General features: G+C 66.6%; 45 protein-coding genes and 1 pseudogene (1 of these 46 only partly in view). 22 read left to right on the top strand and 24 right to left on the bottom strand.

Going from position 1 to position 48,229, the window contains the following annotated elements:
- The 5 genes from OEJ37_RS11890 to OEJ37_RS11870 form a co-directional block, all read right to left on the bottom strand.
- Positions 1 to 1,969, bottom strand: a 1,969-nt coding sequence (locus OEJ37_RS11890) for a YadA family autotransporter adhesin (protein WP_263344388.1), incomplete at its 3' end; no start/stop codon positions are given.
- 1,073 nt (positions 1,970 to 3,042) lie between these two features.
- The gene (locus OEJ37_RS11885) at positions 3,043 to 3,945 is read right to left on the bottom strand and encodes a ferritin-like domain-containing protein (protein WP_263344387.1); all 903 of its coding nucleotides are present in this window, start codon (positions 3,943 to 3,945) and stop codon (positions 3,043 to 3,045) included.
- Positions 3,946 to 4,040: 95 nt separating this feature from the next.
- On the bottom strand, positions 4,041 to 4,259 hold the full coding sequence (locus OEJ37_RS11880; RefSeq protein ID WP_174421047.1) for a transcriptional regulator: 219 nt from the start codon (positions 4,257 to 4,259) through the stop codon (positions 4,041 to 4,043).
- Between the two features lie 263 nt (positions 4,260 to 4,522).
- Entirely contained in the window at positions 4,523 to 5,173 is a 651-nt protein-coding gene (locus OEJ37_RS11875) for an NADPH-dependent FMN reductase (protein WP_072444516.1), read from the bottom strand.
- A 310-nt stretch (positions 5,174 to 5,483) separates the two neighbouring features.
- Entirely contained in the window at positions 5,484 to 5,789 is a 306-nt protein-coding gene (locus OEJ37_RS11870; protein ID WP_174421048.1) for an NIPSNAP family protein, read from the bottom strand.
- Between the two features lie 281 nt (positions 5,790 to 6,070).
- Between OEJ37_RS11870 and OEJ37_RS11865 the strand changes: the two genes are divergently transcribed.
- The 3 genes from OEJ37_RS11865 (at position 6,071) to OEJ37_RS11855 (ending at position 10,074) form a co-directional block, all read left to right on the top strand.
- Positions 6,071 to 6,868, top strand: coding sequence for a GNAT family N-acetyltransferase (locus tag OEJ37_RS11865; RefSeq protein ID WP_263344386.1), 798 nt, complete (start codon positions 6,071 to 6,073; stop codon positions 6,866 to 6,868).
- 358 nt (positions 6,869 to 7,226) lie between these two features.
- Positions 7,227 to 9,311 (top strand): potassium-transporting ATPase subunit KdpB, encoded by a 2,085-nt coding sequence (gene kdpB / locus OEJ37_RS11860; RefSeq protein WP_263344398.1) that lies wholly within the window; start codon positions 7,227 to 7,229, stop codon positions 9,309 to 9,311.
- A 64-nt stretch (positions 9,312 to 9,375) separates the two neighbouring features.
- Entirely contained in the window at positions 9,376 to 10,074 is a 699-nt protein-coding gene (locus OEJ37_RS11855) for a winged helix-turn-helix domain-containing protein (RefSeq protein WP_263344385.1), read from the top strand.
- A gap of 10 nt (positions 10,075 to 10,084) precedes the next feature.
- On the opposite strand, the gene OEJ37_RS11850 is transcribed toward OEJ37_RS11855, so the two are convergent.
- The 3 genes from OEJ37_RS11850 to OEJ37_RS11840 form a co-directional block, all read right to left on the bottom strand.
- On the bottom strand, positions 10,085 to 10,732 hold the full coding sequence (locus OEJ37_RS11850) for a lytic transglycosylase domain-containing protein (protein ID WP_263344384.1): 648 nt from the start codon (positions 10,730 to 10,732) through the stop codon (positions 10,085 to 10,087).
- 115 nt (positions 10,733 to 10,847) lie between these two features.
- Positions 10,848 to 12,206 carry a DUF3999 domain-containing protein gene (locus OEJ37_RS11845; protein WP_263344382.1) on the bottom strand — a complete coding sequence of 453 codons (1,359 nt, stop codon included), beginning with the start codon at positions 12,204 to 12,206 and terminating at the stop codon, positions 10,848 to 10,850.
- Complete coding sequence (locus OEJ37_RS11840; RefSeq protein WP_263344381.1) at positions 12,203 to 15,607, bottom strand: DUF2339 domain-containing protein; 3,405 nt, start codon at positions 15,605 to 15,607, stop codon at positions 12,203 to 12,205. The genes OEJ37_RS11845 and OEJ37_RS11840 overlap by 4 nt, the downstream gene beginning before the upstream one ends.
- A gap of 368 nt (positions 15,608 to 15,975) precedes the next feature.
- Between OEJ37_RS11840 and OEJ37_RS11835 the strand changes: the two are divergent.
- From OEJ37_RS11835 to OEJ37_RS11800, 8 genes and pseudogenes are all read left to right on the top strand, one after another.
- A pseudogene (locus OEJ37_RS11835) lies at positions 15,976 to 17,433 on the top strand (quaternary amine ABC transporter ATP-binding protein); the annotation flags it as partial.
- Positions 17,426 to 18,322 carry a choline ABC transporter permease subunit gene (gene choW / locus OEJ37_RS11830; RefSeq protein ID WP_174419400.1) on the top strand — a complete coding sequence of 299 codons (897 nt, stop codon included), beginning with the start codon at positions 17,426 to 17,428 and terminating at the stop codon, positions 18,320 to 18,322. The pseudogene OEJ37_RS11835 and the gene choW, both read left to right, overlap by 8 nt.
- 109 nt (positions 18,323 to 18,431) lie before the next feature.
- The gene (locus OEJ37_RS11825) at positions 18,432 to 19,430 is read left to right on the top strand and encodes a GlxA family transcriptional regulator (RefSeq protein WP_174419401.1); all 999 of its coding nucleotides are present in this window, start codon (positions 18,432 to 18,434) and stop codon (positions 19,428 to 19,430) included.
- Between the two features lie 103 nt (positions 19,431 to 19,533).
- Positions 19,534 to 20,481, top strand: a complete 948-nt coding sequence (locus OEJ37_RS11820; protein ID WP_174419402.1) for a choline ABC transporter substrate-binding protein — start codon at positions 19,534 to 19,536, stop codon at positions 20,479 to 20,481.
- A 339-nt stretch (positions 20,482 to 20,820) separates the two neighbouring features.
- Complete coding sequence (locus OEJ37_RS11815) at positions 20,821 to 21,189, top strand: hypothetical protein (RefSeq protein ID WP_174419403.1); 369 nt, start codon at positions 20,821 to 20,823, stop codon at positions 21,187 to 21,189.
- Positions 21,186 to 21,746: a hypothetical protein gene (locus OEJ37_RS11810; protein ID WP_175918575.1), complete on the top strand. Its 561-nt coding sequence runs from the start codon at positions 21,186 to 21,188 to the stop codon at positions 21,744 to 21,746. The genes OEJ37_RS11815 and OEJ37_RS11810 overlap by 4 nt, the downstream gene beginning before the upstream one ends.
- Positions 21,736 to 22,395, top strand: coding sequence for a M35 family metallo-endopeptidase (locus tag OEJ37_RS11805; RefSeq protein WP_175918574.1), 660 nt, complete (start codon positions 21,736 to 21,738; stop codon positions 22,393 to 22,395). The genes OEJ37_RS11810 and OEJ37_RS11805 overlap by 11 nt, the downstream gene beginning before the upstream one ends.
- Positions 22,355 to 22,807, top strand: a complete 453-nt coding sequence (locus OEJ37_RS11800; RefSeq protein WP_175918573.1) for an OmpA family protein — start codon at positions 22,355 to 22,357, stop codon at positions 22,805 to 22,807. The genes OEJ37_RS11805 and OEJ37_RS11800 overlap by 41 nt, the downstream gene beginning before the upstream one ends.
- Positions 22,808 to 22,876: 69 nt before the next feature.
- Here the strand turns inward: OEJ37_RS11800 and OEJ37_RS11795 are convergent, their stop codons facing one another.
- Entirely contained in the window at positions 22,877 to 23,302 is a 426-nt protein-coding gene (locus OEJ37_RS11795; RefSeq protein WP_263344380.1) for a PACE efflux transporter, read from the bottom strand.
- 147 nt (positions 23,303 to 23,449) lie between these two features.
- Between OEJ37_RS11795 and OEJ37_RS11790 the strand changes: the two genes are divergently transcribed.
- Positions 23,450 to 24,424, top strand: a complete 975-nt coding sequence (locus tag OEJ37_RS11790; RefSeq protein WP_263344378.1) for a LysR substrate-binding domain-containing protein — start codon at positions 23,450 to 23,452, stop codon at positions 24,422 to 24,424.
- A 45-nt stretch (positions 24,425 to 24,469) separates the two neighbouring features.
- Here the strand turns inward: OEJ37_RS11790 and OEJ37_RS11785 are convergent, their stop codons facing one another.
- From OEJ37_RS11785 to OEJ37_RS11775, 3 genes are all read right to left on the bottom strand, one after another.
- Positions 24,470 to 25,618 (bottom strand): WD40/YVTN/BNR-like repeat-containing protein, encoded by a 1,149-nt coding sequence (locus tag OEJ37_RS11785; RefSeq protein ID WP_263344377.1) that lies wholly within the window; start codon positions 25,616 to 25,618, stop codon positions 24,470 to 24,472.
- 82 nt (positions 25,619 to 25,700) lie between these two features.
- Complete coding sequence (locus tag OEJ37_RS11780; protein WP_174419409.1) at positions 25,701 to 25,970, bottom strand: MoaD/ThiS family protein; 270 nt, start codon at positions 25,968 to 25,970, stop codon at positions 25,701 to 25,703.
- Between the two features lie 138 nt (positions 25,971 to 26,108).
- Positions 26,109 to 26,507, bottom strand: a complete 399-nt coding sequence (locus OEJ37_RS11775; RefSeq protein ID WP_174419410.1) for a nuclear transport factor 2 family protein — start codon at positions 26,505 to 26,507, stop codon at positions 26,109 to 26,111.
- 76 nt (positions 26,508 to 26,583) lie between these two features.
- Here OEJ37_RS11775 and OEJ37_RS11770 point away from each other — a divergent pair, with 76 nt between their 5' ends.
- Entirely contained in the window at positions 26,584 to 27,525 is a 942-nt protein-coding gene (locus OEJ37_RS11770; protein WP_263344375.1) for a LysR substrate-binding domain-containing protein, read from the top strand.
- An 18-nt stretch (positions 27,526 to 27,543) separates the two neighbouring features.
- On the opposite strand, the gene OEJ37_RS11765 is transcribed toward OEJ37_RS11770, so the two are convergent.
- A complete protein-coding gene (locus tag OEJ37_RS11765) occupies positions 27,544 to 28,233 on the bottom strand; it encodes an aspartyl/asparaginyl beta-hydroxylase domain-containing protein (RefSeq protein WP_263344374.1) in 690 nt (229 codons plus the stop codon).
- 242 nt (positions 28,234 to 28,475) lie between these two features.
- Between OEJ37_RS11765 and OEJ37_RS11760 the strand changes: the two genes are divergently transcribed.
- A complete protein-coding gene (locus tag OEJ37_RS11760) occupies positions 28,476 to 28,820 on the top strand; it encodes a DUF4148 domain-containing protein (protein ID WP_174419413.1) in 345 nt (114 codons plus the stop codon).
- Positions 28,821 to 28,891: 71 nt separating this feature from the next.
- Positions 28,892 to 29,167 (top strand): DUF4148 domain-containing protein, encoded by a 276-nt coding sequence (locus OEJ37_RS11755; protein ID WP_263344372.1) that lies wholly within the window; start codon positions 28,892 to 28,894, stop codon positions 29,165 to 29,167.
- Between the two features lie 272 nt (positions 29,168 to 29,439).
- On the opposite strand, the gene OEJ37_RS11750 is transcribed toward OEJ37_RS11755, so the two are convergent.
- From OEJ37_RS11750 to OEJ37_RS11740, 3 genes are all read right to left on the bottom strand, one after another.
- Positions 29,440 to 29,967 (bottom strand): cytochrome b, encoded by a 528-nt coding sequence (locus OEJ37_RS11750; RefSeq protein WP_174419415.1) that lies wholly within the window; start codon positions 29,965 to 29,967, stop codon positions 29,440 to 29,442.
- 69 nt (positions 29,968 to 30,036) lie between these two features.
- Positions 30,037 to 31,500 carry an ATP-binding protein gene (locus tag OEJ37_RS11745; protein ID WP_263344371.1) on the bottom strand — a complete coding sequence of 488 codons (1,464 nt, stop codon included), beginning with the start codon at positions 31,498 to 31,500 and terminating at the stop codon, positions 30,037 to 30,039.
- Complete coding sequence (locus tag OEJ37_RS11740) at positions 31,497 to 32,156, bottom strand: response regulator (protein WP_152856519.1); 660 nt, start codon at positions 32,154 to 32,156, stop codon at positions 31,497 to 31,499. Before OEJ37_RS11740 ends, OEJ37_RS11745 begins: the two co-directional genes overlap by 4 nt.
- A gap of 277 nt (positions 32,157 to 32,433) precedes the next feature.
- Here OEJ37_RS11740 and OEJ37_RS11735 point away from each other — a divergent pair, with 277 nt between their 5' ends.
- Genes OEJ37_RS11735 through OEJ37_RS11725 form a run of 3 tightly spaced genes read left to right on the top strand, consistent with a single transcriptional unit; the run spans position 32,434 to position 35,090 of the window.
- Positions 32,434 to 32,784 carry a hypothetical protein gene (locus OEJ37_RS11735; RefSeq protein ID WP_174419418.1) on the top strand — a complete coding sequence of 117 codons (351 nt, stop codon included), beginning with the start codon at positions 32,434 to 32,436 and terminating at the stop codon, positions 32,782 to 32,784.
- Between the two features lie 51 nt (positions 32,785 to 32,835).
- Positions 32,836 to 34,005 carry a bacteriohopanetetrol glucosamine biosynthesis glycosyltransferase HpnI gene (gene hpnI / locus OEJ37_RS11730; RefSeq protein WP_175918567.1) on the top strand — a complete coding sequence of 390 codons (1,170 nt, stop codon included), beginning with the start codon at positions 32,836 to 32,838 and terminating at the stop codon, positions 34,003 to 34,005.
- On the top strand, positions 34,002 to 35,090 hold the full coding sequence (locus OEJ37_RS11725; protein WP_263344370.1) for a lysylphosphatidylglycerol synthase domain-containing protein: 1,089 nt from the start codon (positions 34,002 to 34,004) through the stop codon (positions 35,088 to 35,090). The genes hpnI and OEJ37_RS11725 overlap by 4 nt, the downstream gene beginning before the upstream one ends.
- Before the next feature lie 63 nt (positions 35,091 to 35,153).
- Here the strand turns inward: OEJ37_RS11725 and denD are convergent, their stop codons facing one another.
- The 8 genes from denD to OEJ37_RS11685 all read right to left on the bottom strand — a co-directional run bounded on the left by denD (position 35,154) and on the right by OEJ37_RS11685 (position 43,621).
- The gene (denD, locus tag OEJ37_RS11720; RefSeq protein WP_174419421.1) at positions 35,154 to 36,125 is read right to left on the bottom strand and encodes a D-erythronate dehydrogenase; all 972 of its coding nucleotides are present in this window, start codon (positions 36,123 to 36,125) and stop codon (positions 35,154 to 35,156) included.
- 307 nt (positions 36,126 to 36,432) lie between these two features.
- On the bottom strand, positions 36,433 to 37,215 hold the full coding sequence (gene otnI, locus OEJ37_RS11715) for a 2-oxo-tetronate isomerase (RefSeq protein WP_263344369.1): 783 nt from the start codon (positions 37,213 to 37,215) through the stop codon (positions 36,433 to 36,435).
- Positions 37,216 to 37,291: 76 nt separating this feature from the next.
- Positions 37,292 to 38,617, bottom strand: a complete 1,326-nt coding sequence (locus tag OEJ37_RS11710) for an MFS transporter (protein WP_174419423.1) — start codon at positions 38,615 to 38,617, stop codon at positions 37,292 to 37,294.
- 131 nt (positions 38,618 to 38,748) lie between these two features.
- Positions 38,749 to 39,390, bottom strand: coding sequence for an aldolase (locus tag OEJ37_RS11705; protein WP_411859257.1), 642 nt, complete (start codon positions 39,388 to 39,390; stop codon positions 38,749 to 38,751).
- Positions 39,387 to 40,673 carry a 3-oxo-tetronate kinase gene (gene otnK / locus OEJ37_RS11700; protein WP_263344368.1) on the bottom strand — a complete coding sequence of 429 codons (1,287 nt, stop codon included), beginning with the start codon at positions 40,671 to 40,673 and terminating at the stop codon, positions 39,387 to 39,389. The genes OEJ37_RS11705 and otnK overlap by 4 nt, the downstream gene beginning before the upstream one ends.
- A 19-nt stretch (positions 40,674 to 40,692) precedes the next feature.
- Positions 40,693 to 41,583, bottom strand: a complete 891-nt coding sequence (ltnD, locus tag OEJ37_RS11695) for an L-threonate dehydrogenase (RefSeq protein ID WP_006489132.1) — start codon at positions 41,581 to 41,583, stop codon at positions 40,693 to 40,695.
- A gap of 70 nt (positions 41,584 to 41,653) precedes the next feature.
- Positions 41,654 to 42,358: a FadR/GntR family transcriptional regulator gene (locus tag OEJ37_RS11690; protein ID WP_263344367.1), complete on the bottom strand. Its 705-nt coding sequence runs from the start codon at positions 42,356 to 42,358 to the stop codon at positions 41,654 to 41,656.
- A gap of 189 nt (positions 42,359 to 42,547) precedes the next feature.
- Entirely contained in the window at positions 42,548 to 43,621 is a 1,074-nt protein-coding gene (locus tag OEJ37_RS11685) for a GlxA family transcriptional regulator (RefSeq protein ID WP_175918562.1), read from the bottom strand.
- 284 nt (positions 43,622 to 43,905) lie between these two features.
- Between OEJ37_RS11685 and OEJ37_RS11680 the strand changes: the two genes are divergently transcribed.
- The 4 genes in view from OEJ37_RS11680 to OEJ37_RS11665 are tightly spaced (at most 22 nt apart) and all read left to right on the top strand, a layout consistent with a single transcriptional unit that may run on beyond the window.
- Complete coding sequence (locus tag OEJ37_RS11680) at positions 43,906 to 45,291, top strand: L-serine ammonia-lyase (protein WP_034180814.1); 1,386 nt, start codon at positions 43,906 to 43,908, stop codon at positions 45,289 to 45,291.
- A 16-nt stretch (positions 45,292 to 45,307) separates the two neighbouring features.
- Positions 45,308 to 46,552 (top strand): sarcosine oxidase subunit beta family protein, encoded by a 1,245-nt coding sequence (locus tag OEJ37_RS11675; RefSeq protein WP_006480591.1) that lies wholly within the window; start codon positions 45,308 to 45,310, stop codon positions 46,550 to 46,552.
- A 22-nt stretch (positions 46,553 to 46,574) separates the two neighbouring features.
- The gene (locus OEJ37_RS11670) at positions 46,575 to 46,874 is read left to right on the top strand and encodes a sarcosine oxidase subunit delta (RefSeq protein ID WP_065501223.1); all 300 of its coding nucleotides are present in this window, start codon (positions 46,575 to 46,577) and stop codon (positions 46,872 to 46,874) included.
- Positions 46,871 to 48,229, top strand: partial view of a sarcosine oxidase subunit alpha family protein gene (locus tag OEJ37_RS11665; protein ID WP_263344365.1) — the 5' end (the start) only. The gene runs 1,653 nt beyond the window's last position; 1,359 of the gene's 3,012 nt are visible here — the first part of the coding sequence; it begins with the start codon at positions 46,871 to 46,873; its stop codon lies beyond the right edge, outside the window. Before OEJ37_RS11670 ends, OEJ37_RS11665 begins: the two co-directional genes overlap by 4 nt.

Here is a 48,229-nt window from a genome sequence, read left to right as displayed (position 1 = left end):
TGGAGGTCGACAGCGACGACACCGAGCTGTTGGTCGAGCTCAGGCCGGTCGACAGGGAACCGATGCCGGTCGAGGTCGACGTCGACAACGAGGTGATCGAGCTGTTAGCGGACGACAAACCCGTCGACGTCGAAGTGGACAGCGACGTAATCGAGCTGTTAGCCGACGACAGACCGGTCGACGTCGAAGTCGACAGCGAGGTGATCGAGCTGTTGGTCGAGCTCAGGCCGGTCGACAGCGAGCTGATGCCGGTCGAGGTCGAAGTGGAAAGCGACGTAATCGAGCTATTGGCCGACGACAGACCCGTCGACGTTGAAGTCGACAGGCTCGTGATGCTCGACGTCGTCGTGCTCGCAACCGCAAAGAGCTGACTGCCGTTGATCGCGTCGGTGCTGGTTGCGCTGACGAGGCCCGCCGCGACGTTCTGGATGCGGCGTTCCGCGTTCGGCTGGCCGACGCTGACGACACCGCCTGCCGAGCCGGCGCCGGCGTAGTTGCCGAATGTCTGGCCGCCGATCGTCGTGTTGCTCACCGTGGTGGTGCCGCCGGTCGTCGCCGACAGTGCACTGGTCGTCACGGAGCTGCTACCGAGGGCGACCGAGTTCGCGACGTTCGCAGTCGAGCCGACACCGATGGCGATGGCGTTCGAGACCGAAGCATTGGCGTTTTGCGCGAACGCGACCGAGCCGGCGCCCGACGCGGTTGCATTCGAGCCGAAGGCCGTCGCATAGGAATTCGACGCCACGGCTGCGGCGCCGACGGCGACTGCGCCGGCGGATCCGCTGGCTGTCGAGCCGTTGCCGAGGGCCAGCGCGTCCGTGCCGGTCGCGCGCGTGTTGGCGGCGAAGCTGCCGACGTTACCAAGCGCGATCGCACCGGTGCCGGTCGCGGTCGCGGAGTTGCCGATGGCGACCGCACCGTTCGTGCCCGTGGCCGTCGCCGAGCTGCCGATCGCAACGGAGCTGTTGAGCGCCGTGCTGCTATTGCCCAGCGCGACGGAGCCCGTGCCGCTTGCCGAGTTGGTGTTGCCAAGCGCGAGGGCGCCGGAGCCGTTCGACGTATTGTTCGCACCGATCGCGAGCGCACCCGTGCCGGTTGCGCTGTTCGGATCGCCGATCGCGACCGCGCCGTCGCCGTTCGCCGTCTGGCCGCGACCAATTGCAACCGCACCGCCGGCCGCCGTGCCGCTATTGGCCGTCGTACCGCTCGAGCCGATCGCCACGTTCTGGCCCGTCGCGCCGGACACGACGCCGTCGCCTTGCGCGATGCCGTAGGCGCCATTGACGGTTGCGCCGCGGCCGACTGCGATACCTGACGTGGCGGTCGACGCGACGGATGACTGCCCGCCGATCGCGATGCTGTCCGACGCGGCCGACTGCGCACCCTTCGTTGCGTTGCTGCCGATTGCGATCGAGCCTGCGCCCGACGCGATGGTCGAGTTTGCCTGCGACAGCGGCGTCGTGCCGTTGCCGCCCGCACCGCCGATCGCGACCGAGTTCAACGCGTTCGCCGTCGAGCCGAAGCCGAGCGCGGTGGCGCCAGCGCCGCTCGCGGTGGTTTCGAGGCCGGCGGCGACGCCCCACAGGCCGGCTGACGACAGCATGCCGGTGGCGACGGCGCCGTTCCCGGTCGCTTGCGCGAACGAACCGTAAACCGTGACGCCGGTCCAGCCGTTGCCGTTGGAGTTACAGCCGGCAACGACCGAATACGTGCCGGAGCCGTCCCCTGCCTGGTTCGCCGTGCCGCCCGGGTTGACTCGGCCGACTACGCTGCTGCTTCCCGTAAAGCAGGTCTGCTGTGTATTGAGCGTGTTGGCCTCGGCGAGCCCCGGCAGGCCGATCGCCAGTGCTGCGACTGCGGCGACCACGACGGCCGACTTGTTCGGCTTGCCCCGTGCCGAATCGATTTCCGATGCCGCGACCCAGGCGCCAAGCGCTTCGTTCCAGATCGAGCGGTATGTGCGGTTCATGTCCTACTACCTCCAAATGTGCACGCCACACACCGGTCTCTTTTGTTAGAGGAATACTCCGTGCGCTCGCGCGAATCTCAAAAATTGATGGGCGGAGTTTATTGGAGGTGGATTTTATTAATTGATAAATAGTGATAAATGGAGGGCTTAGAAAGTTAAAAGATGGTCAATGCATCGTGTTTTGATGTATTGAATTGGAGTGAATGTGAAAGATGTAAGAATGTTGCTTGAAGGGCTTGAATCTTTCGCGGCATCACTATAAATTTGTATAAAAATCAAATAGTTATGTATGTTTTGTGCGGTAGGTAACGCAAGGAATTGGCGTATAAGTAAGACAAATGAAATGGCAAACGTTTGCGCGCAAGATCATTCTTTCGTTTTTGTAATGTTAGATGGTGCGCAGATTGATAATGTATTGAATGTCTTGTTGTCTTGTTAAGTTGTAATTTTATTGGGGGATTGGCTTTTGTTTTGTTGATCGTGTATGAATCAATTTAATCTGAAGTGGCAAGTATCGGTCTGTGCCGATTTGCGCATCTCGGCCGGCAGGGCTGCCCGTGCGGCGGGCGTTCCGGGGCGGCTAGCTCGTCGAATTTGTAAAAAATTGCTACGAGAATTGCTACAAAGCGACAGATAGGATTCTTGGCATTCGACTATCGGATTTGTCTTATTGACGATATCGGTGATGCCGGTATAAGAGCGAAATTTGGAGGCGTGCCGGACAGCCGCGGAGACGGCCCCGCAGCGTGCCCCACGTGGCGCCGCCAGGGGTGTGTCAAAGACCCCGCTGGTCAGCGCCCTCACGCCGTGGGCGCGCCGAATCGTCGGAGGAAAAAAGGCCGGAGAAGATGTATCGGGCGCGCCACATTCGGTCCACGGATGTGAGCCGGAGCGGTTGCTCACCCCATGCAACGAACTGGCGTCGAGCAGGAGGGGCGGCGATTCGTCCGGTGTGCGACGCAAGCGTTCCGGATCGAATCGGCCGCGGCGACGATCAACTGCGCTGCGGGGACGCACGGCACTGTGCACGAAGGCTCGCCGGTCCGCATGACCTGCGGCCCGGCCCCTCGAGCTTACTTCTTGAGAAACCGCAGCGCGAACCGCGCCATCCGCGGCACGAACATCGGGCGCAGCAGGCGTTTGTCGTAACCGGCCATCCGCCGGTCGTTCTCGACGAGACACAGCTCGATCAGCTCGCGCGGGTTCAGCGCCTCGCCGATGTCGGCGGTGCCGGTCGCCGGGAAGTTCGCGTCACGCGCGGCGCCGTCGGCATCGATGCCGCGCGCGATGCCGATGCGGTCGCGGATCAGGCGCACCCACACGGCCGCGACGCGCGCGAAGAACCACGGCCGGCGCCACCACGGGATCGTGCGCCGGTACCACGCATACCAGTTCGCGAAGAACAGGATGTGGCGGCCTTCTTCCTGGATCACGGGCTCGAAGGTATCGACGAGTTCGGGCGGGAAAAAACCGGAGCGCTGCGCGGAGCGGAACAGGCCGAACGCGAAGAAGCTGTCGATGCATTCGCTGAAGCCCGTCATCATCCACGACCACTCGGGGTCCTTCGGCGCCGGGTAGGCCGGCTCGGGCGCGAGCCGGATGCCGTAGGCCTCGACGAGCTTCGACAGTACGACCTTGTGACGCGCTTCCTCGCCGCCGTCCATCTCGAGCGCGCGGCGCAACAGCGGATCGTCGATCGTCTCTGCGTACGTCGCCACGCGAATCGACGCGCGGCCTTCGGTTTGCACCGCGATGTCCCAGATCGGCAGCGACGTGAGCCGCCCGAGTTCGTCGGGCTTGAGCGCCGGCCAGTCGATCACGGCCGGTTTGTATGGGTTGTGTGTGTCGAGCAGCATGCGACAGAACATCTGCTTGTGCGCATCGGAACCGATCCTGACCGGACCTTGACTCTCGAAGGTCCAGTTGCGCATCGCGTGATCTGCGGCTGCGTGCTCTTCCTGCAGCGTGTCAGTCATGGCTATTGTTATGCGATTACGGGCCGAAAGATTTTTGCATAGCTTCCGTAAACGCGTATTTTCGAGCGGCCATGCGCACGCCGGCCAGGCGTGCGTCACGCGTGCGTGTCGACCCAGAGGCGGCCCCAGCGGGACGCATAGGCGAGCGCGTGCTCCTCCTCGAAGAAGAAATCGATCGCGTCGAACGAAACGGAGCGCGGCGTCGAGCCGCCGCTCGCCTTCTCGATCGTCAGGTTGGCAGCGAACAGCCCGTTCGGCAACCGGGCGGCAGCGGGGGCGACTTCATAGCCCTTGTAGCGGATCGTACGGGTCATGGCGTGCGCGGAGAATGTTCGGACTTTCAGCGTACGAAAACCCGCCGGCCGCGTGAACCAATCTTTCGGCCAATGCAAATCACGCGGCGGGCCGAATCGTTATAGAGGGGGTATGCCGGGGAAGGGTATTCGACGCGAAGCGTCGGCGCGGCCTGCGCGTCGCGCGGTGTCGGCGCGCGCAGCACATCGCCGCGCGTCCGAAGACGCGCCGCCCGCGCACGGCGAACCTCGTCGGCCGGGCGCGGGCGGCGGAGTGAAGGGGATTACTGGTTGGCGACCTTCAGCACGGGTGCGAGTGCGTCGACCGATGCCGCGTGCGTGGTCGCGCGATGCGACGCGAATGCGAGTGCGAACTCGGCGGCTTGCGCGCCGACCGTCTCGAGCTGGGCTACGACCTTCGGATCCGAGCAACTGTCGGCGCTTTCGAAGCGCGTTTCGAGCGTGTTGACGGTCGCGCCGAACGGCGTCGGCCAGCCGCGCAGCGCATGGACGATCGAACGCAGCGATGTCAGCACGGTGCCGGCTGCCTGCCAGCCGTAGGCGGTGACGATCAGGCCGACCGCGCGGCCGTCGAGATAGGGGCGATCGTCCGCGCGCAGTTCCTCGAGCGTGTCGAGCGCGTTCTTCACGAGGCCGGAGACGCCGCCGTGATAGCCGGGCGTCGCGATGATGATCGCGTCGGCCTGGCGCACGGCGTCGATCAGTTCGCGCTGCGCGTCGGTCAGCGTTTTGTGTTCGGGTGCGTAGTGCGGCAGCGTATGCAGGAACGGGCCGTCGAACAGGCGCGTGCGTGCGCCGGCGGCCTGCGCGCCGCGCAGCGCGAACGACAGCGCGCGTTCGGTCGACGACGCTGCTCGGGTGGTACCGCCGATGCCGACGACGAACGGGCGGCGGTGTTGATCGAATGCAGTCAAGGGGCGCTCCTCGGGGATGGCTTGCCCGGCTAAGCACAGGCTTAAAACCAGATGGTAACGACCCCGTCGCCACTCTGAAAACGACTTTTCGTTCTATCGATATGCCGCGCGGCGGGGGCAATCGTGTGCGCGGCCGCGCAGATCGATAGCAGAAATGCTTGGTTGGGACGGTGCGCCACGGTCGATAAGATGGGCCCGTCTCCTCCATGATGTCTCTACTGACATGGGTTGGCCCCGCCGCGCGGATGCAGGCGGGGCTTTTTTTCGTCCCGGTCAGCAAAAGGGGCGCCATGCCGGCAGACGTCGCCGGTTACTCGAATACCGGCCGGAAGAAGCTGCGTTCGTAGCTGACGATGCAGCGCGTTTCCTCCGCATAGCGGAACGCAGCCTGGCACGCCGGATCATCCTTCGAGCGTTCGCGGTAGTGCTCGTACTCGGCGAGGCTCGGGAACGAGAACATCGCGAGCGCGATGTCGTTCGCGCCTTCGGACGGCAGGAAATAGCCGTGATGCGTGCCGCCGAACTTTTCGACGAGCGGAATCCACATCTTGCCGTAGGTTTCGAACTGGTCGAGCTTGTACGGATCGATGACGTAGCGGAGGAAGCAGGTGACCATGAGCGCTCGCGGTGCGGTGAGGGAACAGCGAGTCTGGATCGCGTCGCCGCAGGTGTCAACGGAGCGCGTGCGGGGCGTCGATACCGTCGCGGGATTCGTTGCTTGCGCGAACAACGATCGGTGCACTTTCATGCGTTCGCAACGACGTTGGCAGAGCGGCGTCACGTACCGCCGCGACCGATTTTCCCGGACGCATTTCCCCAAACTTTTACGACATTTTTTCTTGCGACGCCCACCGGCGCGCTCATAGACTTCGGGCATCCCAACCACGGAGCACTGCGATGTCGAACCCCCGGAACGCGATTGCCGAACGTCTCCCTGCCGCGCCGCCTCCCGTGTGCGCCGACCGGGTGGTCGTACGGCGTTTCGATCCGGCAGTCGACAGCTATGCGCAACTCACGCCGATGCTGCATCGCGCGTTCGCGCGGCTCGGCGCGATGGGGCTCAACTGCACGTGCGTCGATCAGGACGAGGACGTCACGCGCCGCCGCGCGGAAGCGGGCGAGTGCTACGTCGCCGTGTGTGGCGGGCGCGTGATCGGCACGGCCACGCTGTATGGGGCGGATCCGTCTTCGGCCTGCTCGCTGTACCGGCGGGAAGGCGTCGCGAGCGTGCGCCAGGTGGCCGTGGATCCCGATTGCCAAAGCCGCGGGATCGGCGCATTGCTGCTGTCGTTCGCAGAGCAGTGGGCCGCGTTGCGCGGCTATACGCTGCTCGCGCTGGATACGCCGCATCCCGCTTCGCATCTGCTGGCGTTCTACGGCGCGCAGGGTTTCGAGGTCGTCGATGTGATGCGCTTCGCCGGCAAGCGCTACGACAGCGCGATCCTGTGCAAGCGGCCCGTCGCGCACGTCGCGCACGTCGTGCGCCGCGTGTCGCCGGCGTCGCGGCTGGCCGCGCGCGTGGCGGCCGTGCGCCGTCTGGCGTATGCATTGCCGGCGCGCGTCGTGGCAGTGGCACGGCGCGACCTGCGCGTGCGCCGTGGCGCGGGATGGGCGGCACGACGCGCGGCCGGCGCCGCGAGCTGCCGTTCGTCGCCGTGGCGGCCGCGTCAGCACGGGCGCTACACGTTCGGCTGAGCGTCGCGCACCGGCTTTTTCCTGGTTTTACCGCGTAAACGTCGCGTGAGCGGAGTGTGGCGCTTCCGCTCGAGTACGGCCCATGAGACCCCCCCGCCGCGCGCGGCGAAACGGATGTTTACGCGCTTTTTATGCGTTGCCCGGATCCTTTGCTGCGATCTTCACGCGAACCTTCATAAGATGGTTTACGTGGAAACGGATGCTGCGCGACCGTGCGTGCGACGGCGTCGGCCCGCGAAGATCGATGCCGAACGCCGCCACGACGGCGCGCCGGCGAAAGGAACCCGCCATGTCTCTCGCACCCTTGACAGGTCAGCGCCCCGAGCATCAAAGCCATGCGCGCACGGCCGTGCGCTCGATGTTCGATCCCGCGCTCGTGCGCCCGGCTATCGCCGATTCGTTCCGGAAACTCACGCCGCGCACGCAATTCCGCAACCCGGTGATGTTCTGCGTGTACGTCGGCAGCATCCTGACCACGATCCTGTGGATCGCCGCGCTGTTCGGCCAGGCCGAGGCGCCCGCAGGCTTCATCGTCGCGATCGCGTTGTGGCTGTGGTTCACCGTGCTGTTCGCGAACTTCGCGGAAGCGCTCGCCGAAGGGCGCTCGAAGGCGCAGGCCGCATCGCTGCGTAGTGCGAAACACAACGTGGTCGCGAAAAAACTCGCGGCGCCGCATGCGAAGGCCAACGTCGAGGTGATGGCGTCGACCGACCTGCGCAAGGGTGATGTCGTGCTGATCGAAGCCGGCGACACGATTCCGGCCGACGGCGACGTGATCGAAGGCGTCGCGTCGGTCGACGAATCGGCGATCACCGGCGAATCCGCGCCGGTGATCCGCGAATCGGGCGGCGACTTCTCGTCGGTGACGGGCGGCACGCGCGTGCTGTCCGACTGGATCGTCGTGCGGGTTGCCGTCAATCCGGGCGAGGCGTTCCTCGACCGGATGATCGCGATGGTCGAAGGCGCGAAGCGAAAGAAGACGCCGAACGAAATCGCGCTGACGATCCTGCTGGTGGCCTTGACGATCGTGATGTTGCTCGCGACCGCGACGCTGCTGCCGTTCTCGACGTTCGCGGTCGAAGCGATGAAGTCCGGCCACGTGGTGACGATCACCGCGCTCGTCGCGCTGCTCGTGTGCCTGATCCCGACGACGATCGGCGGGCTGTTGTCCGCGATCGGCGTGGCGGGGATGAGCCGGATGATGCAGGCAAACGTGATCGCGACGTCGGGCCGCGCGGTGGAGGCGGCCGGCGACGTCGACGTGCTGCTGCTCGACAAGACCGGCACGATCACGCTCGGCAACCGCCAGGCATCGACGTTCGTGCCCGCGCCGGGCGTGACCGAGGAAGCGCTGGCCGATGCCGCGCAACTGTCGTCGCTCGCCGACGAAACGCCGGAAGGCCGCAGCATCGTCGTGCTCGCGAAGGAGCGCTTCAATCTGCGCGAGCGCGACATGCAGGCGCTGCACGCGGTCTTTCTATCGTTCAGCGCGCAGACGCGGATGAGCGGCGTCGATCTCTTCCCGGCCGGGACTTCGTCCGGGGCGCCCGCCCGCGAGATCCGCAAGGGCGCGGCCGACGCGATCGCGCACTACGTCGAGTCCCACGGCGGCCGCGTCACGCGCGAGATCGAAGCGGCCGTGACCGACATCGCGCGCCGCGGCAGCACGCCGCTTGCGGTCGCGGAGCGACGCGACGGCGTCGCGCGCATGCTTGGCGTGATCGAGCTGAAGGACATCGTGAAGGGCGGCATCAAGGAGCGCTTCGCGGAACTGCGCAAGATGGGCATCAAGACGGTGATGGTGACGGGCGACAACCGGCTGACGGCCGCGGCGATCGCGGCGGAAGCGGGCGTCGACGATTTCCTCGCGGAAGCGACGCCGGAAACCAAGCTCACGACGATTCGCGAGCATCAGGCGGCGGGGCGCCTCGTCGCGATGACGGGCGACGGCACGAACGACGCGCCGGCGCTCGCGCAGGCCGACGTGGCGGTCGCGATGAACACGGGCACGCAGGCCGCGAAGGAAGCGGGCAACATGGTCGACCTCGATTCGAACCCGACGAAGCTGATCGAGATCGTCGAGATCGGCAAGCAGATGCTGATGACGCGCGGTTCGCTGACGACGTTCTCGATCGCGAACGACATCGCGAAGTACTTCGCGATCATCCCGGCCGCGTTCGCGACGACGTACCCGCAACTGCGCGTGCTCGACGTGATGCACCTCGCGTCGCCGGCGTCGGCGATCCTGTCGGCGGTGATCTTCAACGCGCTGATCATCGTTGCGCTGATCCCGCTCGCGCTGAAGGGCGTGCGCTATCGTCCGCTCGGCGCGGCGCCGCTGCTGCGCAGGAACCTGCTGGTCTACGGTTTCGGCGGCGTGCTGCTGCCGTTCCCGTTCATCAAGCTGATCGACATGGCGCTCGTCGCATTCGGATGGGCATGAACATGGACGCGCACGGTGCCGGCCGCGAACGTACGCATGGCACCGCGGACAGAGGTGCTGCCGCATGAGCGAACCGACCGTCGTCATCGCGATCGTCGACGAAGACAGGTTGATCCGGCATTTCGTCCGTGTCGCGCTGAAGGCCGAACACATGCACGTCTGCGAGGCCGCGACCGGTGTCGCGGGCGTGGCGGCCGTCGCCGCGCGCCGTCCCGACCTGATCGTCGCGGAGACGAACCTGTGCGACCTCGGTGGCACCGAACTGATCCGTGCGCTGCGCGCATGTTCGGACGTGCCGCTGATCGTGCTGTCGGCGCTGAGTGCGGAAGGCGACAAGGTCGCCGCGCTCGACGCGGGCGCGGACGACTACCTGACCAAGCCCTTCGGTGCCGCCGAGCTGATCGCGCGGATTCGTGCGCACCTGCGGCGGCAGGCCGGCGGCGGGCGCCTCGATACGGTGCGCGTGCACTTCGGCGACGTGACCGTCGATCTCGGCGATCGTCAGGTGTTGCGCGACGGTGCACGTGTGCATCTGAGTCCGATCGAATACCGGTTGCTGGCCGTGCTGGCGCATCACGCGGGGCGGCTGCTTACGCACGACCGTCTGCTGAGCGAGGTGTGGGGCGCGGCGCACGGCAAGGATGCGCATTACCTGCGCGTGTATGTCGGCCACTTGCGGCGCAAGCTGGAGTGCGATCCGCGGCGGCCCGAGTACATCGTGACGGAAATGGGTGTCGGCTACCGGCTCGCCGGCGCCGCGTAGCGCCGCGCGCTCAGGGGTTAGCGGCCGTCCGCAGTTCGTCGGCCGCCGCGCCGTTCGAACGGCGCAACTGCGCATCGAATTGCTGCACACGCAGTACGACGCGTTGCGCATAGCGCTTCGTGCCGCCGTTGTAGCGCACGAGCGCGGTTTCGACGTCGCCGTCCGCATCGTCGAGGTAGCCGCGGAAGATGGCCGCACCGATCCGCACGTTGGTCGCGGGATCGGACAGGTCCTTCACATGCGCGACGAGGTCGCGATGCGCGGCCGGCAACACCTGCATCAGCCCCCGTGCGCCGACGACACTGACCGCGTGGCGATCGAAGCCCGATTCGACCGCGATGATCGCGAGCAGCAGCGCCGGTGCGAGCCCGTAGCGATCCGATTCGGTCTGCACCGCATGGGCGATCGTGCGCGCATCGGCATACGCAACGTGAAAGCGGTTGCGCAGCGTCGTGACGATTGAGTCGAGGGTCGGCGGGAGCGACTTATCGGGTGTGCTGGCGGCGGTGGCCGGTGCCGCCGGCGTGTCGTCAGCCTGCGCGGGGAGCGCGGCCGACAGCGACAGCACGATCGGGCAAAGGAGCAGCAGCCGCTTCAGCGGCAGGGCCGGGCGCGTGCGCGGCACCGGCTGGTCATGCGATGGATAGGTTTCCTGCATGTCGTCGCATCGTGGTTCCGATGCGACGACTGTACGCAGTTACGCGTTGCGGCCGTCGAAAGAAACAGGTGTGCCGGATAAACGCTGCATAAAGACACGCGGCGGGCGCGTCGCGTCACTCGTCGCGGTTGCGCGACTCGCCGCCGCCTTTCGCGAGACGCCAGGCAATCGTACCGAGCACGCCGACCGCGACGACCAGCGCGCCCCACAGCACGTAGCGGCGCGTTGCGTCCGTATCGGCAGCCGCCGCCGGCGCGACAGCCGAAACCGGCAGCGCCGTGCCGACGCGCGCGGGCCGGACTTCGGGCGCCATGCCGACCAGCAGCGCGTCGCGGCTCACGGCCGACGACACGAGCGACGTGTCGCCGACACCGAGCGTAAACGGCGGCGTGCCGCGTGCGACGAAGGTCAGCGCGGCCGGATGCCAGCCGATCACGACGGCCGGCTGGCCGGCACCGAATCCGCCGTTGCGCATGTCGACGACGATCCGCCACGCACGATCCGTATTCGCGGCGAACTCGAGCGGCGGATTGCGCTGTTCGCCGGCCTTGCCCTGCAGCCGGAACAGCACGGCGCCCGCGACGTCGCGCCACGGCGCCTGCGCGTCGGCGCGGCTTTGCAGCGTCGCGCGCGCGACGGTGTTCGGTTGCGGCAGGTCGATGCGCACGCGGTCGATCGGATACGCGCCGTCGGTGTCGAACAGATACTCGCCGGGCGCGCTGCCGACCCGTACGCGCGCGGCGTCGCGCCATTGGCGCGGCACGGATGCGGTGTCCGTCCCGCGCGCGTCGCGCGGATGCGTCTCGACGTCGATCGATGCGATCGCGGGCGCGCCGTCGAGCCAGTCAAGCCGCAGGTAGCGCGGCGCCGCGCCTTCGAGCGCGATGCGTTCCTGCACCAGCATGTCGTCGCCGCGGCCGACCTTCAGCAGCTGCGTGCTGCCGAGCGAGCGCCAATTGCGCAGATCGTCGCTGGCGTCGACGGCGACGCGCCCCTGGTAGCTGTCGTCGCCCACGTGCACGAGCAGCGCGTCGATGTCGCCGTTCGCACGAGACAGGTCGACGAGATCCGCGCCGCGCTTTGCCGGCGACGGCGTGGCGACGGCCGCGCGCAGCGAGCCGTCCGGGCCGACCGTCACGCCGAGCGGCGCATTGCCGTTATCGGCGCGCGCCGGCGGCAGCGGGAACCAGTGCACCGGCGTGCGCGAGGTCCGCGCGGCGGGCGCGGCCGCCGCGGGTGCGTCGAGCGAATACGGAACCGGCTCGCCCGCGCCGTTGAAGACGCGCACGTCGCCGAGATCGTCGCGCCGGCTGGCCGCATACACGGGCTGCGGCACGGTGAGCTGGTAATACGCGGCGTTGCCGTCGAGGTCGAGCGAGAAGCGCTGCGCGACGCGCCCGGCGCCCGGCGTGCCGTCGGCGGCCGCGAACGACGCGAGCAGGCTCAGTCCGAGCAGGGCGGCGAGTCGCTTCATTGCGGGTCGTCCTGGTGGGCCGCGGCCTTCGGCGGCAGCGGTGAGAAATAGCCGATCAACAGCAGCAGCACGCCGATGCCGATGAACGACACGATCCGCTCGATGCCGGTCACGTGCGACAGGTCGAACAGGAACAGCTTGACGACCGTGAGCGCGAGCAGCGCGGCGCCGACGAACCACAGCGGACGCAGCCCGCGGCGCGTGGCCCAGATCGTTGTCGCGAGCGCGCAGACCGTCCAGTACACGGACACCGACGCCTGTACGAGCGTCGATTCCGCCATCGCGCCGAACTCGTACGGCACGCCGGCCCAGTGATGCAGCGCGCGCAGCAGGATCGCGTTCAGCCACAGGAACACGGTCGCACCGGCCGCACTCGTCAGTTCGACGCGATATGTGTCGAACGACCAGCCGAGCTTGCGCGCACGCACGAACCACGTCGCGGCGAGTGCATAGACGACCGCGAGCACGAGATCGAGCGGGTTGAAGAGCGGCACGCGCGCCCAGCTTCCGCCGTCCTGCGTGAAGTTCGCGTAGAAGGTCCACACCCACATCACGACGATCAGCGGCAGCGACGCGAGTGCACACACGCGGGCGATGCCGTCACGGCGCGTCAGCCACATGCCGGCGAACGCGAACAGGCTCCAGCCGACCATGAACACCTGCTGGATGCCGAACGACGACAGCACGGTGTCGATGTCGTAGGCCATGTGGAAGCGCTGATGCAGCGTGCGCAGCATCAGCGCGTTGAACCACAGGAATACGGTTGCGATCGCAACATAGTCGACCGTGCGCGGATGCCACGCGATGCCGAGCGTCTTCAGGCGGCGCAGCCACGCGGCGAACGCGACGAAGGCCAGGAACTGCGCGATGTCGAGCGGATTGAGCAGCGGCAGCCAGAAGAGCGGCGATGCGTCGCCGTCGCTTGTCGCGCTGGCAATGCTCCACAGCCACAGCAGCGCGGCGAGCGGCGCCGCGCCCCATACCTGGTAAGCGCGCGGGAACGCCGCGACGGGCCAGCGCAGGCGCGAGCCGGGGCCCGATACGAGCAGGAGCAGCGCACCGAAACCGTAGGCCCACGCGCTCCAGCTCCACGCGCCTTCGGGCACGAATGCGCGCAGGCGCCAGAAGCCTTCGAGCGACAGCAGCCCGCACAGGGTCCAGAACATCAGCGTATGCAGCGGCGCGATCACGCCTGCGGCGATGGATTGGCCGACGCCGGGTGCCGCATCCCGCGCGGCATCGGCGCTCGTCGCACCGCGTGACTGGCGCCACAGCAGCGCAAGACCCGCGCCGACGGCGACGGGCCACGCGAACGCGCCGAGGCCCGACAGCGGCGCTTCGTACGCATCGAATGCGCGCAACGCGAGCAGCGCGAGCACCGGCGTCAGCGCGAGCGCAGGCCATTCGGCGAGCGGCCATGCCAGCCGGCGGCGCGCGACGTGCGCGAGCCACGCGGTGCCGGCCGCGAACAGCGCGGTTGCGTCGACGACGAAGCGGTCGGCATGCAGGTCGACGTGACGGCTCGCGTAGACGAGGATCTCGTGCAGCCCGCCGCTCACCCACCACAGCAGCCCCCACGCCGCGGCCGCTGCGCCGATCTCGGGCATCCACGCGTGCCACGCGCGCGCTTCGCCGCGCCCGTGCAGCCACCAGCCGGTGAACAGGCCGGCGAGCGCGATCAGCAGCATCGCGATATACGGGCTGTTGAGCACGGGCAGCGCGGTTGCGTCGGCCGGCCCGAGCAGGCTCGTGAAGAACGCGCCGGCCGCGGCGACCTGCATCAGCAGGCCGAAGCCGAACGGCAGCAGGCGCTTCTGGCGCACCGCGAGCCACACGATGGCCGCGCCTTCGATCGCCCAGGCGGCGCTCGTCGTCGGGCCCGAGAACGCGAGCGGCACGGCCAGCGTCGCGAAGATCACCGCGAGCGCGAGCATCGCCTCGAACAGCAGCGCGAGGCGGTCGCGGCGCCGCGCGAGCCATGCGGCGACCGCGACGTAGAACGCCGACAGCGCGACGGCGCTCCACGCGAGCCCGAACGGCATGCCCTTCACGAGCGACGCCTGCAGCGCGGTCGCGACGATCGGCGTGCCGAACACGAGCGTGCCGTCCACGTAGTGCCGCAGCGCCAGCTCGCGTTTCACCGCATACAGCAGCGCGATGCCGACATACATCAGGAAGAACAGGACAAGGAACGGCTCGGTGCTCGCGAACAGCGCGGGGCGATAGGCCGTCACGCCCCACGCCGAGCCGATCGTGAACGTGAATACGAAGCCGAGCAGGTTCAGCGGGCGCCATGCCTTGAACCACGCGATCGCGAAGATGCCCGCGTTCAGCAGCGCGTAGTAGCTGAACAGCGCGACATGGTTGCCCTGGCCGGTCGACAGCAGCACCGGCGCGAGAAAGCCGCCCGCGCTGCCCATGAACGCGAGCGGCAGCGCGTTCTGCTTCACCGCGAGGAACGCGCTCAGCGCGCAGACCGCGACCATCAGCGGGAACGCGGCGCCGACCGGCAGCAGCGCATAAAGCTTGGTCGCGGCGAAGATCGTCAGGTACAGGATGCCGACGCCGCCGCCTTGCAGCACGAGGCCGTACGCGGCGCGGCGCGCGCGCACGCGCCAGCCGATCGCGAGTAGCGCGGCCGCAGCGAGCGCGGTGCCCGCGAGGCGGAATTCGATCGGCAGCATGTTGTTGTCGGCCGCGTACTTGAGCAGGAACGCGACACCGAAGAACAGCACGACGATCCCGACGCGCACGACCGTGTTGCCGCCGAGCAGCCAGTCGCGCGCGGCGCTGAATGCACGTTCGGCGATGCCGGGTTCGCGCGGCGCGGGCGGGGTGGCGCGAGCGGGTGCGGCCGGTGCGTTCGTCGTCTCATTCGTCGTCGCGTTGGCGGCGGCGGGAACGGCGGCGCGCGCTGCGGTTGCGGGCGCCGCGCCAGGAGCCGGCACCGATGCGGAGGCAGGTGTGCCCGCGCGCGCGGCGGCTGCGGTGGCGGGTTGCGCAGGTATCGTCGGTGGCGTTGCCGAAGCAAGGGGCGACAGCGGAGCGGGCGGGGCGTCGGCCGCAGTGGGCGAAGGCGTTTGCGCGGCGATGCCGGCGCCGGCCGCACCGGCCTTCGCGCCGGCGAGCTGGGCGCGCAGCGAATCGAGTTCGCGCGTGAGCGTTTCAACGGTTGCTTCGAGGCGCGCGACGCGATCGGCGAGCGGCGCCGGCGTGGGTGGCGGCGTCGCGAACGTGTCGGGCGCGGCGCTGTTGTTCTTGAGCGTGTGTTGCCGCAGCGCATGACCGATGCAGAACCCGACGGCGGCGCCGAGCAGCGAGCCGTTCGCGGCCGAGAAATCCCCGATCAATGCGGCGATGCCGCCCACGATGAAGCCGATTACGGCGAATGCCCAGTTCAACGCCTTACTCCCTCTCTCGTATCGTTATCGTCCTTCGCTCGCGGCTCGCACCGGATCGAGGCGGGTTCAGCACGGCCGGCAGGCGAACCGGCAAGTGCGCGCCGTTGGCGGATCGTCGCGCGCAAGGCGCGCGGCAACGGCGCGATCGGCGTGTTTGCCGGCAATGTATCACAGCGAGCATGCGGGATTTTCTGGGTTGCGGACGGGCCCCGATGCGTGCGTGATCTCCGGTAATGACGACCGCGCGGCACGTGTTTTTCTGTACGGTCATGCTTTTTGCGGGTGGCCGAAAGGCACGGCGAGACGGCCGCTGGGATGCATTGATCTGACGACAGTCGCGACGCCGGCTGATCGGACGTGAAATTGTCGCAAAACGACGTGCGCCCGCTGCGAGTTGGCGCAAAAAACCAAGCGATTCGCGCCGCGCTGCTGCGCACAAGGCCGGCGTGCGATGCCCGTCGTTATTGGGCGCGCGCGTATTGCGCCGCCGCAATCGGGTGTCGCCGCGTGCCGTGGCCCGCCTGGCGGGGCTGAAGGCCGTGTCGTATTTGCGCAAGCGTTTGTCGTAATTCGTCGGCAGGTCGGGGTTTTTTCTAGCAACTATGTAGGCACGCTATGACTCGCGTGAGTCCCCGCTACACGAGGAGAAGGTTTCGATGGATGCCCCCAAGGTTGTAGTCGAAGGTCTGTGCAAGGTATTTGGAAGTAACCCGCAGCAGGCGCTCGACATGCTCGCCGCCGGTGCGACGAAGGATGACGTGCTCAAGCGCACCGGCCAGGTCGTCGGCGTGCACAACGTCTCCTTCGATGTGCAGGAAGGCGAAATTTTCGTGCTGATGGGCCTGTCCGGCTCCGGCAAATCCACGCTGATCCGCCTCGTGAACCGGCTCGTCGACCCGAGCGCGGGCAAGGTGATGATCGACGGGCTCGACGTCGCGTCGGCGCGCCGCTCGGCGCTCACCGCGCTGCGCCGCAAGGACATGAGCATGGTGTTCCAGTCGTTCGCGCTGATGCCGCATCGCAGCGTGGTGTCGAACGCCGCGTTCGGCCTCGAGGTCGCGGGCATCGGCAAGAAGGAACGCGAACGGCGCGCGATGGAGGTGCTCGAGCAGGTTGGCCTCGCGCCGTTTTCGCACAAGCTGCCGTCCGAGCTGTCGGGCGGCATGCAGCAACGCGTCGGCCTCGCACGCGCGCTTGCCGTGAACCCGTCGCTGATGATCATGGACGAGGCGTTCTCCGCGCTCGACCCGCTGAAGCGCAGGGAAATGCAGGACGTGCTGCTGCAGCTCCAGAAGGAACAGCGCCGCACGATCATGTTCGTGTCGCACGATCTCGAGGAAGCACTGCGCATCGGCAACCGCATCGCGATCATGGAAGGTGGCCGGCTCGTGCAGGTCGGTACGCCGCAGGACATCATCGCGAACCCGGCCGACGACTACGTGCGCGCGTTCTTCGACGGCATCGACACGAGCCGCTACCTCACTGCGGGCGACCTGATGCAGACGGGGGCCGTGCCGACCATGTCGAAGTGCGATGCCGCGAACGTCGCGGCGACGCTGAACGGCAGTGCCGAATACGCGTTCGTGCTCGACGCCCAACGCAAGATCCGCGGCTTCGTCACGCGCGATGCGATCGGTCAGGACACGCCGTCCGTGCGGCCGATCGAGAGCATCCGGCTCGATGCGTCGCTCGAACATGTCGTCGCGCGCGTGGTCGCGAGCCCGAATGCACTGCCCGTCGTCGACGACAACGGCTGCTACTGCGGCTCGGTCGATCGTGCGCTCATCCTGAAGGCCATCACGCGTTCGCGAGGTTCCCATGTCTGAAATGATTCCGCTCGGTACCTGGGTCGACCAGTCCGTTCATTACCTGCTCGACCACGACGCGAAGACGTTCGACGCGATCGGTCAAGCGATCGAGGGCCTCGCGGCATTCGTCGAACACAGCCTGCAGGCGATCCCGATGTGGCTGATGATGGCGATCTTCATCGGCGTCGGGCTGTGGCGGGTGGGCTGGCGTTTCGCGCTGTTCACCACCGCGTCGCTGCTCCTGATCTTCGCGACGGGCTTCTGGGATCAGACGGTCATCACGCTCGGCCTCACGCTGTCGTCGACGATCATCAGCCTCGTGCTCGGCATCCCGCTCGGTATCTGGGCTGCGAAGAGCAAGTGGGTCGCCGCGACCGTGCGTCCGATCCTCGACCTGATGCAGACGATGCCGGCGTTCGTCTACCTGATTCCGGCCGCGATGCTGTTCGGTCTCGGCCGCGTGCCGGGGATCCTGTCGACGGTGATCTTCGCGATGCCGCCTGCCGTGCGCCTGACGAGCCTCGGTATCCGCCACGTGAACCGCGAGATCGTCGAAGCCGGCCAGGCATTCGGCTGCACGCCGTGGCAACTGCTGTACAAGGTGCAGTTCCCGAACGCGCTGCCGTCGATCATGCAGGGCGTGAACCAGACGATCATGATGGCGCTGTCGATGGTGATCATCGCGTCGATGGTCGGCGCGGGTGGCCTCGGCAACGACGTTCTCGCGAGTATCCAGCGCCTCGACATCGGCCTCGGTTTCGAAAGCGGTCTGTCGGTCGTGCTGCTCGCGATCATTCTCGACCGCATTACCGAGAGCTTCGGCCGCGCGCCGGGCACCGTCAAGGCGCCGCTGTTCTCGGGCCTCAAGCAGCTCTTTCGTGTGAAGACCGCACCCGTACAGGCCTGACCGACTGGCGGCCGGCCGGACTTCCGGCCGCCTTCCCTGAATCGATAGCGGCTTTCGCGGCATTTGCCGCGGAGCTGGCCCCCTGCAACCTCCTCGCCAGGAGACCGATGTGACGTCCGCCGTCGCTGTTGCGCCCGCCGCCTGCGTTTCACCGGTTTCGTCCCTCGCCCATTTCGGCTTCCTGACGCTGCCGAACTTCTCGATGATCGCGTTTTCGAGCGCCGTCGAAGTGCTTCGGATGGCGAACTACGTCGGGCGCGCCGATCACTACAAGTGGTCGATCTACTCGCTCGACGGCGCCCCCGCGCATGCCAGCAACGGCATTGCGGTGCGGCCCACGCAGGCGCTCGACTACACGAACCTGCCCGACGTGATGATCGTGTGCGGCGGCATCCGCATTCGCGACGTGGTCGACGAAGGCGCGCGCGATACGCTCGCGGCGCTCGCCGAACGCGGGCTGCCGCTCGGCGGCATCTGCACGGGCGCGTACGCGCTGATGTCGAGCGGGCTGCTCGACGGCTATCGCTGCACCGTGCACTGGGAGAACCTGTCCGCGCTGCATTCCGAGTTTCCGCAGGTCGGCTTCGCCGACGAGCTGTTCGTCGTCGACCGCGACCGGCTGACCTGCACGGGCGGCACCGCGCCGCTCGACCTGATGCTGAACCTCGTCGGCATGCGGTTCGGCCAGCAGCTTGCCGCGCAGGTGTCGGAGCAGTTCATCCTGGAGCGCATCCGCAGCTCGACCGATACGCAGCCGATCCCTGTCGATGCGCGCGTCGGCTTCTCGCGCGCCGAGCTGATCGAGGTGGTGCGGCTGATGGAGGCGAACATCGAGGAGCCGCTGTCGCTGGAGGAGCTCGCGCGGCTCGTGCGGCTGTCGCAGCGGCATCTGCAGCGGATGTTCAAGGTGTACCTGAACGTGTCGCCGACCCACTATTACCTGACGATGCGCCTGAAACGCGCGCGCGACCTGCTGCGCACGACCGACGCATCGATCGCGCGCGTGACGACGGTCTGCGGGTTTCATTCGCCGTGTCATTTCAGCAAGGCGTACCGCGCGCAGTTCGGCCATGCGCCGAGCTACGAGCGCAGGTTGCCGGGGCGCTGACCGTCAAGAATCATCCAGTCGCGACGTTGCCGGGATCGCGGCGCGCGGCTTCAACAAACGATCCCGCATTCATGCAAACGACATCACTTTGAGGAGAAGAAAGATGAAGCGCCTATTGATCGCAGCGGTGTGCGGGATCGGGATAACCGCGCCGATGTCGGCCGTTTATGCGGCCGATCCGCCCGTGTGCAAGAACGTGCGCTTCGCGGATGTCGGCTGGTCCGACATCGCGGCGACCACGGGCCTCGCATCGACGATGCTGCAGGGGCTCGGCTACAGCCCGACGAAGACGATCGCATCGGTGCCGATCACGTTCGCGGGGATCAAGAGCAAGCAGATCGACGTGTTCCTCGGCTACTGGTCGCCGACGATGGACCCGATCATCCAGCCGTTCACGAAGGCCGGCTCGATCAAGGTGCTCTCGACGCCGAACCTGACCGGCGCGAAATACACGCTCGCGGTGCCCGACTACGTGTACCAGGGCGGCCTGAAGTCGTTCGCGGACATCCAGAAGTACGCGGACAAGCTGAACGGCAAGATCTACGGGATCGAGCCGGGCAACGACGGCAACCTGCTGATCAAGAAGATGATCGACGGCAACCAGTTCGGCCTCGGCAAGTTCAAGATGGTCGAGTCGAGCGAGGCCGGGATGCTGGTCGAGGTGAACCGCGCGATCCGCGACAAGCAGTGGATCGTGTTTCTCGGCTGGGAACCGCATCCGATGAACGTGCAGATGAAGATCGACTACCTGAGCGGCGGCGACGACGTGTTCGGCCCGAACTACGGAGAAGCGAAGGTGCTGACGGCAACGCCGCCCGACTATTCGCAGCGCTGCCCGAACGTCGCGAAGTTCGTGTCGAACCTGCAGTTCACGACGACGATCGAGAACCACGTGATGGTGCCGATCATGAACAAGGTCGAACCGAACAAGGCGGCGGCCGAGTGGCTGAAGGCGAACCCGCAGGCGCTCGACAAGTGGCTGGCCGGCGTGACGACCCTCGACGGGAAGCCGGGTCTGCCGGCGGTGAAGGCTTATCTCGGCGTGCATTGAGAGGGTTATTCAGGCTTCAGCCACTTTTGTTTGAGGTTTGACGCTGGTCGCATGCCCCCGAACGACAGGGTAGATACCCGGTGTTCGGGGGCGATCCTCAGGCTCGTCCGGCGCGTGTCAACGAGTTTTTCGCAGCCGGTCGAATACCGGACTTTCGGCATAGCTGACTGCCGGAGGTCGACCCGGGCAGTGTCCCGTGCGAACGATTAAAGAAATTGAGATAAAGAAATATAATAACAATTAGTTATGCGAATTTCGAATTCGTATGATTGAAAGTCCCTTTCGGATCGCGCATTTTGGTGTTGATCATTCGCGCCAATCTCACGAAGGGGAATCAGGATGCCGCACGAGCAGAAATCACCCACTCATTTGTCTGCCGCCATCGGCACGCGTACCGAGAGAGGCAAGGGGAACGCCCGAACCAGCAGCGGGCTGACGGTTGCCGGGCCTGCAGTCGCCTGCGCGAGCAACGTCGTTGCTTACGAAGATGGCAGGGCGGCTGCTATTGCGGACGGCTCGGCAGCCTGGATCGTCGGTGGCTTTGACTTGGCCGATTACGGCGATTTCAAACGGCTCGCGTCTGTCGGCATCGAACTCGATAGCGGTGATGTCGTCGTCGACGTCCCGGAGCGAGAAAGGCTGGCGTCGGGTAGCTGGCTCAGGGTGGTGAAGCAACCGGGCGCTATGCGCCGACGCGAGGTCGCATGATCCGCTACTTTCTCGCACAAGGGGATCGCGGTGGCAGCGCGACGATCATCGAAGGGCTGCCGACTGTCACCTGTTCCAATCCGCCGCCGCGAGTGCATATCGCGACACTCTATATGAAGACCTATTGCTCGGCTTGCGAGCAGGAAGGGTATGTCGCGCCGGAAGGTCCACGTTTGCCTGGCACAGCGACGAATGGCCAGCCATGGGCGCTGAGCGGCGATATCAATGTTTGCGGGTGCAATCCGCCGCCGGTTTTTTATGCCGAGCGGGGGATGCGCATGATCGTCAGTGATCAGCAGGTCGGAGTGTCGGTGGGGCTGGGTCGAAATCATGCTCATTCGACTTCGGCAACTAACGACGAACATGACGAACAGTATGTTTTGTGCGATGAGCAAAGTGGTCGACCGCTTGCGCGTGTTCGATACCGCATACATACGACATCAGGCCAGATCTTCAGTGGTGTCACGGATTTCGAAGGAAACACTCAACGTGTAACGACACGTCGCGCCGAGAAACTTAGGCTTGAGGTAGTGGAGAACAATAACGATGCCTTGTAACGAATATGTTTGCGTCCACGATTCGGCGGTGACGAATACTACGCAAGGTTCGAAGCTTAAAGTTCTACTGACGCTCAACGGCCCACCCATCTGCCCGACCATGACCGACGCAGAATTCAGAAACCTGGTGATGCAACTTCGCGACGAAGGGGCAGACCTCGTGGAGGAGCGGCTCAAAAGGCTGGCAGAGTGGTCGCAGAACGAACGTAGGCGTGTGTGGACGTGGTTCGGCGCGAATGACGACGAGATTCGTCTTCGCCTTATCACCGGACTGACTGCTACTCTTGCAGTCATGCGGTCACTAGGCCCTGCGAATTTTCTGAGGGCTCATCCTGATCTTGATCGATCTCTTGGATGCTTGCCTACCAACAAGAATGTCGGGACTGTTGCGCACGTATGTGGTCCCGACACGGCAACGCACACGATAAGCATCCACGAGGAATTTTGTACGATTCGTGATCGAAGTCGGGCAGCCACCTCGAAGTTGTCGACGATCATCCACGAGTGCACTCATTTCAAGGATACGTTTGGAGCAGGCGATCCAAAATATGGAATCACGCGATTTCTCCCGAAGTGGGGGCAAGATAACCCGGAGATGGCAATTAAAAATGCGGACAGTATTGCGGCATACGTTGTATGGCTTGATTAAAGGTGTGATTTTCCTGTGTGTGTCAGCAAATTCGTTTGCTTGTGATGGATCCGAGAATTTGCCGGGACAGAATTATGACCTTATGTTTGAGAATAATTCTGCGTCGGTGAGCGCGGAGCAAGCGGAGAAGCTGAGAGGCTGGGTATCGGATATGTTGTCAAGATTTCCGATTCGCGAAGGAGTAGCAGTGAGCGGCGTAGCCGAGCCTACAGAAACCGATCCTGAGGAATTGTCTACCAGACGTGCCGAAGCCGCTCATCGTCTGTTGCGGCATTTCGGGCTAAAACAGGAGCGCTATGCTGTTCATAGTTATGTCTATAAACGCCTGAGTATTCGAGACAGTGAAAATGCGAAGCGGGCTGAGATAACGTTGCTTCCTGGCTGCCCCGGAAACTGTTGTGCCGATATGTAAGGCACCTCGTGAAGTGAGGCGGCGTCAGGACATATCCCGGCCGCCGTCATGCAATGACGGACGTCCGACTCACAACCCCTTCGTCGCCGCCGGCACGTCGAACACGCGATCGAACGCCCACTGGAACACGAACGCGTAGCAGAAGAAGAACGCGAACAGCCCGATATCGACGACGAACGCGTCGAACCACGAGATGTCGAGCCACCACGACACGACGGGCACGAGCATGAAGATCAGCCCGCCTTCGAATCCGGTGGCGTGCAGGATGCGTCGCCCGAGCGTTCGCGCCGGCTGCCGGCGCGACGCTTCCCAACGCTCGAACAGCGCGTTGAAGATCATGTTCCACAGCAGCGCGATCGCCGACATCGTTGCCGACAGCGCGCCCGAATAGACGAGGTTCTGCTTGAAGATCGCCGCGATCGCGGGCGAGATGCAGGAGATGGCGATCGCTTCGTAGAGCACCGCCTGCGTGATTCTGCGCGGTAGGCCTTGCACGTGGTTTCTCCGGTTCGACGGCAACCGCCGCGGCACCGTGCCGCGACGTCCCGCAAGGCTATTCGCGTTGCACGCCTGCTTCAATTCACCTAATCTCACCCCGATTGAATCGAATTCAACCCGGCCGCATCCGGCCCGCGAGGCTCCGTGTTCTCGAAAATTCCCCTGACCGCATTGCGTGTATTCGAGTCGTCGGCGCGGCTCGGCACGTTCAAGGCCGCCGCGGACGAGCTGTCCGTGACGCCGGCCGCCGTGTCGCACCAGATCAAGTCGCTCGAAAGCCGGCTCGGCGTGCTGCTGTTCGAGCGCGGCGCGAGCGGCGTGCGGCTCACGGCGGAGGGCGAGCGGCTGTTTCGCGCGAGTCACGATGCATTGCTTGCGCTGAGCCGCGGGCTCGATGCGGTGCGGCCCGAAGCGGCCGACGAGCGGACGCTCGTGCTGACGACTACGCCCGCGTTCGCCTCGATGTGGCTGATTCCGCGCCTCGGTCGGTTTCGCCGCGTCGATCCGCAATTGAACATCAAGGTCGAAACCGGCAACGCGCTCGCCGATCTCGAACGCGACGCGCGAATCGATCTCGCGATCCGCGCGACGTCGCGCACGTTTCCGGCGCTGCACGAGATCGCGCTGATCGACGAGTATTTCGGCGCGTATGCGGCTGCCGGGTTCGATGCGCATCGTTCGGACGAGCCTCTCGATTTGATCGAGACCGTGTGGGATACGCCGCTGCCGGTGTCGATCGACTGGGCGTCGTGGTGTCGCGCGGCCAGTCGCGACGCGTGGCTCGAACGCGCTGTGTTCCGGCATTACGACGACGAGCAATACGCGTTGCAGGCAGTGTTGCTCGGGCAGGGCGTCGCGTTGTTGAGTTCGGTGCTGGTGGCCGAGCACGTCGAGCGCGGTGCGCTGATGCCGATCGAGCCGTCGGTGCGGCTCGACGGCGCACGCTTCGTCGCACTGTGCCGGCCCGGGCGGGAACGCGAGCCGCAGGTCAGGCGGTTTCTCGACTGGCTCGAAGCGGAAATCGCGCACACGCGTGCGGCGGTGGCGCGGATCGCGCCGGGCGAGCGCCGCGTCGATGCGCCTATCGACGTACCTGTCGACGCGCGCTCCGGCGAGTGACCGGGAATCCGGACGTATCGGGCTTCGGTTGCGTGCCGCCCTCCGTCACCCGAACCTGACGCAATACACCGGCGGCAAATGCGCCGACACCATCTGCCAGTTTTCACCGCCGTCGCCGGAGGTCCATAACCCGCCGGTGGTCGATGCCATCGCGAGGCGCGTGCCGGAATCGTCCACCGCGAGCCCGTGCCGGTACACGAGGTCGTACGCGGGCGCGGCCGGCAACCCGTTCGACAGACTCTCGAAACTGCGGCCGCCGTCACGTGTGCGCGTGACGACGAACCGGCCGTTCACCGGAATCCGGCAGGCATCCTTCACGGCCGGCACGAACCACGCCGTGTCCGGTTCGTCCGGATGCACGGCGACCGCGAAGCCGAAGCTCGAGGGCTGCGCCTCGATGCGCCGCCAGTGCTCGGCGCCGTCGGTCGAACGGAAGATCGCGCAGTGATGCTGCGTCCACAGCACGTCCGGGTTGGCCGTGCACTGCACGACGCGGTGCGGGTCCTGCACGTTCGGCTCGCCGCGCCGCTCGGGCGGCATGTAGTCGGCTTCCATGCCGTCGGCGGTCACGCGCCAGGTCGCGCCGCCGTCGACGGTCTGCCAGACGCCGCCGCACGAGATGCCGACCGTCACGTGCCGGCTGTCGCGCGGATCGACCATCACCGAATGGATGCCCGGCGCGTCGTACCCGCCGCCGCCCCATTCGGCGCGTTCCGGGCGATCCCACAGCGGGCGGTTGAGCACCCACGAGTCGCCGTAATCGTCGGAGCGGAACAGCCCGCCGGGTATCGTGCCGGCCCACAGTACGCCCGGCTCGTCGGTGCCGCCGGCTTCGAGCGACCAGATCTGCTGAAGCGTCCAGGGCGGCTGCGGCGGGGCGGGGGGCTCGTCGTCCGCGTCGCCCGTGCCCGCTGGTGCGCCAGACCCGGCGGGCGATTCGTCGGCAGGCTGCGGCGGATAAACGGGGACTGCGCATTCTTCCCAGTCGGTCGCGCCCGCTCGCCTGCGGTGCAGCTTTACGCCGAAATGACCGAGGTTGAGTGCGGCGTACTGCGTTCCGTCGCGTGGATCGGCGAGTACCATGCTGACCGGTTCGCCGACGAAATGCGGTTCGCCGAGCGTCCAGCCGCCGTTCTTGTCGGAATGAAGAACGAACAGGCCCTTGCGGGTGGCGACAAGCAATCGGTCGTTCATGTCGAGTGTCTCCTGTCGACCCGCGTCGGCGCTTCGGCGCTTGTCCCGGGTTCCGTACATTGTTCACTGGCGGGTACGACCCTCAGCCGCCCGACAACGCCTGCACGACATATACGCGGCTCGCGTCGCCGAGCGCATCCGACAGATGTTCGCGGTCGCGTATCGGCCGGCCGTCGATAAACACGGCGAGATGCTTTCGCAGCGCGCCCTGGTCGTCGACGATGTAGCCGCGCAGTCGCGGCTGCTCGCTGAAGACGGTTTCGAACGCTTCGCCGACCGAACGCGCATCGACGTCGCGTTCGGGCGTTTCGATATGCCGCTGAATCGACGCGGCGAAGAAGAGATGAGCCATGGCGAGTAACCGGAAGCGAGCCGTGCGGGGCGTGGGCGGCATCGTCGATTCTGTAGTGTAGGCGATCCGTTTCGCGGATTGCGGCATTGCGGTGCAGCAAACGGCGGTGCGTATCGATACGTGTCGGCACGTCTGCGCTTACGCGTACTTGTCGCCGACCGTGCTGCGGATCGGATGCGTATCGTAGACGATGATCATGCGCTCGATGCGCGCGTCGTCGTCGAATTCGAACACGTCGACGCACTCGAATTGCACCGCGGAGCCGTCCTTCAGCGCCCAGTCGTAGACGAAATAGCCGGTGGCCCGACGTGCGCCGGTCGCGCTGACGCAGATGTCGATCGGCGTGATGCGGCTCGGTCCGGATGCCGCCGCGACCTTGTCGAAGAAGGGCCGCGGCGCCATCCAGCCGAGAAACGGCGAGAATATCCGCGCATCGGGCGTGAACAGCGCACAGATCGCGGCGACATCGCCGCGTTCGAGCGTTTTCAGGTAGGTATCGACCTGCCGCGTGTATAGTGCGTCGGACGACGAGACCATGGTATTTCTCCGCTGATTGTCGAGAGCCATCTGCGACCGCGAGTGCGATCGGCTCAACCACGATAGCGATGCAGCGATGACCGAACAAACGAAAAATCCGCAACCCGGGTATGCAGCCCGCGCATATCCGCTGGCGGACCTCACGCGTGCGCTGCCGCCGCTGACCGCGTTCCAGGCCTTTGTCGCCGCCGCCGAACTCGGCAGCTTCAACCGGGCAGCCGAGCATTTGTGCCGGACCCAGGGCGCCGTGAGCCGGCAGGTGCAACAACTGGAAGCGCACTACCGATGTGCGTTGTTCGTGCGCCGTCCGTCGGGGTTGACGCTGACCATGGAGGGCGGCGCGTTGCTCACGGTAGCCGTCGACGTACTCACGCAACTCGCGCGGCACGCGCACGCCCATGCGCACGGCAGGTCGACCCTCACGGTGCGTTTGCCTTCCACGTTCGCGATTCGCTGGCTGTTGCCGCGGCTTTCGGCGCTCAATCATGCGTTGCCGCGGACCGAGCTGCGTATACACACGTCGGCGGACGACACGCCCGATTTCGCCGGCGCCGATTTCGATGCAATCGTCGTGCGCGGCACCGGAAGCTGGGCGGGAATGGCGGCGATTCCGCTGTTCGACGAGTGCCTCACGCCGATGTGCACGCGCGAGACCGGTGCATCGCTGAAGTCGATCGCCGATCTCGCGCACGTGACGCTGCTGCATCCCGCGCGCAATCGCGACGAATGGCGATGCTGGCTGGATGCCGTCGGCGCGACGCGGATCGACCCGGGCACCGGCCTCGTATTCGATACGCTCGAGCTGACATTGACGGCGGCTGCCCAGGCGCACGGCGTCGCGATCGGCGATCCGCGCATGGCGGCGGATCGGCTGGAAGCCGGAACGCTGGTCGCACCGTTTCCCGATGTGGTGCGCAACGGTCTCGGCTATTACCTCGTCTATCCGGTGCAGCGCGCCGCGCAACCCGCGATTCAAGCGCTCGCAGAGGTTCTGACGCGTCTCGCACGTGAGGGTTGATTGCGATCGTGCGGTTCGCTAAACCGGAATCGACCGCCCCCGCACCCGAATCCCGAGCCGCACGACCCCGATCACCGCATTCGACAGCCACGTGAGCAAGCGCGGCATCCCGCGCCGGCGGATATCGAGCAGCAGCACGATCCGCACTTCATCGCTGTCGTTCCACGCCTCGTGCACGAACGTGTCGTCCCACAGCAGGAAGCGGCCCTCGTCGAGTCGGTATTCGCGGCCATCCACTTTCAGCACGGCGGCCGGCGCGCCGTCCGCGCGCTTCGGCATCGACAGCACGAGATAGCCGCGCAGGATGCCGCGAAACGGCCCGCGATGCGGCGGAATGTGCTTGCCCGGCGCGAGGAACGACAACGATGCGGACAGCACGTCCGGCGACGCCGCGACGACCGACGCGACGGTCGGGCAGCGCGACAGGTTGCGCGGGAACGGCTGGCCGTACGCCTGCATGATGAACATCCGCCAGTCGCGCGCATCGTTGGCCGAGATGTCGTACTGCTCACGCATGATCTCGTGGAAGCGCGGGATGCGCGGCATGTCGCGCGCTACCGCAAGCGCTTCCGCGCGGATGGCAGGCCATGCGCGCACGAAACGCTCGGCATCCGGGAACGCGGCCGTATCGAGCACCGCGCCGCCGTCGATATGGCGGTCGTACAGCGTGCGGAGCAGGCCGGCTGCATAGTCGTAAGCGGCGGACATGGTCGATCGATGGGCGATCCGTATGAGGTGGCGTCAGTCTGCCCGAAGCGCGACGGGCGCTGCGTTACGTCAGGTTACGCCGGCTGACGAAAGAATGACAGTTCGATGACCGGCCGACGCAAGCGGCCCGGAAAGCAGGAAAACACAAACGGCCCGAGCCGCAACGCGCGGGAATAAACGAACCCCCTCCGTCGTCATACGGGTGTAGCACATCGTCTCGTTGACTTCTTGAGGAGTGGAACATGAACAAGCATTGGCTGGTGGCTGCCACCGTGGCGGCAATTTCTCTCGCGGGTGTCGCGACGCAAGCATCGGCACAGGCGCTCACGCGAGCACAGGTGAGGCAGGAACTGATCGACGCCGAAAACAACGGGCTGCGCTTCGTGACCGATACGTCGTATCCGGACGTGAGCCCGCTCTTCCAGCGGCAGGCGGAACAGATGCCGCAGCGTCAGTCCAGCACGGCGGTCGGCAGCGATCCGGCCGTTTCATCCGAAGCCGGCAAGCCGGCGGCGATGTCGCCGCGCCAGCGCCCGGCCGCGTGCGTCGGCCCCGCGAGCTTCTGCACGATCTATTTCGGAAGCTGATTCGACCGCCTGCGTTCGCAGGTCAGGTATTCACAACGGTTGATCTATATGGAACATTGAAGGAGTTCATGATGAAAACATATATCGCAGTACTGACTATGATCGGGGCGATCGTCGGTCAGTCGGCCTTTGCGCAATCGGCCGAACCGCTGACGCGCGCGCAGGTTCGCGACGAGCTGATGCGCCTGGAAGCGGCCGGGTACGACCCGGCGAAGGGAGACGACGGCGAGTATCCGGCGGACATCCAGGCCGCGGAAGCGAAGCTCGCCGAGCAGGATCGGGCCAGGAAAGCGGCCGCCACCACGCATGCGCCGGCCCCCGGTATGCCGGCTCAGATCAGCAACTAGGTGTCGATATGTACGCGTGTAGCTTGTGGCCGTCGTGTTCGCGGTACGGCAATCCGCGTGCCGTGCGCGCCGCTCGACGTGGCCGAAGGGCGTCGGCAGCAATGCCGCTCATCGCACGCCGCTTCGCGCGGCGTCGCGATCATCTCGCCAACCGGTCCCGATGGGTGGCCAGGTCGATCGCAAGATGAACAGGAATGCAGACGACTGGGCGAGCCGGAGCGCCCCGGTTCATGTCGGCAATGGGATGGTGCGCCGAAACAGGGGCGAGGCGATCACCACGGCATCATGCGCTGAACGATCTGATCGCGCAGCACGAAGCGGTGCGCCAGCGCGGCTGCCACGTGCAGGCAAATGCCGGCGAACAGCACCCATGCGAGGATGCCGTGCACGTCGCCCATCGCGTGACCGAATCCGGAGCCGGCCGCCGACAGCGCCGGCAACGGGATGACACCGACCAGCGTCACGGCCCATGCGCGCGACGATGCGTTGATCCAGCCGAGCAGCGGCACCGCGACCAGCAGTGCGTAGAGCGCGAAATGCGTTACGCCGGACAGCGCGCGCGTCGCGGGCGACAGGTCGCTCGCCGGCGGGCGATGCGTCGCGCGCCACAGCACGCGGCAAGCCATCGCTGCGAGCAACGCGGTACCCACGATCAAGTGCGCGGCGATCAGGCCGATCGGTTGCGTATCGCGATGCACGTCGGGCATCGTCCAGCCGATCGCGTACTGCGCGACGACCAGCGCCACGATCAGCCAGTGAAGAAAGCGTGCAACTGCGTCATATCGGGTGGGCGTGGGCATGAAAACTCCTGACGAATGGCGGGAATCATAGATATCGGCGAATTCTACGGGCGAATCCTTAACGAAACGTTAAGCACCCGGCATCGCGTGCGATCGATCGTCGTGTTCGTCCGCCGGCGCAGTGCGCGGCATCGATCCGGTCGTGTTCGCCGACGGCAGCGCGACGACGACGCCGAGACCCAGGCCGCCGATGCCAGGCTCGAACTGCACGGTGCCGCCGAAGTATTGCGCGATTCGTGTGACGATTGACAGCCCGAGCCCGCTGCCGGGCGATTGTGTGCCGCTGCCGCGATAGAAGCGATCGCCGAGCCGTTCGTGCTCGCCGGGAGCGACGCCTGGCCCGTCGTCGCGCACGACGATGCGTTGCAGCGTGCCATCGTCGTGCACGCCGAGTTCGATGCGGCCACCGCGGCGGCCGTACTTGACGGCGTTGTCGACGAGATTGTCGAGCAGGATGCCGATCAGGATCGGATCGGCCTCGATCGCGCGTTCGGATGTGTCGCCGGTCACGATCTCGATTGCCTTGTCCGCTGCCTTTCCCAGATGGCGATCGACCGCGGCGTCGACGAGTTCGCGGACGACGACGGCGCGCGTCGGTATGCGTTCGTATTCGTCGAGCCGCGCGAGCAGCAGCAACTGTTCGGCGAGGCGCGCACTGCGGTCGACGCCTTGCACGACGCGCTGCATCGCAAGCTGCTGGCGCGCCGGATCGTCGGTCGCGATCGCCACCTGGGCCTGAACCTTGATCGCGGCCAGCGGCGTCTTGAGTTCGTGCGCCGCGTCGGACGTGAATGCGCGCTCGCGCACGATCGATTGCCGCAGCCTCGCCAGCAGGCGGTCGATCGCGTCGACCAGCGTGCGCACTTCCTCCGGCACGGTGGCGATGCCGAGCGGTTCGAGCGATCGTGCATCGCGCGCGCCGATCAGCGTCGACAGCGTCTTCAACGGCGCGAGACTGCGCCCGATCAGATACCAGAGGAGGAGCGCCAGCACCGGGAGCGCGACGATCAGCGGCAAGACGATGCCGCGTGCGATGCCGGTCGCCAGGTCGCTGCGCGTGTTGAGCGTTTCCATCACGCGTATCCAACGCCCCGACGCGTTGTCGCGCAGCGTGTGCGTGCGCCATTGCGCGCCGCCGATGACGATCGTCCGCGGGGCGCCGCGCGGTTCGCGTGCATCGGGCAGGCCGGCGGCGTCGGCCGGCAGGTTCGATGCGATGACGTGGTCCTGCGCGTCGCGCACCTCGAACAGCATGTCGCGCGGCAGGCGATCGCCGTCGTTGTCGGGGCCCGCTCTCGATTCGCCGAGCGCGAGTTCGACGCGCGCGTCGGGCGGAAAGCGGGCGAGGCGGGCGAGTTCGGCCGGCGAGAGACCGACGAGCAGCGACGCGTACTCGGCGAGGCGCGCGTCCTCCCATTCGCCGATCTCGCGCGTGGCGTGCCGGAAGCTGCCGAACACGGCGACGATCCACACGACGATGACGCAGCCGAGCGCCATCGCCGACACGCGGCGGCGTATCGAGCGCGAGATCATGGCGGGTCGACGACGTAGCCGATGCCGCGGACGGTGCGGATCAATTCCGCGCCGAGCTTCTTGCGCAGGTTCGAAATATGGACCTCGATCGCATTGCTTTCGATGCCTTCCTGCCAGCCATACAGGCCGTCTTCGAGGCGCGCGCGCGATTGGGGCGTGCCCGGGTGGCTGACGAGCTGAACCAGGATGGTCCATTCGCGCGCGGTGAGCGCGACGCGCGACGCATCGCGTGTCACCGTGTGGGTGGTCAGGTCGATCGTGATGTCGCGCCATACGATCTCGTCGCCCGCGCGGCCCTGCGAGCGGCGCACGAGCGCGCGACAGCGGGCGAGCACCTCGGACAGTTCGAACGGTTTCGCGAGATAGTCGTCCGCGCCGTCGTCGAGGCCGCGCACGCGGTCGGCCACGGTGCCGCGCGCGGTCAGCACCAGTACCGGCACCGTATCGCCCGCATCGCGCAACGCCCGCAGCAGTTCCGTTCCCGATATGCCGGGCAGGCCGAGATCGAGCACGACGAGCGCGAAGCGCGTCGTCGCGAGGGCCGCGGCGGCGGCGTGTCCGTCGCGCAGCCAGTCGACGTGATAGCCGGCTTGGCTCAGGCTGACCTCGAGGCCGCTGCCGATCAGATCGTCGTCTTCAACAAGGAGGAGTCGCATGGTCGATTCGCGTGCAGGTGTCTGCGATTGTACGAGCCCGACTGTGCGTGCCAGGCAACCGATTGTAGTTGAGCGATCTCAAACATCGCCCGATTCTGAAGAACGCTTAAGGTTTGCCGCCGGCATTCCCGCTACTATCGGCCACGACATTTCTCCCCCTGACCCCGACCCGGGTTTGCCGCGTCCGGCACGGACCGAACGCACCGGCCCACGAATCCGCGACCCTTCAGTTTGATTTCAGATCGATCCGGGTCGTCCGCACGGAGGTTCATTCTTCATGGCACCCTCGACGATCGAGCGATGGCGCGCCCACCTGCTGATCGCCGCGCTGGCCGGCATGTTCATTCAGTGTTTCGTGCTGGTTTCACTGCTTGCATTGCGCATACCCGAAGCGTTTTTCACAACGATGACATTTCGCGTCTGGACCGTCGTCGCGGTCGCGACCGCGATCCTTTCGGCCCGCAAGCTTGCCGATGCGGCGTTCAGGGCCGCAGTCGCGTGCGGATACGTGCGCGTGACCGGAATCGATCGCCGCACGGTAGTTGTGTCATCTGATTGCGCGTATCGTCGGTGGGTCGTCCTTCACATCCGGCTCAACGGGAATCGATACGGCAGCGTGCACGGGTGAGCCCGCGTGCGCGGCCGGTTGCGGTCGTACGGGTCACCACTGGGGAGAAGCATGGTTTTGCTGCATGTGCTGCACGCGCTGGCCGGGGCATTGTCGATCGTCTGCGGGCTGGGCGCGTTGCTGGGGATTGCGTACACGGTCACGGCCAGCGTGCTGGTCGGCAGGTTCTTTTCCCGGCCGGCGGCGGAGCCGCGCGATTTCCCGGGCGTCACGGTCGCGAAGCCGCTGCACGGCGACGAATGGGATCTCGTACAGCATCTCGAAAGCTACTTCGTGCAGAATTATCCGGGGCCGGTACAGCACCTGTTCGGCGTGCACGATGCGGGCGACGCGGCGCTCGCGGCCGTCGAGACGCTGCGTGCGCGCTATCCGGACGCGAACATCAAGGTCGTCGCCGATGCGCGGCTGTACGGGCCGAACCGCAAGATCGCGAATCTCGTCAACATGCTCGAACATGCGGAGCATTCGGTGCTCTGTCTCGCCGACAGCGACGTGCTGGTCGAGCGCGATTATCTGCGTGCGGTTGTCGGCGCGCTGCAGCAGCCGGAAGTTGGTATCGTGACGAGCGTGTATCGCGGTGTCGCGTCGCCGGGCTTCTGGCCCGGTGTCGCCGTCGCGATGACGAATTACCATTTCCTGCCCGGCGTGATTACCGGGCTTTTCATCGGGCGTGCACGGCCATGCTTTGGACAGACGATTGCGATCACGCGCGCGACGCTCGAACGCATCGGCGGGCTCGCGCGTTTCGCGCATCACCTGGCCGAGGATCACGCGCTCGGCGAAGCGGTGCGGCAAGTGGGCGCGCAGGTCGTCATTCCGCCGTTCGTCGTCGGGCATGCCTGTGTCGAAGAGACGTTCGCCAAGCTGTACGCGCACGAATTGCGCTGGAGTTGCACGATCCGCGCGGCGGACCGGCTCGGCCACGCCGGCTCGGTGCTGATGCACCCGGTGCCGCTCGCGCTGCTGGCCGTGCTGTTCTCCGGCGGTACGCTCGCCGCCTGCTGGCTGACGGTCGCGGCGCTCGCCGCGCGGGCGCTGCTGATGCTGAAAGCGAGCCGGGCGACCGGCGCCGGCCTGCGCGGCGCCCTCTGGCTGCCGTTCGTCGATCTCCTGCAGTTCCTGGTCTTCGTGTCGAGCTTCTTCTCGTCGCACGTCGTCTGGCGCGGCACGCGCTTTCGCGTCGACCGGGAAGGCTTGCTGTCGCCGGCGGGTGAATCATGACGACGGACACGAATACTGCCAACGCCGACGCGGACCGCGTGTCCGCGCGTCACGACGCGCGGCTCCGGTATGCGGCGCGCGCGGCGGCGCTGGCCGGGCTGGCGCTCGCGGTGTGGCTGATCTGGCGCGAGCATCCGCTGGAAATCCTGCATCGGTTGCGGATCGCCGGCGCAGGGCTGCTCGTCGCCGCGCTGGCCCACATCCTGCCGATGCTCGCGAATGCGTGGGACTGGCGAATGCTGATCCGCGGCCCGCGCCGCCCGTCGTTCGTGGCGATGCTGAAGCTCGTGTGGATCCGCGAATCGATCAACGGGCTGTTGCCGGTCGCGCGGATCGGCGGCGAGATCGTGTCGTTCGGGCTGCTGCGGCAGGCGGGCGTGCGGCCGGCGACCGTCGTGGCCAGCCTCGTCGCCGACATGCAGCTCACGCTGATCAGTCAGTTGATATTCGCGCTGATCGCGATCGGTTATGTGCTCGAACACGTGTCGTCCGACGCCGCGCAGGTGGCCGCGCACCTCGCCATCGGCATGGCGGCGCTGGTACCGGTGTTGCTGCTGTTCGCGCTGGTGCAGCATGCGCGGCCGTTCGAGCGCGCGATGCGCGTGATCAACCGGGTCACGAGCGGCAAGGTGGTTGCGCTGGTCGGCGAATCGGCACGCACCGATCAGTCGATCCGGATGATCTGGAGAAAGACCGGCATCGTCGTGCGCTATCTGGGGATCTGGCAGACGCTGCAGTTTGCGGGTTATGCGCTGGAAATCTGGCTCGCGCTTTACTTCCTCGGCGCCGATCCGACCTTTGCGCAGGCGCTCGCGATCGAGGCACTGATCCAGCTCGTGAGCAGCATCGCGTTCATGATGCCGGGCGGTTTGGGCGTGCAGGAGGGCGGGTTCGTGCTGATCGGCGGGCTGCTCGGGTTCGACGCGCCGACCTGTCTCGCGCTGGCCGGCGCCCGCCGCGTGCGCGATCTGCTGTTCTATCTGCCGGGCTTGCTGGCATGGCAGTGGGCGGTCGGTTCCGCGAGCCGGCAGGGCGGCGCGAAGCGCGCGTCGCTCGGCATCGGGGAATCCGCCAGGCCGCGCTGACGCGGCCCGACGACGCTGCGTGCGTGCCGGAGCGGGCACGCATGTGCCGACGCGGCGCGTGAATCAGCGCCGTTCGTCGGCGATATGGCTGCGGATCACGTCCGCGAACGACGTGTCGCCCTTCAACCCGAGCGCTTCCGCGCGCGTCGTGTCCCAGCGGCCCGGCCAACTGCCGACGATCTTCTCGACCCGCTCGTCGGGCGCATGGCGGATCAGTTTCACGACTTCGTCTCCCGCGACTTCGCGCAGCGCTTCGATCATCTCGTCGACCGACACCGACAGGCCGGGCAGGTTGATCACGCGCTTGTTGCCGAGCTTCGCGCTGTCGATCTCGCAGCCCGCGACGAGCGCTTCGATCGCACCGCGCGGCGACAGCAGCCACAGCCGCGTCGAACCCGGCACCGGGCACACGCTTTCCTCGCCGTTCAGCGGCTCGCGGATGATGCCGCTCGCGAACGACGAAGCAGCCGCGTTCGGGCGGCCGGGCCGCACGCTGATGGTCGGCAGCCGCAGCACGCGGCCGTCGACGAAGCCGCGCCGCGCGTAGTCGCACAGCAGCAGTTCGGCGATCGCCTTCTCGGCGCCGTACGACGATTGCGGGTTCAGCGCGGTGTCGTCCTGCACGACGTCGGGCAGCGCGCCGCCGTAGACCGCGACGGAGCTCGTGAACACGACGCGCGGCTGGTGCCCGCGTGCGCGGCACACTTCGAGCAGCGTGCGCGATGCGTCGAGGTTGATCCGCATGCCGAGATCGAAATCGGCTTCGGCCTGCCCGCTGACGATCGCCGCGAGGTGGAAGATCGCGCCGGTCTGCGTGTCGATCGCGCTTTCGAGCACCGCGCGATCGGCGATGTCGCCGACGATCGCCGTCACGCGCGCATCGCCGAAATCGCTGCCCTTGACGACGTCGAGCAGCACCAGCTCGTCGATCTTGCTGGTCCGCCCGTCGGGGCCGCTCAGTTCGCCGCGTTCGAGCAGCTTGCGCGCGAGACGCTGGCCGAGAAAGCCGGCGCCGCCGGTGATCAGTACTTTCATGTTCCTTATCCTTGTGGGAATACTGGATTACAGGTACGGTCAGGGCCTATTCCCGCCAATAACGGGCTTGCGAACGTGCCTTTCCGGCTGTAGTGCAAGAAGCGTGTCGCGCGGTTTGGCGAGCCAAACAAGCGACGCGCGACGCCGCAATACGGCCGGAAAGGCACGTTCCCCTGACTAAAAAAATCATTCGTGGGGCTGGCCGCCAGAAGGGCCGATCGCTGCGTCATGCTCCTTGCGAATACGTCGAGTATTCGCTTCGTCGCAATCCTTGCGCTCGGCCCTTCTGGCGGCCAGCGCAAGCCCGTTATTGGCGGGAATAGGCCCTAAGCCAGCCGAGGCCGGCCGACGTGCCGGCCTTCGGGCGGTATTCGCAGCCGATCCAGCCGTCGTAGCCGAGCGCGTCGATCAGCTCGAACAGGTACGGGTAGTTGAGTTCGCCGAGATCCGGCTCGTGGCGCTCGGGCACGCCCGCGATCTGGATGTGGCCGATGCCCGCGAAATCGCGCTTGAGCTTCATCGCGAGATCGCCTTCGACGATCTGGCAGTGGTAGCAGTCGAACTGCACCTTCAGGTTCGGCGCGCCGACTTCCGCGCAGATCGCGTGCGCGTCGTCCTGGCGGCTCAGGAAATAGCCGGGCATGTCGCGCTGGTTGATCGGCTCGATCAGGATCGTGACGCCGCGCGCGGCGGCGGCCTGCGCCGCATGCCGCAGGTTCGACAGGTAGGTGTCGCGATGGCGTGCGCGGTCGGCGCCCGGCGCGACCATGCCGGCCATCACGTGCAGCTTCTTGTTGCCGAGCACGCGCGCATAGTCGAGCGCCTGGTCGATGCCGCGGCGGAATTCGTCCTCGCGGCCCGGCAGCGACGCGATGCCGCGTTCGCCCGCGGTCCAATCGCCCGGCGGCGCGTTGAACAGCGCCTGTTCGAGGTTGTGCGAGTCGAGGCGCGCGCGGATGTCCTCGGCGGCGAAGTCGTACGGGAACAGGTACTCGACGGCCTTGAAGCCGTCGTAGGCGGCAGCGGCGAAGCGTTCGAGGAACGCGTGCTCGTTGTACATCATCGAGAGGTTGGCGGCGAAGCGTGGCATGGCAGCGGGTCCTGTGAATGAATGGGGCGGGGCGTACCGCGCCCCGCGTCGAAAGGCGGCTCAGCGGCTCGGCAACTCAGCGGTTCACGAGTTTCGCTGGCGTGAGCCACACGGCGATCGCGCCGATCACGAGCATCGCCGCCAGCACGTACATGCCGGACGACGTGCTGTGCGTGGCGTCCTTCAGGTAGCCGATCACGTACGGGCTCGCGAAACCGGCGAGGTTGCCGACCGAGTTGATGATCGCGATCCCGGCCGCGGCCGCGGAGCCCGCGAGGAACGCGGTCGGCAGCGACCAGAACAGCGGTGCGCAGGTCAGCACGCCGCCCGCCGCGAGCGACAGGAACACGATCGACACCACCGTATTGTGCGAGTACGACGCGGCGACCGCAAACCCGACCGCGCCCATCAGCGCGGGCACGATCAGGTGCCAGCGGCGTTCGCGGCGCTTGTCCGCGCTGTGGCCGAACAGGTTCATCACGACGATCGCGACGACGAACGGGATCGCGGACAGCAGGCCGATCTGGAGCGTATCGGTGATGCCGGTCGATTTCACGAGCGTCGGCATCCAGAACGTGAGGCCGTACTGGCCCGTGACGAACGCGAAGTAGATCAGCGACATCCACCACATGCGCGGGTCCGAGAACACGGCTTTCAGCGAATGGCCGTGCTGCTGCTGCTCCTGCGGCTGCGCGGCGATTTCGTCCTCGAGGAGCTGCTTCTCGCGCTCGTCGAGCCACTTCGCGCCGCGGATGCTGTTGTCGAGATACAGGATCGTCGCGATGCCGATGAGCACGGCCGGCACGGCTTCGATCATGAACATCCATTGCCAGCCGTGGAAACCCGAGCCGCCGTGGAAGCGCTCCATGATCCAGCCCGACAGCGGATTGCCGAAGATGCCCGATACGGGAATCGCGGACATGAACACCGCGATGATCTTCGCGCGGCGGTGCGACGGGAACCAGTACGTGAGGTACAGGATCACGCCGGGGTAGAAGCCGGCTTCCGCGAGGCCGAGCAGGAAGCGCAGCACGTAGAACTGCGTCGGCGTCTTCACGAACGCGAACAGCGCGGACAGCAGGCCCCACGTGATCATGATCCGCGCGATCCAGATGCGCGCGCCGAGGCGGTGCATCAGCAGGTTGCTCGGCAGTTCGAACAGAAAGTAGCCGAGGAAGAAGATGCCCGCGCCGAGCCCGAACACGGTTTCGCTGAACGCGAGATCCTGCGACATCTGCAGCTTCGCGAAGCCGACGTTCACGCGGTCGAGATACGCGACCACGTAGCAGAGCATCAGGAACGGCACGATGCGCCAGAACACTTTCTTGTAGGTGCGGTCGAGTTCCGCGGAATGAGCGGGCGCGGCGGGCGAGCGGCTTGCGGCCGCGTCGAGAGCAGTCATCGTCGTGTCTCCAGGGATGTCGTGTGCCGGCGGCGCGTACGCCGCCGGATCGTTTGTGTGTGCTGACGGAAAGCCCGCGCACACGGCGGGCATGGGAATCGGTGCGTGATCGGTACGTGGTGCGCGCCGCGTTACCAGCGCGCGCCGAAGGTCTGGCGCAGTTCGTCGAGCGCCGCGTCGGAAAGCGGCTCGGGCTTCGGGTTCGTCATCAGCCACAGCCTTGCGGTTTCCTCGAGCTCCTCGAGCGCATACGACGCGTGCGACACCGACGGCCCCCACATCACGGGGCCGAGGCGGTCGAGCAGCACGCCCCGCACCTGGCCAGCGAGCGCCGCGACTTCGGCCGCGACGGCCGGGTCGCCGGGGCGGCGGTAACGGATCAGCGGAATGTGGCCGACCTTCATCACGTAGTAGGGCGTGATCGGCGGCAGCACGTCGGTGTCGCGCCACACGCCCGCGAGCGTCAACGCGACGAGGTGCGTCGAATGCGTGTGGACGACGCCGTTCGCTTCCGCGTTGCGCGCGTAGATGCCGCGATGCAGCGCGAGCGTCTTCGACGGCTTGCCGCCCGATACGGGCTGGCCGTCCAGGCCTACTTTCGCGATGTCGTTCGGGTCGAGCCGGCCGAGGCACGCGTCGGTCGGCGTGATCAGCCAGCCGTCGGGCAGGCGCGCGCTGATGTTGCCGGCGCTGCCGACCGCGTGGCCGCGTGCGTACAGGCTCGCGCCGACGACGCAGATCTCTTCGCGCAGTTTCGCTTCGTCGCTCATCATGCGGCTCCGTCCAGCGCGCGCAGCGCCTTGTCGAAAAAGTCCGTCGTGCCGAAGTTGCCGGATTTCAGCGCGAGGCCGAGCGGCTGCGCATCGATGGTGGCCGTGGCGGGCACGCCCGGATCGATCTGCGCGCCGATCTGCAGCGATTTCACGTCGAGCGCCTGCACGACCGCGCCGGACGTCTCGCCGCCGGCGACGACGAACTTGCGCACGCCGAGTTCGCGCAGGCCCCGCGCGATCGCCGCGAGCGTGCTTTCGACGAGATGGCCGGCCGCCTCGACGCCGAGCGCCTGCTGCACGGCCTTCACTTCGTCGGGCGTGGCGGTCGCGTAGATCAGCACCGGCTGCGGCAGGTGCGCGCGCGCGAAGGCGAGCGCTTCAGCGACGACGGGCTCGCCGCGCGACGCCGCGAGCGGATCGATGCGGAAGCTCGGCCGCGTCGCGCGCCATGCGGCGACCTGCGCGTTGGTTGCTTTCGACGCACTGCCGGCGAGCACGGCCGACAGCCCGTCGATGCGCGGCAGCGACGCCGCGTTGTCGCGGTCGGGCAGTTGCTCCGCGCGGCGGAAATTCGCGGGCAGGCCGAGCGCGATGCCCGAGCCGCCGGTGACGAGCGGCAGGCCCGCGCAGGCTTCGCCGAGCACGTAGAGATCGCGGTCGGACAGCGCGTCGGCGATCGCGAAGCGCGCGCCTTCCGCGCGCAACTGGTCGATCCGCGCACGCACCGCGGCCGCGCCCAGCGCGATCGTGTCGTAGCGGATCAGGCCGACCGGCGATTTCGTCTGCCGCTGCAGCACGCGCACCAGGTTCGCGTCCTTCATCGGCGTGAGCGGATGGTTTTCCATGCCCGACTCGTTCAGCAGCACGTCGCCGACGAACAGGAGGCCGCGATAGATCGTGCGGCCGTTCTCGGGGAATGCCGGGCACGCGATCGTGAAGCCGCCGCCGGCCGCATCGAGCAGCGCGTCGGCCACCGGCCCGATGTTGCCCGCGTCGGTCGAATCGAAGGTCGAGCAGTACTTGAAGAAAAACTGCCGGCAGCCTTGCGCGCGCAGCCATTCGTACGCGGCGAGCGATTGCGCGACGGCATCGGCCGCGGGGATCGTGCGCGACTTCAGCGCGACGACGATCGCGTCGGCGTCGAGCGTTGCATTGCCGGCGGGCACGCCGATCGTCTGCACGGTGCGCATGCCGCTCTTGACGAGCATGTTCGCGAGATCGGTCGCGCCGGTGAAATCGTCGGCGATGCAGCCGAGCAGGGGACGGGAAGCGGAAGCGGTCATGGCGGGAACGTCGTACGAATCAGCGGGCGGGCGGCAGCGTGATGCCGGGGAAGGTCTTGATCACGGCGGAATCGTCCTCGCCGCCGTGGCCGGCGCTCGACGCGCTCATGAACATCTGGTGCGCGGTGGCCGACAGCGGCAGCGGGAACTTGCTGCGGCGCGCGGTATCGAGCACGAGGCCGAGATCCTTCACGAAGATGTCGACGGCCGACAGCGGCGTGTAGTCGCCGTTCAGGATGTGCGGCACGCGGTTCTCGAACATCCACGAGTTACCGGCGCTGTGCGTGATCACGTCGTACAGCGCGTCGGCATCGACGCCTTCGCGCAGGCCCAGCGCCATCGCCTCGGCGGCCGCCGCGATGTGCACGCCCGCCAGCAACTGGTTGATGATCTTCACCTTCGAGCCGATGCCGTGCGCGTCGCCGAGGCGATAGACCTTGCCGGCGATCGCGGCGAGTACGTCCTCGCAGCCCGCGTACGCGGCGGCCGGGCCGGACGTCATCATCGTCATCTCGCCCGATGCCGCGCGCGCGGCGCCGCCCGACACGGGCGCATCGAGCATCTGCAGGCCGGCGGCCTCGATGCGGGCACCGAGCGCGACCGCGAATTCGGGCGCGACGGTCGCGCTCGCGATCACGACGCCGCCCGGCTTCATCGCCGCGACCGCGCCGTGCTCGCCGAACAGCACGGTTTCCGTTTGTGCGGCATTGACGACGAGCGTGACGACGACGTCGCACTGCGCGCCGAGTTCGGCCGGCGTCGCGCAGGCAATGCCGCCTTCCGCGGCAAATGCCTGCAGCACGGTGTCGCGCACATCGCATGCGTGCACGCGCAAACCTGCGCGCAGCAGCGAGCGGGCGACGCCGAGGCCCATCGCGCCGAGGCCGATGACTCCAACATTTCGTGACATGGTCAACCTTGATCGATTCGGGAGAGGTTCGGGACAACGGCGGCGCCTGGCTCGGCAGGCGCCGCCGGCTTCAGCAGATGCCGGCTTTCGCGAGACGGCGGGCGGCGTTGTACATGTGCGTGCGCGCCGCGTTGCGCGCCGCCATCGGGTCGCGCGCGCGGATCGCGTCGGCGATCGCCGCGTGTTCCTCGCGCACCTGGCGCGAGAAATCCTCGCGCGTCGCTTCGTTGCTGCGCGTGACTTTCACGCCGGCTTCGAGGTACTGGTTCAGGAACTGCAGCGTCTTCAGGAAATACGGGTTGCCGGTGACGGCGGCTATCGTGCGGTGGAACGCGACGTCTTCCGCGACGCCGTCGCGACCTTCTGCGACTGCAGCGTCGATCTTGCGCAGCGCGTCGTCGATGTCGGCCATGTCGTCGGCGGAGTGGTGCAGCGCGGCTTCGGCCGCGACTTCAGCCTCGATCGCGCGGCGCACCGCGAGCAGGTGCGGCAGCGAGCTCGCCTCGACGGCTTCCGCGTAATCGATCCGCAGCGGCCGGATCGCGCCGTGCTGGTTCACGTACACGCCGCTGCCCTGGCGCGGCTCGACCACGCCTTCGTTCTTCAGCCGCGAGATCGCCTCGCGGATCACGGTGCGGCTCACGCCGAATTCCTGCGCGAGCACGGCTTCGGTCGGCAGCTTGCCGGTGGCCGAGAAACTGCCGACTTCGATCTGCTTGAGCAGTTGCTGCGCGACGTGATCGCTCATCGCGCGGGCGGGAATTTTCTCGAACATGGCGCTCTGGTTTGTAAGGTGATGTGGTCATCATACAAATTTGAGCGAAGTGAAGCATCCGGGATAACCCTCGATTTACGGTGTGCAACGTCGGTCAAATTGATTGAAACCGGTTCCAAAAGAATGGAAACCGGCGCGATTGCGTGCCGCTCTACGGTCGGTCAGGGAGGGGCCGGGTGCCCGTGGCCGTCAGTCGGCGACGTCCTCGACGGGGTCGGTCGTCGCATCCGGCGCCACGATGGCTTCCACCGCTTCGCCGCCGCGCTCGCGATACGCCGCCGGCGGCACGCCGAACTGCTTGCGAAATTCGCGCCCGAGGTGCGACGCATCGGCGAACCCGCAGCTCGACGCGATATCGGCCACCGTGCGGTCCGAGCTCGTCAGCAGCCACGCGGCCGTGCGCAGCCGCACCTGCTTCGCGAACACCTGCGGGCTCTTGCCGGTCTCGGCCTTGAACAGCCGCTCGAGCTGCCGCGTCGACAGGTCGAGCTTGCACGCGAGTTCCTCGAGCGGCAGCGTGCGCCCGACATGCTGTTCCATCAGGAGAATCGCGCGCTTGACCTTCGGATGCGTCGCGGGTTCGAGCCCCGGCGGATGCGGCTGCGGCGCGTTGCCCTTCTGCATCTCGCCGACGAGCAGGATGCGCAGCGCCTTCTGCACGGTCGCGTGGTCGAAATGGCGCAGCAGGATCGCGGCGGCGACGTCGATCGACGCGCGGCCGCCCGAGCAGGTGATCCGGCGCCGGTCGATCACGAACAGCCGGTCGGCGATCAGCAGGTCGGGATCGGCGGACGGGAAGCGTTCGATGAAATCCCAGTAGTGGAACCAGCTCACGCAGGTGCGGTAGCCGTCGAGCACGCCGGCGCGCATCAGCGTGAACACGCCGGTGCAGATCCCGACGACCGTCGCGCCGCCGGCCGCCGCGCGGCGGACGAAGTCGAGCGTTTCGGGGCCGGCTTGCGGCCCCGAATGCAGCAGCCCGCCGACCACGACCACATAGTCGAACGGCTCGGCCGCGTCGAACGTCTCCCACGGCGTGATCTGGATCCCGCAGCTCGCGCGCACCGGCGCGAGAGTCTCGCCGATCACGCTCCACGCGCAGCGCACGGGCTTGCTGTAGTCGCCGTCGTCGGCCGACAGCCGCAGCATGTCGACGAAGCCCGAGAACGCCGTCAGCGTGAAGTTCGGCAGCAGCACGATGCCGAAGCGGATGCGCCGCGGTGCGGGTTCTGCAAGGGGGGAAGCGGGTACGTCGGGTGTCATCGCGGCCAATCTCGTCACGCCGGGCAGGCGGTCTCACTCGTTTCACTCTGGTTGCGGGTACGGCTGCCGGGGCGGCGCGGATGTAGCCAGCGTCGCCGATCGGCTTCGGCCGGACTTGTGGTTTTCCGTCGCGAACCATCGCCAAACCGTACTTTTGCACCGGCCGGCGCGGCGCTTGGCGGCGCTATCCCACGCCGATGCCGTTTTTGTTCTATCGGCCAATTTTACGCTTTGATGTACTGGTGCCCAACGTCATTCCACGCATGTCATCCAGAGGAAGCCAGATGAACGTCAGCGCGTTCGACCTGTTCAAGATCGGCATCGGCCCGTCCAGTTCGCATACGGTCGGCCCGATGATCGCCGCGTGCCGCTTCGCGTCGCACGTGGAGGACGCGAACCTGCTCGGCTTCGTGCGCCGCGTGCGGGTCGAGCTGTACGGCTCGCTCGGCGCGACCGGCAAGGGCCACGGCACCGACAAGGCCGTGCTGCTCGGCCTCGAGGGCCACCTGCCCGACACGATCGATCCCGACCTGATCGAGCCGCGGCTCGCCGCGATCCGCGCGGAGAAGTCGCTGTCGCTGCTCGGCAAGCAGACGGTCCGCTTCGAGGAAAAGGAGCACATCGGCTTCTTTCGCAAGCTGATGAGCGGCACGAGCATCGTGCACCCGAACGGGATGCGCTTCCAGGCATTCGACGAACACGGCCAGTTGCTGGTCGAGAAAGAGTATTACTCGGTCGGCGGCGGCTTCGTCGTGAACCGCGACGGCGATCGCGTGAACGGCGTGCGCGCGGCGGTCGAGGTGCCCTATCCGTTCCGCACCGGCGACGACCTGATGCGCCAGTGCCGCGAACACGGGCTGTCGATCGCCGAGCTGATGCTGCGCAACGAAAGCGCGCTGCGCCCCGCCGACGAAGTGCGCGCCGGGCTGCTCGCGATCTGGCGCACGATGGCCGCATGCGTCGAGCGCGGCTGCAAGGTCGAAGGCGAGCTGCCGGGCCCGATGCGCGTGAAGCGCCGCGCGGCCGAGATGAACGGCAACCTGCGTGCGCGTTCGGAAGAGTCGCTGCGCGACCCGCTATCGATGCTCGACTGGGTCAACCTGTACGCGATGGCCGTCAACGAGGAAAACGCGGCGGGCGGGCGCGTCGTCACCGCGCCGACCAACGGCGCGGCCGGCGTGATTCCCGCGGTGCTGCACTACTACGTGAAGTTCGTGCCGGGCTCGAACGAAGCGGGCATCGTCGAATTCCTGCTGACGGCCGCGGCGATCGGGATCATCTACAAGGAAACCGCGTCGATCTCCGGCGCGGAAGTCGGTTGCCAGGGCGAAGTGGGCGTCGCGTGCTCGATGGCCGCGGCCGCGCTTGCCGCCGTGATGGGCGGCACGCCGGACCAGGTCGAGAACGCCGCCGAGATCGGCATGGAGCACAACCTCGGCATGACCTGCGATCCAGTCGGCGGGCTCGTGCAGATCCCGTGCATCGAGCGCAACGCGATGGGCGCGATCAAGGCGCTGAACGCATCGCGCATGGCGCTCAAGGGTAACGGCCAGCACTACGTGTCGCTCGATTCCGTAATCAAGACGATGCGCGAGACGGGTGCCGACATGAAGACGAAATACAAGGAAACGTCGCGCGGCGGTCTCGCCGTGAACGTCATCGAATGCTAACGAAGGGTCAATCATCATGAGCCGCTACTCGATATTCAGCCTGTTCCGCAACGGCCTCTCGTATCACGAGAACTGGGAAAAGCAGTGGAAGAGCCCGGAACCGAAGAAGGAATACGACGTCGTGATCGTCGGCGGCGGCGGCCACGGCCTCGCGACCGCGTACTACCTCGCGAAGGAACACGGGATCACGAACGTCGCGATCCTCGAGAAGGGCTGGATCGGCGGCGGCAACACCGCGCGCAACACGACGATCGTGCGTTCGAACTATCTGTGGGACGAATCGGCCGCGCTGTACGAGAAGGCGATGAAGCTGTGGGAAGGTCTGTCGCAGGACCTGAACTACAACGTGATGTTCAGCCAGCGCGGCGTGATGAACCTCGCGCACACGCTGCAGGACGTGCGCGACACCGAGCGCCGCGTCAACGCGAACCGGCTGAACGGCGTCGATGCCGAATTCCTGACGCCCGCGCAGATCAAGGAAATCGAGCCGACGATCAACCTGAACAGCCGCTATCCGGTGCTCGGCGCATCGATCCAGCGCCGCGCGGGCGTTGCGCGCCATGACGCGGTGGCCTGGGGCTTCGCGCGCGGCGCGGATCGTGCGGGCGTCGACATCATCCAGAACTGCCAGGTGACGGGCATTCGCCGCGAAGGCGGCGCGGTGGTCGGCGTCGATACGGTGAAGGGCTTCATCAAGGCGAAGAAGGTCGCGGTGGTCGCGGCCGGCAACACGACGACGCTCGCCGACATGGCCGGCGTGCGCCTGCCGATCGAAAGCCACCCGCTGCAGGCGCTGGTGTCCGAGCCGATCAAGCCGGTCGTCAACTCGGTGATCATGTCGAATGCGGTGCACGCGTATATCAGCCAGTCCGACAAGGGCGACCTCGTGATCGGCGCGGGCATCGACCAGTACACGGGCTTCGGCCAGCGCGGCAGCTTCCACATCATCGAGAGCACGCTGCAGGCGATCGTCGAGATGTTCCCGGTGTTCTCGCGCGTGCGGATGAACCGCCAGTGGGGCGGCATCGTCGACGTGTCGCCGGACGCGTGCCCGATCATCACCAAGACCGACGTGAAGGGCCTTTATTTCAACTGCGGCTGGGGCACCGGCGGCTTCAAGGCGACGCCCGGCTCGGGCTGGGTGTTCGCGCACACGATCGCTCGCGACGAACCGCATCCGCTGAACGCGCCGTTTGCACTCGACCGCTTCTACACGGGCCACCTGATCGACGAGCACGGCGCTGCCGCCGTTGCGCACTAACCCCACCATTGGAGAAAGAAACATGTTGCTGATCGAATGTCCGTGGTGCGGGCCGCGCGCCGAATCCGAATTCTCGTGCGGCGGCGAAGCCGACATCGTGCGCCCCGTCAACAACGAGAACATGACCGACCGCGAATGGGGCGAGTACGTGTTCATGCGCGAGAACAAGCGCGGGCTGCACAAGGAGCAATGGCTGCACACGCAGGGCTGCCGCCGCTGGTTCAAGGCCACGCGCGACACGGTGACCTACGATATCAAGGGTTACGAAACGTTCGGTGGCGCAGCTGCCGGCAACGCACACGAAGAGGGTACGAGCAAATGAGCCAGAAAGACCGTCTCGGCACCGGTGGCCGCATCAATCGCGCGATTCCGTTGACGTTCACGTTCAACGGCCGCACGTACCAGGGCTTCCAGGGCGACACGCTCGCGTCCGCGCTGCTCGCGAACGGCGTGCACTTCGTCGCGCGCAGCTTCAAGTACCACCGTCCGCGCGGGATCGTGACCGCGGACGTCGCGGAACCGAATGCCGTCGTGCAGCTCGAATCGGGCCCGTACACGGTGCCGAATGCGCGCGCGACCGAAATCGAGCTGTACCAGGGGCTCGTCGCGACGAGCGTGAACGCCGAGCCGACGCTCGAGAACGACAAGTACGCGATCAACCAGAAGTTCTCTCGCTTCCTGCCGGCCGGCTTCTACTACAAGACCTTCATGTGGCCGCGCAAGATGTGGCCGAAGTATGAAGAGAAGATCCGCGAGGCGGCCGGCCTCGGCAAGGCGCCCGAGGCGCTCGACGCCGATCGCTACGACAAGTGCTACGCGCACTGCGACGTGCTCGTCGTCGGCGGCGGCCCGTCGGGTCTCGCGGCCGCGCATGCGGCGGCCGTGGCCGGCGCGCGCGTGATCCTCGTCGACGACCAGCGCGAGCTCGGCGGCAGCCTGCTGTCGTGCCGCGCCGAGATCGACGCGAAGCCCGCGCTGCAGTGGGTCGAGAAGATCGAGGCCGAGCTGCGCAAGCTGCCCGACGTGACGATCCTGTCGCGCAGCACCGCGTTCGGCTACCAGGACCACAACCTCGTGACGGTCACGCAGCGCCTGACCGATCACCTGCCGGTGTCGATGCGCAAGGGCACGCGCGAGCTGCTGTGGAAGGTCCGCGCGAAGCGCGTGATCCTCGCCACCGGCGCGCACGAGCGTCCGATCGTGTTCGGCAACAACGACCTGCCGGGCGTGATGCTCGCGTCGGCCGTGTCCACCTACGTGCATCGCTTCGGCGTGCTGCCGGGCCGCAACGCGGTCGTGTTCACGAACAACGACCGCGCGTACCAGACCGCGCTCGACCTGAAGGCGTGCGGCGCGAAGGTGACGGTCGTCGATTCGCGCGCGTCGTCGAACGGCGCGCTGCCGGCCGCCGCGAAGCGGCAGGGCGTGACGGTGATGAGCGGCACCGTCGTGACGGGCGCATCGGGCAAGTGGCGCGTATCGTCGGTCGACGTCGCGTCCAGCACGAACGGCCAGGTGGGCGGCAAGCTGCAGACGCTGCCGTGCGACCTCGTCGCGATGTCGGGCGGCTTCAGCCCCGTGCTGCACCTGTTCGCGCAGTCGGGCGGCAAGGCCTGCTGGAACGACGAGAAGGCATGCTTCCTGCCGGGCAAGCCCGTGCAGGCGGAGTCGAGCATC

The organism is Burkholderia sp. BKH01, from assembly GCF_025685725.1.
In the GTDB taxonomy this organism is placed as follows: domain Bacteria; phylum Pseudomonadota; class Gammaproteobacteria; order Burkholderiales; family Burkholderiaceae; genus Burkholderia; species Burkholderia pyrrocinia_C.
The sequence above is the reverse complement of the archived record's forward strand: the minus strand, read 5'-3'. Positions and strand labels throughout refer to the sequence as shown.

Coding starts and splice junctions, on each gene's coding strand:
- OEJ37_RS11885 (WP_263344387.1), bottom strand. CDS start 3,945: ATGACTGACACGCTGCAGGAAGAGCACGCAGCCGCAGATCACGCGATG.
- OEJ37_RS11880 (WP_174421047.1), bottom strand. CDS start 4,259: ATGACCCGTACGATCCGCTACAAGGGCTATGAAGTCGCCCCCGCTGCC.
- OEJ37_RS11870 (WP_174421048.1), bottom strand. CDS start 5,789: ATGGTCACCTGCTTCCTCCGCTACGTCATCGATCCGTACAAGCTCGAC.
- OEJ37_RS11865 (WP_263344386.1), top strand. CDS start 6,071: ATGTCGAACCCCCGGAACGCGATTGCCGAACGTCTCCCTGCCGCGCCG.
- kdpB (WP_263344398.1), top strand. CDS start 7,227: ATGTTCGATCCCGCGCTCGTGCGCCCGGCTATCGCCGATTCGTTCCGG.
- OEJ37_RS11855 (WP_263344385.1), top strand. CDS start 9,376: ATGAGCGAACCGACCGTCGTCATCGCGATCGTCGACGAAGACAGGTTG.
- OEJ37_RS11850 (WP_263344384.1), bottom strand. CDS start 10,732: ATGCAGGAAACCTATCCATCGCATGACCAGCCGGTGCCGCGCACGCGC.
- OEJ37_RS11845 (WP_263344382.1), bottom strand. CDS start 12,206: ATGAAGCGACTCGCCGCCCTGCTCGGACTGAGCCTGCTCGCGTCGTTC.
- choW (WP_174419400.1), top strand. CDS start 17,426: ATGTCTGAAATGATTCCGCTCGGTACCTGGGTCGACCAGTCCGTTCAT.
- OEJ37_RS11820 (WP_174419402.1), top strand. CDS start 19,534: ATGAAGCGCCTATTGATCGCAGCGGTGTGCGGGATCGGGATAACCGCG.
- OEJ37_RS11815 (WP_174419403.1), top strand. CDS start 20,821: ATGCCGCACGAGCAGAAATCACCCACTCATTTGTCTGCCGCCATCGGC.
- OEJ37_RS11810 (WP_175918575.1), top strand. CDS start 21,186: ATGATCCGCTACTTTCTCGCACAAGGGGATCGCGGTGGCAGCGCGACG.
- OEJ37_RS11805 (WP_175918574.1), top strand. CDS start 21,736: ATGCCTTGTAACGAATATGTTTGCGTCCACGATTCGGCGGTGACGAAT.
- OEJ37_RS11800 (WP_175918573.1), top strand. CDS start 22,355: ATGCGGACAGTATTGCGGCATACGTTGTATGGCTTGATTAAAGGTGTG.
- OEJ37_RS11785 (WP_263344377.1), bottom strand. CDS start 25,618: ATGAACGACCGATTGCTTGTCGCCACCCGCAAGGGCCTGTTCGTTCTT.
- OEJ37_RS11780 (WP_174419409.1), bottom strand. CDS start 25,970: ATGGCTCATCTCTTCTTCGCCGCGTCGATTCAGCGGCATATCGAAACG.
- OEJ37_RS11775 (WP_174419410.1), bottom strand. CDS start 26,507: ATGGTCTCGTCGTCCGACGCACTATACACGCGGCAGGTCGATACCTAC.
- OEJ37_RS11770 (WP_263344375.1), top strand. CDS start 26,584: ATGACCGAACAAACGAAAAATCCGCAACCCGGGTATGCAGCCCGCGCA.
- OEJ37_RS11765 (WP_263344374.1), bottom strand. CDS start 28,233: ATGTCCGCCGCTTACGACTATGCAGCCGGCCTGCTCCGCACGCTGTAC.
- OEJ37_RS11760 (WP_174419413.1), top strand. CDS start 28,476: ATGAACAAGCATTGGCTGGTGGCTGCCACCGTGGCGGCAATTTCTCTC.
- OEJ37_RS11755 (WP_263344372.1), top strand. CDS start 28,892: ATGAAAACATATATCGCAGTACTGACTATGATCGGGGCGATCGTCGGT.
- OEJ37_RS11750 (WP_174419415.1), bottom strand. CDS start 29,967: ATGCCCACGCCCACCCGATATGACGCAGTTGCACGCTTTCTTCACTGG.
- OEJ37_RS11745 (WP_263344371.1), bottom strand. CDS start 31,500: ATGATCTCGCGCTCGATACGCCGCCGCGTGTCGGCGATGGCGCTCGGC.
- OEJ37_RS11740 (WP_152856519.1), bottom strand. CDS start 32,156: ATGCGACTCCTCCTTGTTGAAGACGACGATCTGATCGGCAGCGGCCTC.
- OEJ37_RS11735 (WP_174419418.1), top strand. CDS start 32,434: ATGGCACCCTCGACGATCGAGCGATGGCGCGCCCACCTGCTGATCGCC.
- hpnI (WP_175918567.1), top strand. CDS start 32,836: ATGGTTTTGCTGCATGTGCTGCACGCGCTGGCCGGGGCATTGTCGATC.
- OEJ37_RS11725 (WP_263344370.1), top strand. CDS start 34,002: ATGACGACGGACACGAATACTGCCAACGCCGACGCGGACCGCGTGTCC.
- denD (WP_174419421.1), bottom strand. CDS start 36,125: ATGAAAGTACTGATCACCGGCGGCGCCGGCTTTCTCGGCCAGCGTCTC.
- otnI (WP_263344369.1), bottom strand. CDS start 37,215: ATGCCACGCTTCGCCGCCAACCTCTCGATGATGTACAACGAGCACGCG.
- OEJ37_RS11710 (WP_174419423.1), bottom strand. CDS start 38,617: ATGACTGCTCTCGACGCGGCCGCAAGCCGCTCGCCCGCCGCGCCCGCT.
- OEJ37_RS11705 (WP_411859257.1), bottom strand. CDS start 39,390: ATGATGAGCGACGAAGCGAAACTGCGCGAAGAGATCTGCGTCGTCGGC.
- otnK (WP_263344368.1), bottom strand. CDS start 40,673: ATGACCGCTTCCGCTTCCCGTCCCCTGCTCGGCTGCATCGCCGACGAT.
- ltnD (WP_006489132.1), bottom strand. CDS start 41,583: ATGTCACGAAATGTTGGAGTCATCGGCCTCGGCGCGATGGGCCTCGGC.
- OEJ37_RS11690 (WP_263344367.1), bottom strand. CDS start 42,358: ATGTTCGAGAAAATTCCCGCCCGCGCGATGAGCGATCACGTCGCGCAG.
- OEJ37_RS11685 (WP_175918562.1), bottom strand. CDS start 43,621: ATGACACCCGACGTACCCGCTTCCCCCCTTGCAGAACCCGCACCGCGG.
- OEJ37_RS11680 (WP_034180814.1), top strand. CDS start 43,906: ATGAACGTCAGCGCGTTCGACCTGTTCAAGATCGGCATCGGCCCGTCC.
- OEJ37_RS11675 (WP_006480591.1), top strand. CDS start 45,308: ATGAGCCGCTACTCGATATTCAGCCTGTTCCGCAACGGCCTCTCGTAT.
- OEJ37_RS11670 (WP_065501223.1), top strand. CDS start 46,575: ATGTTGCTGATCGAATGTCCGTGGTGCGGGCCGCGCGCCGAATCCGAA.